Annotated in this window: 40 protein-coding genes and 1 other RNA gene; 28 read left to right on the plus strand and 13 right to left on the minus strand. The window is 64.5% G+C overall.

From position 1 onward, the window contains the following. Positions 1-93: 93 nt before the first annotated feature. The 10 genes from OOZ63_RS27265 to ompA form a co-directional block, all read right to left on the minus strand. A complete protein-coding gene (locus OOZ63_RS27265; RefSeq protein ID WP_266008834.1) occupies positions 94-1,200 on the minus strand; it encodes a hypothetical protein in 1,107 nt (368 codons plus the stop codon). Positions 1,201-1,328: 128 nt separating this feature from the next. Next, on the minus strand, positions 1,329-2,336 hold the full coding sequence (locus tag OOZ63_RS27270; protein WP_266008835.1) for a restriction endonuclease: 1,008 nt from the start codon (positions 2,334-2,336) through the stop codon (positions 1,329-1,331). An 87-nt stretch (positions 2,337-2,423) separates the two neighbouring features. Further along, positions 2,424-2,783, minus strand: coding sequence for a hypothetical protein (locus OOZ63_RS27275; protein ID WP_266008876.1), 360 nt, complete (start codon positions 2,781-2,783; stop codon positions 2,424-2,426). Between the two features lie 5 nt (positions 2,784-2,788). Next, complete coding sequence (locus OOZ63_RS27280) at positions 2,789-3,790, minus strand: relaxase/mobilization nuclease domain-containing protein (protein WP_266008836.1); 1,002 nt, start codon at positions 3,788-3,790, stop codon at positions 2,789-2,791. Positions 3,791-3,795: 5 nt separating this feature from the next. Further along, entirely contained in the window at positions 3,796-4,437 is a 642-nt protein-coding gene (locus OOZ63_RS27285; protein ID WP_266008838.1) for a hypothetical protein, read from the minus strand. 366 nt (positions 4,438-4,803) lie between these two features. Further along, entirely contained in the window at positions 4,804-6,102 is a 1,299-nt protein-coding gene (locus tag OOZ63_RS27290; RefSeq protein WP_266008839.1) for a tyrosine-type recombinase/integrase, read from the minus strand. Positions 6,103-6,284: 182 nt separating this feature from the next. Next, positions 6,285-6,656, minus strand: a transfer-messenger RNA (tmRNA) gene (gene ssrA, locus OOZ63_RS27295). A 12-nt stretch (positions 6,657-6,668) separates the two neighbouring features. Continuing rightward, positions 6,669-7,361: a phosphoglycolate phosphatase gene (gene gph, locus OOZ63_RS27300; RefSeq protein WP_266008840.1), complete on the minus strand. Its 693-nt coding sequence runs from the start codon at positions 7,359-7,361 to the stop codon at positions 6,669-6,671. After that, positions 7,358-8,062, minus strand: a complete 705-nt coding sequence (gene ubiG / locus OOZ63_RS27305) for a bifunctional 2-polyprenyl-6-hydroxyphenol methylase/3-demethylubiquinol 3-O-methyltransferase UbiG (protein ID WP_416234790.1) — start codon at positions 8,060-8,062, stop codon at positions 7,358-7,360. Before ubiG ends, gph begins: the two co-directional genes overlap by 4 nt. An 84-nt stretch (positions 8,063-8,146) precedes the next feature. Further along, positions 8,147-8,794 carry an outer membrane protein OmpA gene (gene ompA, locus OOZ63_RS27310; protein ID WP_266008843.1) on the minus strand — a complete coding sequence of 216 codons (648 nt, stop codon included), beginning with the start codon at positions 8,792-8,794 and terminating at the stop codon, positions 8,147-8,149. A gap of 265 nt (positions 8,795-9,059) precedes the next feature. Here ompA and gyrA point away from each other — a divergent pair, with 265 nt between their 5' ends. The 18 genes from gyrA to OOZ63_RS27400 all read left to right on the plus strand — a co-directional run bounded on the left by gyrA (position 9,060) and on the right by OOZ63_RS27400 (position 30,084). Continuing rightward, entirely contained in the window at positions 9,060-11,708 is a 2,649-nt protein-coding gene (gyrA, locus tag OOZ63_RS27315) for a DNA gyrase subunit A (RefSeq protein ID WP_266008845.1), read from the plus strand. Between the two features lie 4 nt (positions 11,709-11,712). Next, a complete protein-coding gene (locus tag OOZ63_RS27320; protein ID WP_266008847.1) occupies positions 11,713-12,327 on the plus strand; it encodes a DUF2059 domain-containing protein in 615 nt (204 codons plus the stop codon). 36 nt (positions 12,328-12,363) lie between these two features. Beyond that, positions 12,364-13,479: a 3-phosphoserine/phosphohydroxythreonine transaminase gene (gene serC, locus OOZ63_RS27325; protein ID WP_266008848.1), complete on the plus strand. Its 1,116-nt coding sequence runs from the start codon at positions 12,364-12,366 to the stop codon at positions 13,477-13,479. Then, entirely contained in the window at positions 13,472-14,593 is a 1,122-nt protein-coding gene (gene pheA / locus OOZ63_RS27330) for a prephenate dehydratase (protein WP_266008849.1), read from the plus strand. Before serC ends, pheA begins: the two co-directional genes overlap by 8 nt. Positions 14,594-14,676: 83 nt before the next feature. Beyond that, positions 14,677-15,567 carry a prephenate dehydrogenase gene (locus OOZ63_RS27335; RefSeq protein WP_266008851.1) on the plus strand — a complete coding sequence of 297 codons (891 nt, stop codon included), beginning with the start codon at positions 14,677-14,679 and terminating at the stop codon, positions 15,565-15,567. A 15-nt stretch (positions 15,568-15,582) separates the two neighbouring features. Next, positions 15,583-17,607: a bifunctional 3-phosphoshikimate 1-carboxyvinyltransferase/cytidylate kinase gene (locus tag OOZ63_RS27340; RefSeq protein ID WP_266008852.1), complete on the plus strand. Its 2,025-nt coding sequence runs from the start codon at positions 15,583-15,585 to the stop codon at positions 17,605-17,607. Positions 17,608-17,763: 156 nt separating this feature from the next. Further along, positions 17,764-19,473, plus strand: a complete 1,710-nt coding sequence (gene rpsA / locus OOZ63_RS27345) for a 30S ribosomal protein S1 (protein ID WP_137940821.1) — start codon at positions 17,764-17,766, stop codon at positions 19,471-19,473. A 116-nt stretch (positions 19,474-19,589) separates the two neighbouring features. After that, positions 19,590-19,910, plus strand: coding sequence for an integration host factor subunit beta (locus OOZ63_RS27350; protein ID WP_137940822.1), 321 nt, complete (start codon positions 19,590-19,592; stop codon positions 19,908-19,910). A gap of 40 nt (positions 19,911-19,950) precedes the next feature. After that, a complete protein-coding gene (locus OOZ63_RS27355; protein ID WP_266008853.1) occupies positions 19,951-20,253 on the plus strand; it encodes a LapA family protein in 303 nt (100 codons plus the stop codon). Continuing rightward, a complete protein-coding gene (lapB, locus tag OOZ63_RS27360; protein WP_266008854.1) occupies positions 20,243-21,391 on the plus strand; it encodes a lipopolysaccharide assembly protein LapB in 1,149 nt (382 codons plus the stop codon). Before OOZ63_RS27355 ends, lapB begins: the two co-directional genes overlap by 11 nt. 7 nt (positions 21,392-21,398) lie before the next feature. Next, complete coding sequence (locus OOZ63_RS27365; RefSeq protein ID WP_266008855.1) at positions 21,399-22,130, plus strand: glycosyltransferase; 732 nt, start codon at positions 21,399-21,401, stop codon at positions 22,128-22,130. Beyond that, positions 22,127-23,242 (plus strand): glycosyltransferase, encoded by a 1,116-nt coding sequence (locus OOZ63_RS27370; protein ID WP_266008856.1) that lies wholly within the window; start codon positions 22,127-22,129, stop codon positions 23,240-23,242. The genes OOZ63_RS27365 and OOZ63_RS27370 overlap by 4 nt, the downstream gene beginning before the upstream one ends. Beyond that, on the plus strand, positions 23,239-24,231 hold the full coding sequence (locus tag OOZ63_RS27375) for a glycosyltransferase family 2 protein (RefSeq protein ID WP_266008857.1): 993 nt from the start codon (positions 23,239-23,241) through the stop codon (positions 24,229-24,231). The genes OOZ63_RS27370 and OOZ63_RS27375 overlap by 4 nt, the downstream gene beginning before the upstream one ends. Continuing rightward, the gene (locus OOZ63_RS27380; protein WP_266008859.1) at positions 24,228-25,238 is read left to right on the plus strand and encodes a glycosyltransferase family 2 protein; all 1,011 of its coding nucleotides are present in this window, start codon (positions 24,228-24,230) and stop codon (positions 25,236-25,238) included. Before OOZ63_RS27375 ends, OOZ63_RS27380 begins: the two co-directional genes overlap by 4 nt. Continuing rightward, the gene (gene msbA / locus OOZ63_RS27385) at positions 25,235-26,956 is read left to right on the plus strand and encodes a lipid A export permease/ATP-binding protein MsbA (RefSeq protein ID WP_266008861.1); all 1,722 of its coding nucleotides are present in this window, start codon (positions 25,235-25,237) and stop codon (positions 26,954-26,956) included. The genes OOZ63_RS27380 and msbA overlap by 4 nt, the downstream gene beginning before the upstream one ends. Before the next feature lie 328 nt (positions 26,957-27,284). After that, the gene (locus OOZ63_RS27390; protein WP_266008862.1) at positions 27,285-28,166 is read left to right on the plus strand and encodes an intradiol ring-cleavage dioxygenase; all 882 of its coding nucleotides are present in this window, start codon (positions 27,285-27,287) and stop codon (positions 28,164-28,166) included. 50 nt (positions 28,167-28,216) lie between these two features. Continuing rightward, the gene (locus tag OOZ63_RS27395) at positions 28,217-28,942 is read left to right on the plus strand and encodes a response regulator (protein ID WP_266008863.1); all 726 of its coding nucleotides are present in this window, start codon (positions 28,217-28,219) and stop codon (positions 28,940-28,942) included. Positions 28,943-28,947: 5 nt separating this feature from the next. After that, complete coding sequence (locus tag OOZ63_RS27400; RefSeq protein WP_266008864.1) at positions 28,948-30,084, plus strand: ATP-binding protein; 1,137 nt, start codon at positions 28,948-28,950, stop codon at positions 30,082-30,084. Here the strand turns inward: OOZ63_RS27400 and OOZ63_RS27405 are convergent. Together OOZ63_RS27405 and OOZ63_RS27410 are read right to left on the minus strand one after the other, a co-directional pair. After that, positions 30,071-31,333, minus strand: coding sequence for a patatin-like phospholipase family protein (locus OOZ63_RS27405; RefSeq protein WP_266008877.1), 1,263 nt, complete (start codon positions 31,331-31,333; stop codon positions 30,071-30,073). The two genes, OOZ63_RS27400 and OOZ63_RS27405, sit on opposite strands and share 14 nt — an antisense overlap. A 212-nt stretch (positions 31,334-31,545) precedes the next feature. Then, positions 31,546-31,845 (minus strand): hypothetical protein, encoded by a 300-nt coding sequence (locus tag OOZ63_RS27410; protein ID WP_266008865.1) that lies wholly within the window; start codon positions 31,843-31,845, stop codon positions 31,546-31,548. Positions 31,846-31,926: 81 nt separating this feature from the next. Here OOZ63_RS27410 and OOZ63_RS27415 point away from each other — a divergent pair, with 81 nt between their 5' ends. Both OOZ63_RS27415 and OOZ63_RS27420 read left to right on the plus strand, forming a co-directional pair. After that, positions 31,927-33,066, plus strand: a complete 1,140-nt coding sequence (locus tag OOZ63_RS27415) for a hypothetical protein (protein ID WP_266008878.1) — start codon at positions 31,927-31,929, stop codon at positions 33,064-33,066. 75 nt (positions 33,067-33,141) lie between these two features. Beyond that, the gene (locus tag OOZ63_RS27420) at positions 33,142-34,017 is read left to right on the plus strand and encodes a hypothetical protein (RefSeq protein WP_416234791.1); all 876 of its coding nucleotides are present in this window, start codon (positions 33,142-33,144) and stop codon (positions 34,015-34,017) included. A 12-nt stretch (positions 34,018-34,029) separates the two neighbouring features. On the opposite strand, the gene dnaE is transcribed toward OOZ63_RS27420, so the two are convergent. Beyond that, complete coding sequence (gene dnaE, locus OOZ63_RS27425) at positions 34,030-37,536, minus strand: DNA polymerase III subunit alpha (protein WP_266008866.1); 3,507 nt, start codon at positions 37,534-37,536, stop codon at positions 34,030-34,032. Between the two features lie 37 nt (positions 37,537-37,573). On the opposite strand from dnaE, the gene OOZ63_RS27430 reads away from it, so the two are divergent. The 8 genes from OOZ63_RS27430 to OOZ63_RS27465 form a co-directional block, all read left to right on the plus strand. After that, positions 37,574-38,518 (plus strand): peptidylprolyl isomerase, encoded by a 945-nt coding sequence (locus tag OOZ63_RS27430; protein WP_266008867.1) that lies wholly within the window; start codon positions 37,574-37,576, stop codon positions 38,516-38,518. Positions 38,519-38,558: 40 nt separating this feature from the next. Continuing rightward, a complete protein-coding gene (locus OOZ63_RS27435; protein WP_266008868.1) occupies positions 38,559-39,350 on the plus strand; it encodes a sulfurtransferase in 792 nt (263 codons plus the stop codon). Continuing rightward, the gene (locus tag OOZ63_RS27440) at positions 39,347-40,315 is read left to right on the plus strand and encodes an alpha/beta fold hydrolase (RefSeq protein WP_266008869.1); all 969 of its coding nucleotides are present in this window, start codon (positions 39,347-39,349) and stop codon (positions 40,313-40,315) included. Before OOZ63_RS27435 ends, OOZ63_RS27440 begins: the two co-directional genes overlap by 4 nt. Before the next feature lie 70 nt (positions 40,316-40,385). Beyond that, on the plus strand, positions 40,386-41,180 hold the full coding sequence (locus OOZ63_RS27445) for an ABC transporter substrate-binding protein (protein ID WP_266008870.1): 795 nt from the start codon (positions 40,386-40,388) through the stop codon (positions 41,178-41,180). A 15-nt stretch (positions 41,181-41,195) separates the two neighbouring features. Next, the gene (locus OOZ63_RS27450; RefSeq protein WP_266008871.1) at positions 41,196-41,888 is read left to right on the plus strand and encodes an ABC transporter permease; all 693 of its coding nucleotides are present in this window, start codon (positions 41,196-41,198) and stop codon (positions 41,886-41,888) included. After that, positions 41,885-42,571: an ABC transporter permease gene (locus tag OOZ63_RS27455; RefSeq protein ID WP_266008872.1), complete on the plus strand. Its 687-nt coding sequence runs from the start codon at positions 41,885-41,887 to the stop codon at positions 42,569-42,571. Before OOZ63_RS27450 ends, OOZ63_RS27455 begins: the two co-directional genes overlap by 4 nt. A gap of 26 nt (positions 42,572-42,597) precedes the next feature. Continuing rightward, complete coding sequence (locus OOZ63_RS27460; RefSeq protein WP_266008874.1) at positions 42,598-43,713, plus strand: succinylglutamate desuccinylase/aspartoacylase family protein; 1,116 nt, start codon at positions 42,598-42,600, stop codon at positions 43,711-43,713. Between the two features lie 7 nt (positions 43,714-43,720). Beyond that, positions 43,721-43,869 (plus strand): ATP-binding cassette domain-containing protein (locus tag OOZ63_RS27465; protein WP_266008880.1); only part of this gene is annotated, 149 nt, incomplete at its 3' end.

Raw genomic sequence — 43,869 nt, forward strand, 5'->3', positions numbered from 1 at the left:
TCTCCGGCGGCAGCATGCGTGCTACCGCTCTGTCCTTGAATGCTTGTCCGTACCTTGCCAACTCGTTCTCACTGCGCCCCCAGGTTCATCGTTCTATCGGGGCGACAAGTATTTTGACGCGGGGGGGCCGTTGGCGAGCAGATCCGCGACGGCTTTCGCGATCTTTGGATGCCAAGTGCTTGTCGAACCCTCTCCCGAAACAGGTGGGGTGCGTAGCTTTCGCTGCAGTCGCTGGATCAACTCGCCACAAACCGCGACGATGTAGTCCCGCCCTTTAGCACGCGCATGGTAGAGATCATCTACCGACATGCCAACGCGAAGTGGTCCAGCCAGCATTTCGATGTGGCCGTATTCACGGAACTCCGGCGAATCTATGCCGAATGCTTCGCGCACCGCGTTATGAAAGCTTGAAATCAGGACTTTGAGCCTGACGTCGTCGGTTCGCATTTCCCAGTCAACACTCTTCGCGGTCAACGCATCGACTTGCGCCATCAGGAGACCGATGGCATTGTTGATCTGCTGTTCAGTTCTCGCGCCACCAGTTGCCATGGAAGTCCTTAGTCGTGGGAGAACCTGTTGAGAGAGGGTTTGCGTGGTGGCTCCGCTTGAGTTGACCCCCTCTGCGGCAAGCGGCTGGTCAGCGGCCTTGACAAAGGCGTTGCGCTCTTCCACCGGCCAGATCCACCAGCTTCTGACCTCTTTCACCATACTGGCATAGGACTCGAACTCGATTAACTTCTCCGCAGGGTTCACATAAGCGTCCCCAATGCTGACGTCGAGGGACCAGCCGGCGTTCCAGAGGGTGCAATCCGCCATCAGCTTCAAGATCCCCAATGCCTGCTCATTCGGCAAACCTGTGGCGGCAGCGATGTCCACCACCTTGACCGGATTCTGCTGGGATTCAAAATATTTCTCGCGCAGCACCGCGTAGACAAGCTCAATGTTGGCCAGTTGGCGGCGAGCAGATTCTGAATCAACCAGCGGCAAGAGGATTGACAGAATCGTATAGCGGTCGTTGTCGCGCTTAAGCCATCGCTCGGCTTCAAGGTCATTGAGCATTTGGAGTTGCTCCCGCCTGGCTACTCGAAACTTGAGCGCCGGCACGGGGCCTCCGAGCTCCTCCATTTGATCGAGCACCTGGGCGAGCAGACTATGCTCGTCAGGAGAGAGCTTCAGATCGGCATCTTTCTCACTATTCATCTCACCCCCTCTTTGAGCCAGCGTCACCTACCTCTCAGCTCGCCTAGCATGTCGTTGAGCGCAGGAGAGCGGCTCGCAGCGAATCTCCGGACGACCTTCCACCTACCAAACTAGCGCGCCGCAACTGGCTACACACGCACGATGCCTGTGCCGGGCGTACGTAGCTTCTGCAGCCAACGCGACAGGCCGTTCTTGTCGATCTCCTTGATAGGATAGCTGCGGGCGGCGATCGTGCTTCTTGAACCAGGGCTCAGTTCAGACGTCGTGACAACGAGACCGAGGTCAGCGCCTTCGAACTGGACGTCCGCCATTAGCCCCTTAACCACGACCTTCTCGACCTTGTCCTTCTGCCGTTTGCATTGAATGAGGCAGTGCGGATTCTCGGTCACCTCGTCGCCCGGCTTCCAGACACGTACGTCGACACCTTCGTCGTTTGAGCCAGGTCCTAGTTCAACGCTGTAGCCTTCTCGATCGAAGAATTCTGCGGTGAGCTGTTCGAACTTTCGCCAGTGCATCAGGGCTAGCTTGTCTTCATTCTGGCTGAGGAAGTCGATGTAGCGCTGGTCGATGAAGCGTCCCAGTTCAGGCGCCTCCTTGGAACCTTTGAATAGTGCCGCCAACGCAATGGGCGAATGCCATTTACGGTATCGGATCAGGGAGTGCGGGCTGAGCGTCACGGCCTTGTTCAGGGCTTCTATGCGCTCCATCGCCATGGTTACGCCAAGCTGACCATACTTCTTGTACGCAGCCATGATGAATGGCCTCGGGTCCATCTGCTTGGTCTTGGCCTCATGCGCTGCCTTCATCATCTTCGGCCACATCCGGACATAGAGCTTCGTGACGCCTGTCCATTGCTCCAATGCGGTATCGCGATATTTGTGAAAGTACTTGGCACCCGTGACGTCGCCGTCGTACTCCTCCGCGGTGTACCCGATGCGGTGCAGGAGCTTGTAGAACAGCGCTTCGTATTCCTCGGAGCGCAGGCGGACCACATACTCCTCCGAAGCCCTGATCGTGTCCGGGTAGCTCGTGCCGGAGAGGGCGTCACAAAGCTCTTCCACAGACAGAGCCAGTCCAGCCTTGTAACCAGCAGTCTCCGAAAGCGAGTCTGCAAGGACCCCTTGGTCGAACGTCATCCCGCCCATCGTTCATCTCCCTCTTTGCCTCGATTGTCCGACGTTGGCGAACACTCAGTCTTCTTTTCGCCACCCGTTGCCCTGTGGTCAGCACAGACCCAAGCGCTCCATCACCCCTCGCACGCGGGCGCCTCCGTCCGGGATCAAGGTGTGCAGATCGGCCCGGCCCCATCTCAGCGCATCCAGACAAGACAGCATGTCGTCACTGATGGCGATGTCGACCGCGCGAAGTTCGAAGGGATCGAGCGCAAAGACCTGCCCGTTGTAGATCTCAGCCAGGAAGCGTGCAACACGGACGATCTGACCAGAGTCGCGCTCCTCGGCCAAACTGAGTAGCCACGCAAAAGCCTGAGCGCCAGCGTGCGTAGCTTGCCGGGACCGCGCATCACAATCAGCGATCTTTGCTCCGATATCGATGTCGGTTGCATGAAGCCCGGGGCGCGGCATGACGCTCACCGTTCAATATCACGGCCTTGCCGGCCCAGGGAATGGATGGGCTCAGCATGAGACGGTCCTGACCGCTCCGGTACCTCGCGCCGCCGCTGCTGGCCGTACTCTTTCGCGAATGCGGATTCCACGACGAAACTGCTGATGCGCTGCGCCAGCTCGCGGTCGCCAGGCTGATCCGATGTCTTGAGCGCGGCCACGATGTGAGCCCAGGCCCGCAGCGCACCCATGCGGCTGCTCTGGTAGGCCTCGCCAGATTTCATCGGCTCCGGGGCAGTGCGCAGACGGCCCTCCTCCCGTGCCTTGCGCTGCCACAAGTGCTCGTAGCGGCGCCCCTCCCCACGGGTGGCCTGGCGCGTGGCCTCTGCCTCGATCCCATAGCCGCGCAGCCGCTCCGCGAAAGTCTCGCGCCAGCGCTGCAGATCCGCCTTGCGCGGATTCAAACGCCTGCCGCTCATGGACTCAGCACGCACGCTCAGATGCACGTGCGGGTTCTCCTGGTGCTCGTGCAGCACCATCACATAGAAGTGGTCCTTCAGCTCGATCTGCGCGAACTCCCGGGCGGCCATCAGGACGATCTGCGCATTGGTGCCGCGTGGCATCGACAGCATCAGGTTGAAGGCTTCCCGGCGAGGGCTGGTCTCCTCAATCAGCGAGCCGCCCCAGCGCCATTGCTCGGCCAGGTCATGCAGCGCTTCCTTGTCCTGGCGAACCACACCCCGCTCGTCCTCGAAGGCCAGTTGACCGTTCTTGCTGATGTAGCGAAAGTGGGCCGCAATGGCGCCCATGCCGCGCCCACCACCGGTGACCTTGACCATGACCTGCGGCGCCCGCCGGGTCACAGTGGCCTCGATGCGCCGACGGATCACCGCAGCCTGGCGGTGCAACAAGACATTCAAGCGCGGCTGCGGTGCCACATTGACGATGCGGTTGCCGGGATAGAACAACCGCTCGCCCCATTGCACCAGCACACCGTCGATCACCGAGGATGAGGTCAGGGGCGCCATGTCGTTCACTCTCCATCTGGCTTGCGAACCGGCCGACGCCATGACGCCGGCACTGCCGCAATCTGGGGCGCAACCGAAGCCAGATGCTGACCCACCGCGGCGGTCAGCCCTGCCACCAGGGCATCGAGGCGTGCAGCCTCAGGGGACGAGGACTGTTCCAGAGCACGCCCCAGGGCCTTCAGACCGCTGTTCAATGCCGCCAACTTCGCATTGGATCGCACCAGCGACGACACAAGCGCCCTGGGGCTGGAATCCAGAGAATCCTCCGATGCCTGCGCATCCAGGAGCTGCGAGACATACATGCCCTGCGACAGCTCTGCAGCACGCGCAGCGCGGGCCAGCATGGCGGCCCGCGCGGCCGGCATGCGCAAGGTCACCTTGGCGAAAGGGGCGTCTTCATGAAGCTGAACCGACGCGGCCGACACCGTGCCCATCGCACCGACCGATGAGGCGTCAACAGCCTGCGCGTCCAGCCACTCTCCAAGCACGGATCTAGCCAGCGCAGCCGCGCTCATGCGGCGCGAGCGCGCGACGGCAGTCAGTGCCGGGCCATGCCGACGGAAGTCGATGGTCAGCCGCTCGCGACTGTTGCTGCCGCTGCGTGACGCATGGGCTCGCGGCTGACGGACGAAGGTGGTGCTTCCCATGACACAAGTTTGCGTCGGGTTCGGCGCTCGGCGCATGCTGAATTTTGCTAAAAATCAGCGCCGGGCGCGGCCCCGCAGAGCCGAACGAATCAGCGTCAACCAAGCTGCGCTCGCCGTCATCACCAAGAAATTCCCCGAACCGAGAAAAACACGTCGGGTGGCCCCTGGGTGGGCCCCTCAGGAATTTTGGCGATCTGAAATGAAAAACGGGTTAGCTGCTTTCGCTGCTAACCCTTTGATTTTTCTTACTATTTTTGGTCGGAACGGTGGGATTCGAACTCACCACCCCATGCAACCTAGACCGATGCTTCGACTCGGAGCGATCGGCGGGACGCAAGACCCCGGACCGAGTCGAGCCATCCATGCTCATGCCGTGTTCTTCCTTTGCAGCGGCAACACCTCCGCACCGTTGCGGATCTTGTCCAGATAGTTTGCCCATGACTGCATCATCTTCCTACGTTGATCAAGGAATTGAGTGCGGTTGTAGGCCCGCCCAAGAGAGTCGGGCACGGCGTGCGCGAGTTGAGCCTCGATGATCTCAGCAGCCACATTGAGTCGCTCGGCGATCATCGTCCGCGCCGTGGCCCTGAAGCCATGCGCCGTCATCTCATCATTGCTGTAGCCCAGCCGGCGGAGGGCGCTGCGCACCGTGTTGTCACTCATGCATCGCTGCCGCGTCGTCAACGCCGGAAACACAAAGCGGCCTGCGCCCGTGATCTGATGCAGTTCCCGCAGTATGCGCAGCGCCTGCGATGCCAAAGGAACGAAGTGAGGCGGCCCGGCCGCCTTGTCCGCCTTACTGCGCTTCATTGTAACGGCGGGCACGGTCAATGTCGTACCTTCAAAATCGATCCACGCCCACTCCATGTGCCGCAGCTCCCCAGGACGCAGCAGCAGGAGTGGCGACAACCGCAGCGCCGCGCGCGTGACAGGCTGACCGGCATAAGCGTCGATATCGCGCATCAGTTTGCCGACCTGCTTCGGCTCCGTAATCGCCGCGTGGTGGCTGACCTGAACGGGTTTCAGCGCGTCCTTCAGGTCAGCAGCCGGGTTGCGTCGGCACGCCCCAATGGCGATGCCATACCGGAAGACCTGGCCGCAGGCGTGTTTGATGCGATGTGCCGTCTCGACCGCACCACGCGCTTCGACCCGCCTGAGGCACTGAAGGAGTTCAGGCGGCTCGATCTCCCCTATCGGTCGCCTGCCGATCCAAGGAAAGGCGTCCTGCTCAAGCCGGATCTGGGTGCGCTTGGCATGCCCCTCAGTTACCTTTGCCTGATGTACCGTATCGAGCCATTCTCGGGCGACGGCCTCGAACGATCCGATTGCCGGCAAACCGGCTTCGCCGCGCGACTCCGCCTCGCGCTGCCGCGAGGCTTCGGCTTTGGCCTCCGTCCGCGCCTCACTGGGGTCCATGCCCTGCGCGACCAGGCGCCGGGCTTCGTCAGCCTTCTGCCGGGCCAGCGACAAGCCGGTATCCGGATAGGTGCCCAGGCTCAGCGTTTTGCGACGCCCCTGGAAGCTGTAGTCCAGGCGCCAGCCGTGCGAGCCGCCGCGAACAAAGAGAAGCAGGTACAGGCCGTCACCGTCGCCCAGACGCTTGCGGGGGTCCCCCGGCTTGACGGTCCGGATCGTCAGATCGGACGAAATGAGGTTGCGAGCCATGCAGTAACTCCTGACGCACATCGCGTGCTTTTTTCAGGTTACTGCGAAAGTTACTGCATTGCCAATCGGGAAGTCTGGGGACGTCACGGGATGCCGCGAGCAAAGAAAAAGGCCTAAGTGCTTGATTCACTTAGGCCTTTCGGGTTTCTCGGGACCGTCTGGGACGTCCTGAAAACAGTAAATGGTGGAGCCGGGGGGAATTGAACCCCCGTCCGCAAGCCATCACCGAGCAGTTCTACATGTGTAGCCGTCTGATTTGAATCTCGCGTTCAGGTCGCGCAGCGGCACGCTACCTTTCCCGCCAGTCACTAAATCTTGTTCCCTATCGAGTGACCCGACAAGAAACCAGCCGATGTGAATGACTTCTCAGCTTTCCGTCTTGCGACTTGAGCCCGGCCCATCGGCCTGCCGTTGAGAAGCTCAACTGCAATTAAGCAGCGAGTGCGAACGTAGAGTCGTTTGCAGTTACTTTGTTTCCAGTGGTTTTACGAGCGGACTGGTGCTCGACATGCCCTACTTCGGATCCGCACCCACGTCGAAACCGGGTCGGCCCCAAGCCCAGTAGTTTAAGGCAGAACCAGTTCTTTCAAGAGCTGGGCCGGCTCATTGATGACAATATCTGCGCCCCAGGTCTCGACGCCGGCGCCCTGACCCAGATAGCCCCATCCGGCAGCGACCGTGGCCATGCCGGCGGCGCGCCCGGCTTGCACATCACGTTCATCGTCGCCGACGTATACACACAGGTCCGGAGCGATGCCCAGGCGACGCGCCGCTTCCAGCAATGGGCCGGGATGCGGCTTGGCATGCGGTGTGGTGTCGCCGCCGATGACCACGCCGGACTGCTCGAACAGGCCCAGTGCCCGTGTCATCGGCAGCGCGAAGCGCTCGGCCTTGTTGGTTACGATGGCCCAGGGCATGGCCGCCACGCTCAGTGCATGCAGCACGGGCTGCATCGCGTCAAACACAGCGGTCAGACGCAACATACGACGCTCGTAACGATCCAGAAAATCAGCGCGCAGCACCTCATAGTCCGGATGAGCAGGACCGATGTCGAGCGCCCGACCCAGCATACCGCGCGCACCCGAGCCAACCATTGGACGCAGCGCCTCATAGGGCAAGGGATCAAGGCCGCGTTCGATACGCATCTCGTTGGCCGAGCCAGCCAAATCAGGAGCGCTGTCAATCAGCGTGCCATCAAGGTCGAACAACACGGCACGGACATGGGCAAGCGAAGCGGCCGGGGCCAGGACTGCACTCATACCGCGGGCCTGCGACAGGCTATCAAGTAATTGACATCGGTATCGGTGCCAAGGCTGTAGCGCTGGGTCAAAGGGTTATAGCTCAGGCCCTTACTGCTGTGCAGCTCGAGACCGGCATCACGGCCGAACTGCGCCAGCTCCGACGGCTTCAGGAAACGCGCGTATTCATGCGTGCCAGCCGGCAACATCTTCAGCACATATTCGGCGCCGACGATGGCCAGCATGAAGGATTTGAAATTTCGGTTCAGGGTCGAAAAGAACAACCAGCCCCCTGGCTTGGCTAGCTCAGCGCACGCACGCACCACCGAGGCGGGATCAGGCACGTGCTCGAGCATTTCCATGCAAGTCACGACGTCGAACGAAGCAGGTCGCTCGGCTGCCAGCGCTTCGACCGCAACCTCGCGGTACTCGACGTTCTCGGTACCCGCTTCCATCGCATGCAGCTGAGCGACTTTCAGTGGTTTGGTGGACAGATCGATGCCCAGCACGCGCGCACCTTTGCGCGCCATCGAGTCGGTCAAGATCCCGCCACCACAACCGACATCCAGCGCATCGAGTCCAGCCAGCGGACACAGGCTGTTGATCCAAGCCAGACGCAACGGGTTGATCTGGTGCAGGGGCTTGAATTCGCTGTCGGGATCCCACCAGCGATGGGCCAGCTCGCCGAACTTGGCGAGCTCTTGAGGGTCGGCATTGATCATGGGCGGCAATGATAGGGCAATAAAAAAACCCCGCCGAGCCGAACTCCTGCGGGGTTGGTCCTCAAGCGGCCGAAGCCGCCGAGATCACTTCTTGTTGCGGGTACCGACGACTTCGATTTCGACGCGACGATTCTTGGCGCGGCCTTCGGCAGTCTTGTTGTCAGCAACCGGCTGCTTCTCGCCCTTGCCTTCGGTGTAGACGCGGTTCTTTTCGACGCCCTTAGAGACCAGATAGGCCTTCACAGCTTCGGAACGCGACACCGACAGCTTCTGGTTGTAGGCATCGGAGCCGACCGAGTCGGTATGACCCACGGCAATGATGACTTCCAGATTGATGCCACCGGTCTTGGAGACCAGGTCATCCAGCTTAGCCTTGGCTTCGGACTTCAGCACCGACTTGTCGAAGTCGAAGAAGGCGTCAGCAGCAAAGGTCACCTTCTCGCTCACGGGAGCGGGCGGCACGACCGGTGCGGGCGGCTTCACGACAGGAGCCGGCGGCGGAGCGACCGGCTTGGGCGGCTCAACCTTCGGTGCGGGCTTCAGGGCGCCATCGCAATCCTTGGCGGCAGTTGCCGGGGTCCAATTGCTGTTGCGCCAGCAATATTCGTTGGTGCCGTTCTTCCAGACGGTACCGTCTGTTGCACGCCAGTTGTCGACGGTCTGTGCAAAAGCGCCAGACGAAGCAACAACAGCGACTGCGAAGAGCGACGCCACGCGATTCAATTTCTTCATGATTCTCCTCTCAAGGAAGGCCGCAGTTGCCCTGCGAAATTTTCCAAAGCTGGAACTAAACCTCAGGAAGATTCCCAGCATTCGGGTTTCTCCTAGGGACTCGTCGATTGTGCCATAGGGCACCCAGACGGTTTGCATTGTGGCGGCGCCCGCCGCACCACATCACGCCAATGTTGCGCAGCCACTACAGCGCCGCGCAATTAGAATTCGCGATCCTGTCTCTATTGACGTTGGCCGCACCACGGGGTGTGAGCCGCGCCCGCGCATGACCCAGTTCGCCAAGGAAACCCTGCCCATCAGCCTGGAAGAGGAGATGCGGCGTTCGTACCTCGACTACGCGATGAGCGTGATCGTCGGACGCGCCCTCCCCGACGCCCGCGACGGCCTCAAGCCGGTGCACCGGCGCGTGCTTTACGCCATGAATGAAATGGGTAACACGTACAACGCCAAGTACCGCAAGAGTGCCCAGGCCGTTGGTGAAACCATGGGTAAATATCACCCGCATGGCGACTCCGCCATTTACGACACCATCGTGCGGATGGCCCAACCCTTCAGCCTGCGCCACATGCTGATCGATGGGCAAGGCAATTTCGGCTCCATCGACGGTGATAACGCAGCAGCAATGCGATACACCGAAATTCGTCTCGACAAAATCGCTCACGAATTGTTGGCGGACATCGACAAGGAAACTGTCGATTTCGGACCAAACTACGACGGCAGTCTCAAGGAGCCGCTGGTCCTGCCCGCCCGCTTGCCGAATCTGCTGATCAACGGCGCTTCCGGCATCGCAGTTGGCATGGCGACCAACATCCCGCCTCACAACCTCAACGAGGTCGTTGACGCTTGCTTGCATTCGCTGAAGAACCCGGACTGCTCGATCGACGAGTTGATGGAGATCATCCCAGCGCCCGACTTCCCGACGGCCGGCATCATCTACGGCATGTCCGGCGTGCGCGAAGGCTACCGTACCGGCCGCGGCAAGGTCGTGATGCGCGCCAAGGTCCATTTCGAGGACATCGACAAGGGTTCGCGCCAGTCCATCATCGTCGATGAGATCCCCTACCAGGTCAACAAGAAGACCTTGCTGGAGCGCATTGCCGAGCTGGTCCACGAGAAAAAGATCGAGGGCATCAGCCACATCCAGGACGAGAGCGACAAGTCCGGCATGCGCGTGGTGATCGAGCTCAAGCGCGGCGAAGTGCCTGAGGTCGTGCTGAACAATCTGTACAAGCAGACCCAGCTGCAGGACAGCTTCGGCATGAACATGATTGCGCTGATCGACGGTCAGCCCAAGCTGTGCAACTTGAAGGACCTGATCACGGTCTTCCTGGAGCATCGTCGTGAGGTCGTGACGCGACGCACGATGTTCGAACTGCGCAAGGCACGCGAACGTGGCCATGTGCTGGAAGGCCTGGCCGTTGCACTAGCCAATATCGACGAGTTCATCGAGACCATCAAGAATTCGCCGACCCCGCCGGTCGCCAAGGCCGCGCTGATGGCCAAGAGCTGGGACAGCTCGCTGGTGCGCGAGATGCTGGTGCGCGCCGAGGGCGACACGCCCGGCGGCCGCGGAGCCTTCCGCCCCGAGGGCCTGCCGGCGATGTACGGCATGCAAACGGATGGCCTGTACCGGCTGTCCGACGACCAAGCCGGTGAAATCCTGCAGATGCGTCTGCAGCGCCTGACCGGCCTGGAGCAGGACAAGATCGTCGGCGAGTACAAGGATGTGATGGCCGTGATCGCCGACTTGCTTGACATCCTGGCCAAGCCCGAGCGCGTCACCGTCATCATCGGCGAGGAGCTGGTGCAGGTTCGCCAAGAGTTCGGCCAGACCAAGCTGGGTGCGCGCCGCAGCGTGATCGAGCACAACGCCCAGGAGTTGGGCACCGAGGACCTGATCACGCCCACCGACATGGTCGTGACACTCTCTCACACCGGCTACATCAAGAGCCAGGCACTCAGCGAGTACCGCGCCCAAAAGCGTGGAGGCCGCGGCAAGCAGGCGACACAGACCAAGGAAGACGACTGGGTCGACCAACTCTTCATCGCCAATACGCACGACTGGATCCTGTGCTTCTCCAATCGCGGTCGCGTCTACTGGCTGAAGGTCTGGGAAGTGCCACAGGGCTCGCGCAACTCGCGCGGCAAACCCATCGTCAATATGTTCCCGCTGCAACAAGACGAGAAGATCACCGTCGTGCTGCCGCTGACCGGCGAGTTCCGCGTCTTCCCCGAGGATCACTTCATCTTCATGGCCACCGCCCTGGGCACGGTCAAGAAGACCTCGCTGAAGGACTTCAGCAACCCGCGTAAGGCCGGCATCATCGCGGTCGACCTGGATGAAGGGGACCATCTGATCGGTGCCGCGCTGACCGACGGCAAGCATGATGTGATGCTCTTCAGCGATGGCGGCAAGGCGGTGCGCTTCGACGAGGACGATGTGCGTCCGATGGGCCGTCAGGCACGCGGCGTGCGCGGCATGATGTTGGAGCCCGATCAGCGCCTGATCGCGATGTTGGTGGCGGAAGATGAAAACCAGAGCGTGTTGACCGCCACCGAAAATGGCTACGGCAAGCGCACCGCAATTACCGAATACACCCGCCATGGCCGTGGCACCAAGGGCATGATCGCTATCCAGCAGAGCGAGCGCAACGGGCGCGTCGTGGCCGCCACCCTGGTGCATGCCGATGACGAGATCATGCTGATCACCGACAAGGGCGTGCTGGTGCGCACCCGCGTTAGCGAGATCCGCGAGCTGGGCCGAGCCACCCAAGGCGTGACCCTGATCGCGCTGGACGATGGCGCCAAGCTGTCGGGCCTGCAGCGCATCGTCGAAAACGATGCGAACGACAGCAGCGATGCTGAAACCCCAGCCGACGACAGCAGCGCTGCCGACGATGCCAACAAGGAATGATGTTTTGAACTCTCAGTCCCTGAAAACTCTCGCCGCCGCCGCACTGCTGGCCGCTTCCGCCCAAAACGTACTGGCCCAGGCTTCGCCGGCAGCGCAGCCCGCAACGGCCGCCGCCAGCAGCAGCCCCGCCAAGAAGGAACTGGTGGCCAAGCTCTTGCAACTGCAACAGCCCGGCTTCGAGACCCTAGGACGCAGCCTTCTGCAACGCCCCGTCACACAACTGATGCAGGGCGCGAGCCAGGCCCTGCAGCAAGTGCCGCCGGAAAAGCGCGAAGCCACCATCAAGGCCATCGATACCGACATCAAGAAATTTGTCGACGAGACCGGCGGCTTGATGCGCGACCGCGCCATCAAGCTGGCGCCGTCAACTGTCGGCGCAATGTTGGAAGAGCGCTTCACCGAAGACGAGCTCAAGCAATTGGTGGCATGGTTCGAATCACCCATCAACAAGAAGTACAACCAGATGGGCGCAGAGATGCAAAAGGCGCTGACCGAGAAATTGGTCGCCGAGACCCGCAGCACGGTTGAGACCCGACTCAAGACGCTGGAGCAAAGCGTGGCCAAGCAATTGGGCATCACCCCTGCGCCAGCGCCTGCCGCCAGCCCCGCCAAGAAGTAAGCAACGCCAGCCTCACAAGCTCAGCCGCCACGATCCATGACCCAGCGCCCGTTCAATTTCTCCGCCGGCCCTGCCGCCCTGCCCGAAGAGGTGTTGCGCCAAGTGGCCGCGGAGATGCTGGACTGGCAGGGCTCGGGCATGAGCGTGATGGAAATGAGCCATCGCGGCCGCGAGTTCATGTCAATCGCCGAGACGGCCGAGCGCGATCTTCGGGAGCTGCTCCAGGTGCCGGCCAACTTCCGCATCCTGTTCATGCAGGGCGGCGGCTTGGCCGAGAACGCGATCGTGCCGCTGAATCTCTCGCGCGGCGGTAAAGTGGACGTCGTGGTCAGCGGATCCTGGTCGAAGAAGAGCGCCGAGGAAGCCCGCCGCTACGCAGATGTGCAAATCGCAGCCGACGGTGCTGCGTCCAGCTACACCGCGCTGCCCGGCGACTGGCGGCTTCGCAAAGATGCGGCCTACGTCCATATCTGCAGCAACGAGACCATCGACGGCACCGAGTTCCACACCCTGCCCGACCTCAAGGCCATGGGCAGCGAGGCGCCGTTGGTGGCCGATGTGTCTTCGCATCAGCTCTCTCGGGCCATCGACTGGTCCAAGCTAGGCCTGGCCTTTGGCGGCGCGCAGAAGAATATCGGCCCCGCCGGCGTGACCCTGGTCTATGTGCGCGAGGATCTGCTGGGTCATGCATTACCGGCCTGCCCGTCGGCCTTCGACTACAAGATCGTGGCCGATGCGCAGTCGATGTTCAACACGCCGCCAACCTTCGCGATTTATGTCGCGGGCCTGGTGTTCCAGTGGCTGAAGAAATTCAGCTACGGCGGCAAGACCGGCCTGGCCGCAATCGAGCAGCGCAATATCGACAAGGCCAATCTGCTCTACGGCGCACTGGACGGTTCGGGCCTGTTTGAAAACCGCGTCGCGGCCGACTGCCGCTCGCGCATGAATATTCCGTTCTATCTGCGCGGTCAATACAACACCGAGCGCTTGAACGACGCCTTCCTGGCTGGTGCCAGGGAACGCGGGCTGCTGCAACTCAAAGGCCACAAGTCTGTGGGCGGCATGCGTGCATCCATCTACAACGCCATGCCGCTGGAAGGCGTGCAGGCGCTGGTCACGTATCTGAAGGACTTTGAGACAAGCCATGGCTGATAGCCCGAAACCTGGCAGCATTCCCGGCGCCGATCCCGAATTGCTGAAACTGCGCGATCAGATCGACGCGGTCGACCAGCAATTGCTGCAGTTGCTGAATCGTCGCGCAACGCTGGCCTGTGAGGTCGGCGAGCTGAAGAAAAAAGAGGGCTCGGTGGTCTTCCGCCCCGAGCGCGAGGCCCAGGTCATTGGGGGACTGAAATCCCGCAATGCCGGTCCGCTGAAGAGCGACAGTGTGGCGCCGATCTGGCGCGAGATCATGTCGGCTTGTCGCGCGCTAGAAACACCGACCCGCGTGGCCTATCTGGGCCCGGCCGGCACCTTCAGCGAGCAGGCCGCGCTGGGTTTTTTCGGCAGCTCCATCGTGCAAGTGCCCTGCACCAGCATCGACGAGGTGTTCCGTACCACCACCGCTGGCGCCGCCGATTTCGGCGTCGTACCGGTCGAGAACTCGACCGAGGGCGTGGTCGCGCGCTCGCTGGACCTCTTTCTTACCACGCCACTGTTCATCATCGGCGAGACCAGCTTGTTCGTGCGCCACAACCTGCTGCGGCGTGAAAACTCTCTGGACGATATCCAGGCCGTCTGCGCGCACCCTCAGGCCCTGGCCCAGTGCCATGGTTGGCTGTCGACCCATCTGCCCCATGCCGAGCGCCGCCCTGTGTCCAGCAATGCCGAGGGCGCCCGCCTGGCCTCGCTGGACAAACGCCTGGCCGGCATCGCCAGCGAGCGCGCCGGCAGCGAGTACGGCCTGCATCTGGTGGCCCCCGCCATCCAGGACGATGCCCACAACCGGACCCGCTTTGCCATCGTCACGCACCCGGATCGGCATCCTGCCCCCAAGGCATCGGGCAACGACTGCATCAGTCTGGTGGTCTCGGTGACCAACAAGCCCGGAGCGGTGCACGACATGCTGGTGCCGCTGAAGGAGCGCGGCGTCTCGATGACGCGTTTCGAGTCGCGCCCGGCCCGCTCGGGTCAGTGGGAGTACTACTTCTACATCGATCTGCAAGGCCACCCCGACCAGCCCCATGTCGCCCAGGCGATGCGCGAGTTGCGCGAGGCCTGCGCCTTCTTCAAACTGCTGGGCACTTACCCTTTGGATAGCCACTGAGATGATCCGCCCCCACGTTCACTTCGTTCCTTGCCCCTCGGGGGGGCGTTCAGCGCCCTTCGCACGGGCAGGCGGACGCTGATATGTATAAACAACTCGGTGTGATCGGCTGCGGCCTGATGGGTGGCTCGTTCGCGTTGGCGATGAAGAAGGCCGGCCTCGTCAAACGCATCGTCGGCTACAGCAAGTCGCCGTCGACCACCGAAACGGCCAAGCGCCTGGGTGTCATCGATATGGTGGCCGAATCTGCGCTGCAGGCAGTAGCCGGCTCGGACATCGTGCTGCTGGCCGTTCCGGTGGCAGCCACCGAAGCCAGCCTGCGCGCGGTGCGCCATCTGGTCGAGCGCAAGGTGCTGTTCATGGATGTCGGCTCGACCAAATGCGATGTGGCCGAGGCGGCACGACGCGCGCTGGGCGACAAGCTGCCCGCCTTTGTGCCGGCCCATCCGATTGCCGGCAAGGAGTCGGGCGGCGTGCAGAACGCTGACGCCACGCTCTACCAGGGCCGCCAAGTCATCCTGACGCCGCTGCCCGAGACCGATGCCGGTCTGGTGCAAAAGGCCACAGACATCTGGTCGGCCCTGGGATCCCAGGTGTTGAAGATGACCCCCGAGAACCACGACGCCGCTTTTGCCGCCGTCAGCCACTTACCGCACCTGTTGGCCTTCGCCTTTTTCCAGGCGGTGGCCAGCCAGCCCGCTGGTCGCGACTATCTGAGCCTGGCGGGCCCGGGCTTTCGCGACTTCACCCGCATCGCCGCCAGCGAGCCAGCGGTCTGGCGCGACATTCTGATGGCCAACAAGGGCGAGTTGCTGGCGCAGTCGCGCCTGTTCCGGCAAGCGCTCGACGCACTGGAAGCCATGATCCACAGCGGCGATGCCGCTGCGCTGGAAGCTCGCATCCGTCTGATCGCCGAGGCCCGTGCCAATTGGCATATGAATGCGCCGCGCGCCACTACGCGCAAAGACAACTGATTTTCTGACCTCTGCATGTTCAAGATCCCCTTCCTCGACCTGCCGCCGCTGCGCAGCGCCGCAGGCACCGTGCGCCTGCCGGGCTCCAAAAGCATCTCCAACCGGGTGCTGCTGCTGGCCGGCCTGTCCGAGGGCACGACGCTCGTCCACGATCTGCTGGACTCCGACGACACCGCCGTGATGCTGACCGCGCTGAAGGAACTCGGCTGCACCTTGGATCAGACAGCGGGCGGGCCACTTAAGGTGACCGGCATCGGCGCCCGCCTGGGCGCTCAGCAGGCCAAGCTCTTCCTCGGCAATGCCGGCACCGCGATGCGGCCGCTGACCGCCGCGCTGGCCCTGCTCGCCGCCACTCAGGGGGGCGACTTCGAGCTCAGCGGCGTGCCACGCATGCATGAGCGGCCGATCGGCGATCTGGTCGATGCGCTGCGCGGCCTAGGCTGCGAGATCGAATGTCTGGGCCAGCCGGGCTATCCGCCGCTGCGCCTGCGTGGCCCATCGAGCCTGCGCCTGAGCGAGCCGGTGCGCGTACGCGGCGATGTCTCCAGCCAATTTCTGACCGCGCTGCTGCTGGCCCTGCCCCTCGTGGCCGAGCAGGATGTGCAGATCGAGGTGATCGGAGAACTGATCTCCAAGCCCTATATCCACATCACGCTCGAGTTGCTCAAGCGCTTTGGCATCGAGGTGCGGCGCGAAAGCTGGCAGCGATTCACGATACCGGCCGGCAGCCGCTACCGCTCGCCGGGGGAGGTTCACGTCGAGGGCGACGCCTCGTCGGCCTCCTATTTTGTCGCGCTGGGCGCGATTGCAGCCCTTGACGCGCCGGTCCGTATCGAGGGCGTAGGCTCAGCCTCGCTGCAGGGAGATGTGCGCTTTGTCGAGGCAGCCAGGGCCATGGGCGCCCTGATCGAGTCCGGGCCCAACTGGCTGGAAGTCCGGCGCGGCGCCTGGCCTTTGAAGGCATTGGATCTTGACTGCAATCACATCCCTGACGCGGCAATGACGCTGGCCGTGATGGCGCTGTATGCCGACGGCCCCAGCACCCTGCGCAATATCGCCTCTTGGCGCGTCAAGGAAACCGACCGCCTGACCGCAATGGCCGTCGAGTTACGCAAGCTCGGCGCCGAGGTCGACGAAGGTCCGGACTGGCTGCGCGTGCAGCCGCCAAAGACGTGGCGGCCTGCCGCCATCCACACCTACGACGACCATCGGGTCGCGATGTGCTTCTCACTTGCCGCATTCAACGGCCTGGTCACGGCCCCTGACGGACCAGCCCTCCCGGTGCGCATCCTCGAGCCGCACTGCGTGGCCAAGACCTTCCCCGACTATTTCGAGACTCTGTTTGAGCTGGTGCAAGCCCGCCCCGACGACATCCCAGTGCTGACCATCGATGGCCCGACCGCGTCCGGCAAGGGCACCCTGGCAGATGAGGTCGCCCATGCTCTGGGCTATATCGTGCTGGATTCGGGCGCGCTGTACCGTGCCGCCGGCCTGGCAGCCTCACGTGCAGGCATCGATCTGGACGATGGCGCAGCGGTCGCCCGCATCACGGCAGGGCTGGATCTGCGCTTTCGCAAGGGCCGGGCTTATCTGGGCGATGAGGACATTAGCGAGCTCTTGCGCGCCGAAGCCGTCGGCCTGATGGCCTCCCAGGTGGCGGTCCATGCCGAAGTGCGCGCCGCGCTGAACCAGTTGCAGCTCGATTTCCGCCAGTTGCCCGGCCTGGTAGCCGACGGCCGCGATATGGGTTCGGCCGTGTTTCCAGACGCTGCGCTGAAGGTATTCCTGACCGCGAGCGCCCAGACGCGCGCCGAGCGCCGCCATAAGCAATTGATTTCCAAGGGAATTCCGGCTAATATCGCGGGCTTGCGTGCAGATTTAGAAGCACGGGACGCCCGCGACAGCAATCGCAGCGCCTCGCCTTTGAAGCCCGCCGCAGATGCGCAAAGCCTCGACAACTCGGCCCAGACCATTGAGCAATCAAGGGATCAAGTGCTGGGTTGGTGGGAAGAGCGCCGGCCGTTTCAAACCCAGCGTTGAGTGGGAGACGGTCCAGGCCTGAGAAGCCAGGGCCCGCTGCCCTTCCCTCCGAACGCCAGTTCATCGAGGGCGGCGATGTCTACAACCTAACCCGCAAGCCCGTCTTGCACCCACCGCGCCTGGACCAAACGCCTTGGTCGACGCACAGGAAACACAATGTCCCAAACCCAAACCGCTTCTGGCATGGACTCCTTCGCAGCAATGTTCGAAGAGTCGCTGCAGAAGTCCGACATGCGCGCCGGCGAAGTGATCTCCGCTGAAGTCGTTCGCGTCGAGCACAGCTTCGTCGTCGTCAACGCAGGCCTGAAGTCCGAAGCCTACGTGCCTATCGAAGAATTCAAGAACGACCAGGGCGAACTGGAAGTTCAAGTCGGTGACTTCGTGTCCGTGGCCATCGACGCCATCGAAAACGGCTACGGCGACACCATCCTGTCGCGCGACAAGGCTAAGCGCCTGGCCTCGTGGCTGAGCCTGGAAACCGCACTGGAGTCGGGCGACTTCGTGACCGGTACCGTGTCGGGCAAGGTCAAGGGCGGCCTGACCGTCCTCGTCAACGGCATCCGTGCCTTCCTGCCGGGTTCGCTGCTGGACACCCGTCCGGTCAAGGACATGAGCCCGTACGAGGGCAAGACCATGGAGTTCAAGGTCATCAAGCTGGACCGCAAGCGCAACAACGTCGTGTTGTCGCGCCGCGCTGTGGTCGAGGCTTCGATGGGCGAAGAGCGCGCCAAGTTGCTCGAAACCCTGTCCGAAGGCGCCATCGTCAACGGCGTGGTCAAGAACATCACCGAATACGGTGCCTTCGTGGATCTGGGCGGCATCGACGGCCTGCTGCACATCACCGACATGGCATGGCGCCGTGTCCGTCACCCGTCGGAAGTCGTGACGGTTGGCCAGGAACTGACCGCCAAGGTCCTGAAGTTCGACGCCGAGAAGAACCGCGTCTCGCTGGGCCTGAAGCAGCTGGGCGATGACCCGTGGTTCGGCGTTGCTCGCCGCTACCCGACCAGCACCCGCCTGTTCGGCAAGGTCACCAACATCGCAGACTACGGCGCGTTCGTCGAGATCGAGCCGGGCATCGAAGGCCTGGTGCACGTCTCCGAAATGGACTGGACCAACAAGAACGTCGCACCTTCGAAGATCGTCTCGCTGGGCGACGAAGTCGAAGTCATGGTGCTGGAGATCGACGAAGACAAGCGTCGCATCTCGCTGGGCATGAAGCAGTGCAAGGCCAATCCTTGGGAAGAATTCGCCGAGAACGTCAAGCGCGGCGACAAGGTCAAGGGCCCGGTCAAGTCGATCACCGACTTCGGCGTGTTCGTCGGCCTGGCTCAAGGCATCGACGGTCTGGTGCACCTGTCCGACCTGTCCTGGGACGAGACCGGCGAAGCTGCCGTGCGCAACTTCAAGAAGGGCCAGGAAGTCGAAGCAGTCGTGCTGGCCGTGGATGTCGAGCGCGAGCGCATCTCGCTGGGCATCAAGCAGTTGGACAGCGACCCCTTCACCGCCTACACCACGGTCAATGACCGCGGCATGTCGGTGACCGGCAAGGTCAAGACGGTTGACGCGCGCGGCGCCGAAATCGAACTGGCCGATGGCGTGCTGGGCTACCTGCGCGCTTCGGAAATCTCCCGCGACCGCGTGGAAGACGCCCGCAACGTCCTGAAGGAAGGCGACGAAGTCACCTCCATCGTCGTCAACATCGACCGCAAGACCCGCAACATCCAGCTGTCGATCAAGGCCAAGGACAATGCAGACAGCCAAGAGGCAATGCAGCGTCTGTCCGCCACGTCCGAGCGTGAGAACGCCGGTACGACCAGCCTGGGCGCCTTGCTGCGCGCCAAGCTGGACAACCAAGGGAACTAATCCCTGTCTCGAGACGCCCGGGCTCTGGTAGCCTTGGCGTTGCGGTGACCCTGCAGGCTCGCCACTCTTTCGAGGGCGAGCCTGTTTCAATTCCAAACACAAGAATTCCTGACCTCATGACCCGATCCGATCTTGTTGCCCATCTGGCCGAGCGCTTTGGCCAGCTCACCCAGCGCGACACCGAGTTCGCGGTCAAGACCATTCTGGACGCGATGTCCGACGCGCTGGCCAAGGGCCACCGCATCGAGATCCGCGGCTTCGGCAGCTTCTCGATCAACCGTCGCCCTCCCCGCATGGGCCGCAATCCGCGCAGCGGCGAGCAGGTACTGATCCCCGAAAAGCTGGTGCCACATTTCAAACCGGGCAAAGCCCTGCGCGAGTCGGTCGACGAACAGCTGCCGGTGCTCGACGACAAGGGCAGCGAGATTCACGCCTGAGCGCAGTCAAGACGAGCGCCGCCCCCTAGAATCCGCCTCGATGCGTATCTTTGTCTGGCTCTTGCGGGCCTTCATCTTTTTCGCCCTCTTCGCCTTCGCGCTGAACAACAGCCAGGAGGCCACCGTGCGCTGGTTCTTTGGCCACGAGTGGCGCGCGCCGATGGTCATCATCGTGCTGCTAGCCTTCGGCTGCGGAGCCGCGCTGGGCGTGCTGGCCATGGTGCCGGCCTGGTGGAAGCACCGCCGCGTCGCACAGCGAGGCAGCGACATCGCACCGGCCGTTTCCGACGCGCCCACACCCACCGAAGTTCAGACCCCCAGCGGCGTACGCGATGGACTTTGATCTACGCTGGCTGCTGTTCGCGCTACCGGTAGCCTTCGGGCTCGGCTGGCTGGCCTCCAAACTCGATGCGCGGCAATGGAAGCGCGAGCAGCGTGATGCCCCCAAGGCCTATTTCAAGGGTCTGAACTTGCTGCTCAACGAGCAGCAAGACAAGGCAATCGACGCTTTCATCGAGGCGGTGCAAAACGATCCCGACACCTCCGAGCTGCACTTCGCCCTGGGCAACCTATTCCGCCGCCGCGGCGAGTATGAGCGAGCGGTGCGGGTGCACCAGCATCTGTTGCAGCGCGGCGACCTGCCGCGCGCCGAACGCGACCGAGCCCAGCATGCGCTAGCCCAGGACTTCTTCAAGGCCGGCCTATTCGACCGTGCCGAGGAGGCTTTTAACGCGCTGCGCGGCACCGCCTTTGAGACAGAGGCCGAGCTGGCCTTGCTGTCGCTGTACGAGCGCTCGCGCGAATGGCGCAAGGCCGCCGACGTGGCTCGCCATCTGGAGCAAGGTGGCACCGCCTCGTTTGCAGCTCGCATAGCCAACTATCTGTGCGAGCAGGCGCTGGAAGCCCAGGCCCGCAACGCGCATGGTGAGGCGCAGGAGCTGCTGGCCCAGGCCCGCAAGACCGCGCCCCAGGCGGCCCGAGCCCATGTGCTGGCCGGTCAGATGCTGGCCCGGCGCGGACAGCCCGAGCAGGCGATGGCCGCCTATGCCCAGTTGCTCAGCGCCAAGCCCGAGGCCTTCAATCTGGTGGCCGGTGACTATGCCGACGCCGCCCTGGCAATCGGTGCGACCGAGCCGGCGCTGGCCACGCTGCTGGCTCAGTACCAGCGCGCGCCCGGCATGCATCTGCTGCTGGCCATCGCTAAGCTGGAGCCGGCCGCGGCCGCCCAGCGCCAGCGCTTGGTGACCCATCTGCGCGCCGAACCCAGCCTCAGCGCCGCCCGCATGCTGCTGACCCAGAGCAAGGCCCAACTCAGCGACGAAGAAGCCCCGTTGATGGCCGCCGCGCTGGACCGTGCCAGCCGGCCGCTGCAGCGCTATCGCTGCGCCGCCTGCGGTTTCGAGGCCCAGCACTATTTCTGGCAATGCCCGGGCTGCCTGAACTGGGACACCTACCCGCCACGCCACGTGGAAGAACTCTAAAGACACCATGGCGAGCGACCGCGTCATTCTCTGCATGAAATGGGGCACGAAGTACGGCCCCGAGTACGTCAACCGTCTGTACGCGATGGTGCGCCGCCATCTGCGCGGCGAATTCCGTTTCGTTTGCCTGACCGACCGCCATGAGGGCATCCGCGCCGAGGTCCAGTGCCTGCCGATCCCCGACCTCGCCCTGCCGCCCGGCATTCCCGAGCGCGGCTGGACCAAGCTGACCACTTTTGAGGCGGATCTGCATGGCCTCAAAGGCACGGCCCTGTTCCTCGATCTCGATGTCGTTATCGTCGACGACATCACACCCTTCTTCGAGGTGCCCGGCGAGTTCCTGATCATCCATGATTGGAAACGCCCCTGGCGCATCACCGGCAACTCCTCGGTGTATCGCTTCACCCTGGGTGCTCATGCCGATGTGCTGGCCAAGTTCCGCCGCGAGTTCGAGAGTATCCGCGCCGAGGTGCGCAACGAGCAGGCCTATCTGTCCAACGAGATGCAAGCCAAGGGCTTGCTGAAGTACTGGGATGCAGCCTGGTGCGCCAGCTACAAATACCACTGCATCCCGCGCTGGCCCAGTAACTACTGGCGCGCCCCCTTCATTCCCAAGAGTGCCCGCATCCTGATCTTCCACGGTGTGATGAACCCGCCCGACGCGTTGGCCGGACGCAGCAACGGCAACTGGCGCCGCGCCAAGCCGGCACCTTGGATCGCGGACCACTGGCGCGAATGAGCCCGCCGCCCAAGGTCCTGCACTTCGTCACCGGCGGCTTCTCCGGCGCTACGCAGGTGGCGCTCGATTTGGTGCGCGCGGCCCAAGCCAGCAGCCGCAGCGAGCCTCTGCTGGTACTGCGGAGTAAGCGCCAGACCGACCCGCAGCGTGTCGCCGCGCTGCAGCAGCAAGGCCTGCCGCTCGAACTCGTGCCGGGCTGGAGCCATGCCGCGACGATCTGGCGCCTGCGGCAGATCTGCCGCCGCTTTTGCCCCGATGTGCTGGTGGCCCACGGCTTCCCCGAGCACCTGCTGGGGCGCTGGGCCGGGCTGCTGGCGGGGGTGCCCCATCTGGTGCACGTCGAGCACAACTCGCGCGAGCGCTACAGCCGATGGCGCCTGCTGCAAACCCGCTGGTTGGCGCGCCGCAGTGATGCCATCGTCGGTTGCTCAGAGGGAGTGCGCCAGAGCCTGCTGGCGCTGGACATGCCGGCCGACAAGACCCTGGCAATCTCGAATGGCATTCGGCTCGAGCCCTTTGCCGATGCTGACCGTCATCCCTATGCCCGGCGCGTGCCCGGTCTGGTGATGGCCGCTCGATTTGCCGGCCAGAAAGACCACGCCACCTTGCTGCAGGCCCTGGCCCTGCTGCGCCGGCAAGGACTGACCCCGCCCCTGCTGCTGGCCGGCGGTGGCAGCAAGCGCCATCTGGACAAGGCCAAGGCTTTGGTGCAGCAACTGGACCTACAGGACCAGGTGCAATTCCTTGGCTTTCATGCCCGTATGCCCGAGCTGCTCATGCAGCACCAGATCGCCGTGCTGTCCAGCCACTACGAGGGCATGCCACTTTCCTTGGTCGAGGGCATGGCGGCGGGCTGTGTCGCGCTCGGCTCGGCCGTCCCGGGCATTCAGGAACTGATACGCGACGGCGTCACCGGGCGGCTGGTACCGCATCAAGATGCAGGGGCGCTGGCTGATGCGATCGCCCAGCTGCTGCAGCAGCCCGCTCAGGCCTCCACGCTGGCCGCTGCCGGGCGCCGCCAGGCACTGCAAGAGCACAGCCTGGCTTTGATGCTGAGCCGCTATGAAGATCTTTTCGCCAACTTGGTCAACGCTGGAGCGGCCCGCCGATGACCCCTTGGCTGAGCCTGCTGCTGCCGGTATTCCGCGTGCGTCCCTATCTAGGCGCCTGCCTGGACTCGATCCTGGCGCAATGCGATGACGGCGTCGAGGTCCTGCTGCTTGACGACGCCTCGGATGACGGTTCGGCCGAACTGATCGAAGAGTTCCAGCGGCAGCAGCCCGGTCGCCTGCGACTTCTGCGTCATGCGCGCAACCAGGGCATCAGCGCCGCCCGCAACAGCCTGCTGGATGCCGCCACCGGCGACTATCTGTGGTTCATCGATCCGGATGATCTGCTGCTGCCGGGTGCCATCGCAGGGCTGCGGCGCGCGCTGGCGGCGCAGTCTCAACCCGATGTGCTGATGTGCGACTTTCGCATCCTGCGTGAGCAGTTCAAGCCCAAACACGCGCGCCGGGGCGAATTGCATATGCACAGCTTCATCGGCCCTTCGCACCAACGGTTGCAGGACCGTTCGCGCCTGATCCAGGGCCTGTTCGAGGCCGGCCATCTGCAGCCGTGGTGCAAGATCATCAAACGCAGCCTCTGGCCCGCACAGCTGCGCTTCCCGGTCGGCCGCTTCTTTGAGGACACGGCCGTGATGCCGCGCGTGATACTGCTTGCGAATAGCTATTGCCATGTGCCCGAGGTCTGGATCGGCTACCGCAAGCGCGAAGGCAGCGTACTGGCCCACCTGGACACCAAGAAGCTCGACGACATGAGCTTCGCCCTCAGCGGCTTTGGCGCCGAACTGCGCAGCGCTGGCGTCGATAAGGCCGCGCGCTTTTCCCTGGCCTATTTCGCTGCCGTAACCTTCATCAGTGCCTGCCGGCATGCCTGCCGACAGGGCGCCAGGGCGCTATTGCCCCTGTATCTGCAGCGTCTGAGACAAACCCTGGATGACAGGCCCGAGTCCTTGCGCGCCCAGTACCTGCAACGCGGCTGGATCTGGCGCTGGCTGCGCCTGCAGTATTGGCTGCGCAAGGCCGCAGCAAAGACATGACCATGGCACCTCGCCCCTGGCTCAGTGTGCTGGTCCCGGTCTACAACGTCGAGGCCTGGCTGCGCGCCTGCGTTACTTCGGTGCTGTCGCAGGCCGATGCCGGTGTCGAAATCCTGCTGCTCGACGATGTCTCCACCGATGGCTCGGCTGCGCTGATGCACACGCTGGCCGAGGAGAACCCGGGCCGGCTGACCCTGTTGCGCCACCAGCACAACAGCGGCCTGAGTGCCGCACGCAACACGCTACTGGAGGCCAGCCGTGGCGAGTACCTATGGTTCTTGGACTCCGACGACGAACTGATGCCCGGAGCAATCGCGGATCTCGCCGCGATCGTGAAGGGCCACGCCCCCGACCTGGTGCTGTGCGACTTTCGGACCCTGCGCGAACGTATGAAGCGCAAACATGTCTGGCGCGGTGAGCTGCATCGCCCTAGCTTCGATGGGCCGAGCGATCAGTTGCTCAGCGACCGCTCGGCCCTGCTACGAGGCCTGTTTTCGCTGGGTCAGCTGCACAGCTGGAGCAAAATCTCCAGACGCGGTCTGTGGGGCGATGATCTGCGTTTCCCCGTTGGCCGCTACTACGAAGACATGTACACCACCCCGGCCCTGGCGCTGCGCGCCACCAGCTATGTTTATGCGCCGCGCGTCTGGGTAGGTTATCGCCAGCGCGTTGGCAGCATTCTCGCCACGCTGACCCCCCGCAAGATCGACGACATGATGAACGCACTGGTCGGTCTGCCGGCCGCGTTGGACGCCCAGCAGCCGCCGATCAGCGAGGCGGCACGCTTCGCGCTAGCGCACTTCGCTGGACGTGGCTTTGTCAGCGCGGCCCGCTTCATGGCCCGCCAAGCGGACGAGGCCGCACTGGCGCGCTGTCTGCAGCAGTTTCAGGACAACTCGCCGCTGAGCGGTCAGGCTCTGCTGCGTGCCTACTTGGCGCGCGGCTGGCTGTGGCGCGCCAGTCGGCTCCATTACTGGCTGCGGCGCGCCGCAAAGGCAAACGCATGAATCTTGATCCCACACTGGGCCGGCTACTCGGCTTTGTGCGCCCCTATCGCATGGGGCTGGTGCTGACCGTGCTTGCCTATGTGGCGGCGGCGGCTACCGAGCCACTGATCCCCGAGCTGATCAAGACAGTGTTCGGCAAGGGCTTTGAGCGCCAGACCTTCTCGATCTGGTGGATCCCGCTGGTGCTGGTCAGCCTGTTTGCGCTGCGCGGCGTCGCCGGCTTTGCCGGCCAGTACATGCTGAACTGGACCGTGCTGCGAAGCGTGATGGACCTGCGCAAAGCTCTGGTCGATGCGCTGCTGCGCGCCGATGCCAGTGTCTACACCAGCCTGCAGGCCGGCACGGCGGTCACCAAGGTCGTCAACGACCCGCAGCAATCGCTGTCCCTGCTGGGTGGCACCGTCGCGACGGTGCTGCGTGACGGCCTGCCAGCCGTCGCCATGCTGGGCTACCTCTTCTTCCTGAACTGGCAGCTGACCCTGCTGTCCATGGTCACCCTGCCCTTGATGGCCTTTGTAGTCAAGAAGGTCAACAAGCGGGTGCGCGCGATGGGCAATCTCAGCTACGACGCGCAAATGCAGCTGTCGGCCAAGGTCGACGACCTCACCCGCGCCTGGCGCGTGGTGCGCAGCTTCGATGCCGCCACCCACGAACGCGCACGCTTCGAGGACATCGCCCAGCAAGTGCGGCGCAACACGCTCAAGCAGGTCGCGGCCGGCGCCTTGAGCCAGCCGCTGTCGCAGCTGGTGGCCAGCATCGGCCTGTCGCTGATCGTCGCGCTGGCCCTGCTGCAGGCGCGCGCGAATCAGGCCTCAGCCGCCGACTTCATCGCCTACATCACCGCACTGCTGCTGCTGGTCTCGCGGCTGCGCCATCTCAGCGATCTGGCGACACCGATCACCAATGCCCTGGTGATAGCGCGCGGCTGCCTGCAGTTGCTGGACTTGCCGGCCGAGCACGACGAAGGCCGGCGCGAACTCGCTGCCGTGCGCGGCGAGCTGCAGCTGCAGGACGTGCGCCTGCGCTACCCCGGCGCCGACAGCGCCGCACTGGATGGCCTGAACCTGCTGATCCCCGCCGGCCGCACCACGGCCTTGGTCGGCTCATCGGGCGCTGGCAAGAGCTCGGTGATCCATCTGCTTCAGGGCTTCGGCAGGCCAGACGCCGGGCGCATCCTCCTTGACGGCGTCGACATCGACGAGCTCCGGCGCGCCAATCTGCGCCGTCAGTTCGCTGTCGTCTCGCAGGACATCGTGCTGTTCGACGCCTCGGTGGCAGACAACATCGCCTATGCCCAGCCGCGCGACCCGGCCCGCCTGGAGCAGGCGCTGCGCGCCGCCCATCTGTGGGACTTTGTGCAGAGCCTGCCCCAGGGGCTTGATAGCCCGGTCGGTGCCAACGGCAGCATGCTGTCCGGCGGCCAGCGCCAGCGTCTGGCGATCGCCCGCGCGCTCTACAAGGATGCGCCAATCTGGGTCTTCGACGAAGCAACCTCGGCACTGGACACCGAGAGCGAACGCGCGGTGCAGCAGGCGCTCGACCAATGGCAAGGCCGCAAGACCCTGATCGTGATCGCTCACCGCCTGTCCACCGTGCGTTCGGCCGATGCCATCCATGTGCTGGGCGCCGGTCGAGTGATCGAAAGCGGAAGCCACGCCGAGCTGCTGGCCCGGGGCGGAGCCTATGCCTCGATGGTGCAGGCGCAGATTGGCGACTGAACACGATGATGACAAGACGGCGTCGCCAGCTCTAGAGGCTCATCGCTGCGCCGCCGGCGCTGGCCGAGCGCTTGCTGGCCGCACGGGCCTAGGCCCTGTTCAAGGACTGTGCCGGCCTGCACGGCCGGGTGGGGGCGCCATCGGTACGGGGATGGCACGCGAGTTGACAGACCTGCGACTGCAGTCTACGTGGCTTGCCCTGCGAGGAGCAGGCTCCCGGCCGATGTGTCAAGCCGGACACAATCTGCCTATCTTGCCGACAAGGACGGCGGCTCCAATGCAGACACCGGGCGATTACCGCCCCGATGTCCACCCAACAGGAGTCCGCATGCACAAAGCCGCCAACCACGACAGTGAAGGTCACGACCATGGTCTGGCCCGTGACCTGGCCCGGCTCCAGGCCCAGCAGTTGCAGCAGCGCCGCCGCGCTATTGGATTTCTGGCCGGCGCCGGCGGCCTGATGCTGATCGGCTGCGGCGGCGGCGCTGGCGAGGACAACACCGCCACCACCTCGACCAGCGACACCGGCACGACGACCGGAACAAGCACCACCACCAGCAGCTGCTCGGTCATCCCCGAGGAGACCGCCGGCCCCTACCCGGGCGACGGCTCCAACAGCGTCAACGGCGGGATCGCCAATGCACTGACCCTCAGCGGCATTGTGCGTAGCGATATCCGCACCAGCATCGCCAGCGCCAGCGGTAGCGCGGCGGGCGTCTTGCTGACCCTCACGCTGAAGCTGGTCAACACGAACGGCGGCTGCACCGACCTCGCCGGCTATGCGATCTATCTGTGGCACTGTGACGCCGAGGGCCGCTATTCGATGTACTCCAGCGGCATCACCGCCGAAAACTACCTGCGCGGTGTACAGCAAACCGGCAGCGATGGCACGGTCAGCTTTACGACCATCGTGCCCGGCTGCTACGCGGGCCGCATGCCCCATGTGCATTTCGAGGTATTCCGCAGCGTCAACAGCGCCAGCGCCTACAGCAACAAGCTCAAGACCTCGCAGATTGCGTTCCCCACGGAGGTCTGCAGCGACGTCTACAACAGCGTAGCCGCCTACAGCGCCAGCATCCGCAATCTGGCCGCGATCAGCTTCGCCAGCGACAATGTTTTCAGCGACGGCGTCACGACCCAGCTCGCAAGCATGACGGGCAGCGTCGCGACCGGCTACATCGCCAACCTCACCGTGGGCATCGCTGCTTGAGTGCTCGCGCCCCTGGTGTATCGTCCGCGGATGCACCGATGGAAGGCCTTATGAACGCCAGCGCGATCCACTGCCTGGTAGTGGACGACGACGGCGAGATCCGCAGCGCCCTGCAAGATTTTTTGCAGCGCTTCGGCATGCAAGTGGCCGCTGCGGCCGACGGCGCCGAGATGCGACGCCGGGTCGGCGCCCAAGCCTTCGATGTCGTCGTGCTGGACCTGATGCTGCCCGACGAGAACGGACTGTCGCTATGCCAGTGGCTGCGCGCTCAGCATCCCGGCGTGGCTATCGTGATGCTGACCGCCCAGGGCGACCCTTTCAGCCGCGTGCTTGGCCTGGAGATGGGGGCCGACGACTACCTGCCCAAACCCTTCGAGCCGCGCGAGCTGGTGGCCCGCATCCACGCGATACGCCGGCGCGTCCAACAGGGAGAGCGCCAGCCGGCATCGGGCGCCGAGCCGCCGCGCGAGTTGCGCTTCGAGGGCTGGCGCTTCGACCGCCTGCTGCGCCAGCTGATCTCGCCGGGCGAGGTGGTGGTGGCCCTGTCCAGCGCCGAGTACCGCCTACTGTCGGCCTTTGTCGAGCGGCCCGGTCGAGTGCTCAGCCGCGAGCAGCTGATCGAGCTGACCCGTGCGCCGGGCGTCGAGGTCAATGACCGCAGCATCGACCTGACCGTCTCGCGGCTGCGCCAGAAGCTGGCCGATTCTTCGCGCGAACCACGCCTGATACGCACGATGCGCGGCGAGGGCTATCTGTTCGACGCCAAGCCAGGCTGAGCGCGATGGGCTGGTTCACCGACACCCTGGCCAAGCGCCTGTTCCTGCTGATGTGGGCGGCCCTGGTGGCCAGTCATCTGGCCGCGTTCGCGGCCGTCCATCTGCTGCATTTTGAGCGCGGCACGCCGGCCCGGCTGCCGGTGTTTCCCTCACTGCCGCCCACGCCCGGACTGCCGCAGGACGAGCACGGGAGCCAACGCCCGCCGCCTGGTCCGCCGCCACCCGACAGTCTGGCCGAGCCGCCCCCGCAGGCGACTGGCCTGCCCACCGACGCGCTGATGCTCGATTATGGTATGCGCCTGCTCGTGATCGCGCTGGCGGCCTGGTTCGGCTCGCGCTGGGTGGCCGCGCCGGTACGCCGTCTGGTGCAGGCATCGCAGACCCTGGGCGAGGCTCTGGGCGGCCAGGAGCCCTTGCCAGAACTCGATGAACACAGCGGCAGCCAGGAGGTACGCGAGGCTGCGCGAGTCTTCAACCGCATGGCCCGCGAGCTACAGCGCCAGTTCAGCGAGCGCGGCCTGATGATGGCCGCGATCTCGCATGACTTGCGCACCCCGCTGACCCGCCTGCGCATGCGGCTGGAGACCATGGATGCGGCGCCGGTGCTGCGCGAGCGCTCCGTCGCCGACATCCGCGAGATGAACGGCCTGATTGACACGGTGCTGACACTGTTCCGCAGCCAGACCCATGCAGTCGAGCCACTGCAAGACACCGATATCGATGCGCTACTGCAGGCGCTCAGCGATGACCTGATCGAACAAAGACAGCCGGTGACCTACACCGCCGCCCCGGCCATCGCGCGGGCCCGCCCGCTGGCGCTGCGCCGTGTGCTGGGCAATCTGCTGGGCAATGCCCTGCGCTATGGCGGCCGGGCCGACATCAGTGTCGAGTCGCGGGGCCGCCAGGTCTGCATCCGCATTGACGACTCGGGGCCCGGCATCCCTCCAGCCCAACTGGAGGCGGTGTTCCAGCCCTTCTACCGCCTGGAGGGCTCGCGCAGCCGCGACACCGGCGGAATGGGTTTGGGCCTCTACATCGCCCGCGACCTGATGCAGCGCCAGGGCGGCAGTCTGCATCTGATCAATCGCCCCGAAGGCGGGCTGCGCGCCGAACTGCGGCTGCCGCTGGCTACGCCGGACTGAGGTTCTCTGCAAAACCGGCGCGGCGCTTGCGCATGGCGGCCGGATCGACGCTGGGCGCCTGGGCCGGCCAGCCAAAGAAGCGCTGCACATCGCTGCGTCGCGCCAGCGTGTCGGCCATGCCCAGCATGATCAGCTCCCCGGTGAACGAGGGCTCGAACAGCAAATAGCTGGTCAGTGCCGAGCCACTGGCGGCCTTGCCCTCGCCGGCCACGCCGACACTGCGCAGCAGCGCCTTGATCGGCGGCGGCAGGCTGGCCTGATGCTCGGCCGCCAGATCATCGAGGCGCCGGCTTGGCGCAATCACCAGCACATCGAGCGGCCGCAGCGGCGTCGCGCGGCGAGCCTCGGGCGTCAGCAGACCCAAGGTGTTGTTGATGCGTTGCAGACGCTCGACATCGACTGCCAGCGCATCCAAGAAGATGTTCGACAAGGCATGGCCTGCGATCTGCGCCATGCTGGGATGGCCCTCGACCAGCACCTCGCGGCGCGCACCCGGCGGCTCATGCATGCGACCCGCGCCGATGACCAGCACCCGGTCGGCCCCCAGGTGCACGGCCGGCGAGATCGGCGCGCTCTGGCGCATCGAGCCGTCGCCAAACCACTCCTGCCGGCCGTCCAGATCCAGCAGCTCGGCCGGAAAGATGAAGGGGATGGCCGACGAGGCCATCAGATGCTCGATCGACAGCCGTGTCTTCACGGCCACGCGCTGCGAACGCAGCCAGGGTTCAAACGGCAGCTGGGTCTGGTAGAAGGTCACATGCTGGCCCGAGGTGTAGCTGGAGCCGCTGATCGCCAGCGCCTGCATATGGCCGGCCGCCAGCATCTCATCGAGCCGCTCCATGCGCACCCAGCGGCGCAGAAGGGCTCCGAGCGGCGCATTGTCCAGCAGGCTGCGCGGGCGCGAGCGCTTCCAGCGCGCCAACGCCCAGCCCAGGCTCATCATCGTCATCCAGCGCGCGCCGGTGCGTATCACGCCGAAGGAGTCGGCGCAGTAGACCTGCTCGACATGCAGGTTCTGCCACAGATGCGTTAGCCCGTCGACCGCGCCATCGAAGTCGTCGGCATTGCAGGCCAGCGTCGCGGCATTGATGGCACCGGCCGAGGTGCCGGCAATCACTTTGAAGGGATTACCCTCAATAGCGCCGGCATCGCGCTTGAGCTGAGCCAGCGCCGCCAGCACCCCGACCTGGTAGGCGGCGCGCGCGCCGCCGCCGGTCAGTATCAATCCTGTCGTCGGCGGGGCCGCCATGTGCTGCATGGTCTGATCGGTCTCGGGTGGAGGGGGGCTGGGTTGACGACCATCATCGCCGATCAAACGCACAGCGACAGCCTCGAATAGAGGGTGGAGCAACGCACAAACAACAGACGCTGAACCGAAAGCGCCCGCCTATTCCAGCGACCGCCGGCTGCAGATCCACTTAGGCTTATCGGACAAATGGAGCCGGGACTTGAGTCCCAGGATCAAGGTAGAGAAAAAATGAGTAGCAGCCCCCCGGGTCGATCTGGAAACCTGCGCTGATTGCGCGCCTGACACCCCAGCAGATCGCCACAATACGGCCGGAACGCCTGGCCGAGTTTGACAGCGTCCAGCTCAACGCGTTTTCGCGTGTCCAGTTCGCCAGCCTCAGCGTTGAGCAGCTGCAGGCCCTGAGCCCCGAGCAAGTCGGCCATCTGGGCGTCAAGCATCTGCAAGGTCTCAGCGGCGCCCAGCTGCAAGCCTTCAGCCCCGAGAATTTCAGCCATTTCAGCCATTTCAGCCATTTCAGCCATTTCAGCCCAGCAGCCCTGACAGCGCTGACCCTCGCGCATTTCGACGCGCTGAGCCCCCAGCATCTGGCCGAGCTGAGCACCACCCAGCTTCGCATGCTGAGCCCGCTGGCCCTGCAGTCCTTGGACGCCACTCAGATCCAGGGTCTGGGCACGGCCCAGATCGCCGGCCTGAGCAACAGCCAGCTGGCCGTACTCAAGCCCGCGCAGCTGGCTGCGCTGGAAGCCGAGGACCTGCGCGCACTGGGTCTGGGACAGCTCAACAGCCTAAGCAGTGCGCAGTTCGCGGCGTTGGGGCCGGCCCAGTTGCAGGCGCTGAGCGACGAGCAGTGGGCCGGCCTGAACGGCCGCCAGCTCGGTGGCTTGAGCACCGGTCAGCTGCAGTCGCTGGGCACCGACATCTTGGCGGCGCTGAGCCCGGCGGCCCTGCGCGGGCTCAGCGGTGCCCAGCTCGCCTCGCTCAGCGAGACCCAGATCGCCGCACTGAGCGAGACCCAGCTGCGCGTGCTAAGCGCCGCCCAGATCGCCGCGCTGACGACCGAGGCCTGGCAGTCCTTGTCCGGTGCCAGCCTGAGCGAGCTCAGCGCGGCGCAGATCCGCGCCCTGCCCGCCAGCCATCTGCTGGTGTTGCAGGCCCAGCAACTGCAGGCCTTGCAGCCCGACCAGCTGACGGCGCTGGGCACCGCAGGCATCGCGGCACTGCGCCCGGAGCAGATCGCCGCGCTGCGGCCCGGCCAGATCGCCGCGCTCGACGAGGCCCAGGTCGCAGCACTCGACAAAAGCGATTTGCGAGCGCTGTCGTCCGAGGCCTTGCGAGCCCTCAATGTGACCCAGATTAGCGTGCTGAGCCCCGCCCAGCTCAGCGAGCTGGCGCCGGCCCAGTTGGCCCAGCTGACACCGGTGCAGATCGGCGCGCTGTCCAATGCAAGCCTGGCCGGGCTCAGCCTGGCCCAGCTGCAGGCGCTGGCGCCCGAGCAATTCGATCATCTCTACGGCAACCAGCTGGGGGCGATCACGCCCTACCGCCTGAGCATGCTCAGCAGCGCCGTGATCGCCTCGCTGGACGCCGAACAGCTGGCCGTGCTGAGTCCGGCCCAGGTGCTGACCTTGAACGCCCAGCAGTGGCAGGTGCTGAGCCCCGAGCAGATCGGCGCCTTCTCGGCCCAAGCACTGCGCGAACTGCCGGTGTCCACACTGGCCTTGCTGACACCCTAGCAACTGGGCTCGCTGAGTGCCGCACAGGGCGCGGCGCTGACGGCCAACCAGCTGCAAGCACTGAGCCTGGCGCAGCTGCAGGCGCTGGGCACGCAGGTGATCGCAGCGCTGAGCCCCACTCATTTCGACGCACTGAGCCCTGCCCAGCTCGGCGCGCTGAGCCCGCAACACACCGCCGCTATCAGCACACAGGACATGCACCAGTTCTCTGATAGCGATCTGCTGGCACTGCGCAGCGAGCAAATCACCGCGTTCAGCGCCGCCCAGCTGCGCGCGCTGGATATAGATCAGCTCAATGCGATGAGCACACAGCAAATTGAGGCCCTCAGCGGCCGCCAAGTACAGGCATTGCACGACAACCAAATCCACGGCCTCGCGCCGCAGCAGTTCGCCGCGTTGAGCCCCGCCGACATTGGTGTGCTCAGCACCGCTCAGGCGGCCGCGATGAGCGATGCCCAGCTGCGCTCGCTGAGCGCTCAGGCCATTGCCGCACTCAGCGAGGAAGCGCGTCGCGCGCTGCTGCAGCTGCAGGGTCTGAGCCGTATCGCGGCGCCCAGCGAGAACTGGCCGGACCTGGGCGGGGTCGGGCTGGGCCCGCTCGACACGCTGCCGACGCTGCCCAAGTTCGAGCCGATCCAGACCCCGTCCCGACCGGAACTGGCTATCGAGCTGGACTTCGACATCGCACTGCCGCCGACCCCGCCGGCCAGCATGGCGCTGGTCCTGCCGAGCCTGGATGTGGCGCCCGTGCTGGCACTGCCATCACGGCCTCATCTCTCCGAGCTGCTGACCCCAGCCCAGGACGTGCTGCTTGGCGCGGCTGAGGCGGAACCGACGCGCGGTCCGGGTCAGGACTCACCCGCCGTCGAGCTGTCGGCAGCCATGCTGCAGGAGTTGCAGCGGATGACGCAGGAGGCGCTGTTTGATGGACGCAGCCAGTTGCTGATCTAGTTCTGCCACGCCTCAGCTCGACTCGTAGACGATCTGCGGCGGCTCCGGGCTGATCGCTGCGAAGCGCTTGAGTGCTTCGTCGCAGGGCCAGAAGCGGCTGTCCTCGCCGAGGTCGATCTTGGCCTGACCGCTGGCTAGGAAGTGGTGGGTCATCACTTTCAGGCCCTGGTTGACGACGCCCTGCTCGCCCTGCTGCTGGCGCGCCGGCCATTGCTTGACCACCTCGTCCAGCGGCGGCAGCTTGTTCTTGACCGGGACATAGACATAGCGGCCGAAGCGCGCCCGCGCGCCGGCCAGGTCCCAGACCGCTTGCACAGTCAGGCGCAAGCCTCCGGAGAAGCGGTCGTTTTGCACCTTGCCCTGCACGATGATCAGTTCGTCGTCGGCCAGCAATTCCTTGTGAGCATTGATCAGCTCCTCGTTGGCCACGGCCTCGATGGCGTCGCTCTTGTCGTCGAGCTTGAAGATCGCGACACGGCCGCGGTGGCCGTTGATGATGCGCAGATCGCCGACGATTCCGGCCACCATGATGGGCTCACGGCTGTCCTGTAGATCGACGACTCGGCGCTTGACCATGCGCCGAACCTCTTCGCCACTTTGGTCGAAGAGATGGCCGCTAAGGTAGTAGCCGATCGCCGTCTTCTCCAGGCTCAGCCGTTCTTTGATGCTCCACGGCCCAGCCTGCACCAGCGGCGGCTCGGCGGTCGAGGAACCGTGGGTGTCGTCGAAGTCGAACAATCCGCCCTGGTCGACGTTCTGCGCCAGGCCGTCTGCATAGGTGTAACCCAGGGCCACGCTGGCCAGCAGCCGGGCGCGGTCGGGCTCGATCGCATCGAAGGCACCGGCCTTGATCAGTGCCTCGACCACGCGCTTGTTGACCTGCTTGCGGTCGACCCGGGCGCAGAAGTCGAAGAAGCTCTTGAACGGTCCGCCTTCGGTGCGCGCCGCGACGATGGCGTGGATCGCGCCGACGCCGGTGCCTTTGATCGCGCCCAGGCTGTAATTGATCTTGCGCTCCGACAGCGGCTCGAAGCGGTGTACGCCCAGGTTCACATTGGGTGGCTCGAACTCGATGCCGAAGAGCTTGGCATCGTTCATCAGGACCTTGAGCTTGTCGGTATCGTCCGACTCGATGGTCATGTTCGCGGCGAAGAACTCGGCCGTGAAGTGCACTTTGAGCCAGCCGGTGTGATAGGCCAAGAGGGAGTAGGCGGCGGCGTGCGACTTGTTGAAGCCGTAGCCAGCGAACTTCTCCATCAGGTCGAAAACCTCGTCGGCCTTGTTCTGATCGATGCCCTTTTCTGCCGCGCCCTTGCGGAACAGCTCGCGGTGGGCGGCCATTTCCTCGGCCTTTTTCTTGCCCATCGCACGGCGCAGCATGTCGGCGCCGCCCAGCGTGTAGCCACCCAGCACCTGGGCGGTCTGCATCACCTGCTCCTGGTAGACCATGATGCCGTAGGTCTCGGCCAGTACCGCTTCGGCCAGCGGGTGCGGGTACTCAACCTTTTCCTTGCCATGCTTACGCGCGACAAAGGTCGGGATCAGGTCCATGGGCCCCGGCCGGTACAGCGCGTTCAGCGCAATCAGGTCTTCCAACCGCGAGGGCTTGGCCTCCCGCAGCATCTTCTGCATGCCGCTGGATTCAAACTGGAAAACCGATTCGGTCAGGCCGTCGGAGAACAGCTTGTAGGTCTTGCGGTCGTCCAGGGGAATGGTCTCGAAGGCGAAGTCTCGGTGCTGCGGATAGCGCGAGGTGATGAATTCCTTGGCCAGCTCCATGATGGTCAAGGTCGCCAGGCCCAAGAAGTCGAACTTGACCAAGCCGATGGCCTCGACGTCGTCCTTGTCGTACTGACTTACCGCCGACGTCGAGCCGGGCTGCTGGTACTGAGGGCAGAAGTCGGTGATCTTGCCCGGCGCAATCAGCACGCCGCCGGCATGCATGCCGATGTTGCGCACCATGCCCTCGACCCGCGCGGCCAGTTTCAACAGGCCCGCCACCTCCTCGTCCAGCGCCTCACGCTCCTCGATCTCAGGTGCTTCCTTGCGTGCGTAGATGATCTTGTCGTCGGGCTTCTCGGGCACCAGGGCCAGGGTCACGGTCTTGCCGGGGGGCGCCGGGATCAGCTTGGCGATCGAGTCGACCTGGCCGAAGCCCATGCCCAGCACCCGGCCGATATCTCGCAGCGCCGCCTTGGCCGCCATGGTGCCGAAGGTGGCGATCTGGCTGACCGCCGGGCGACCGTACTTATCCTTGACGTAGTCGATCACCCGATCGCGGTTGCCCTGGCAGAAGTCGATGTCGAAGTCGGGCATCGAGACCCGTTCAGGATTCAGGAAGCGCTCGAACAGCAGGTTGTACTGCAGCGGGTCCAGGTCGGTGATCAGCAGCACGTAGGCGACCAGCGAGCCGGCCCCCGAGCCCCGACCCGGGCCTACCGGGCAGCCATTGTTCTTTGCCCACTGGATGAAGTCGCCCACGATCAAGAAGTAGCCCGGGAAGCCCATCTTGATGATGGTGTTCAACTCGAACTCCAGGCGCTCGACATAGCGCGGCCGCTCTGCGTCGCGCTTGGCCGGGTCCGGGTACAGCTGCTTGAGCCGGTGCTCCAGGCCATCAAAGCTCTGCGCGCGGAAATAGATATCCATCGGCATGGGCGTGCCGTCGTCTTGCAGCGGCGTCGGGAAGTCGGGCAACTGCGGCTTGCCAAGCACCAGGGACAGGCTGCAGCGCCGTGCGATCTCCACAGTGTTGGCGATCGCCGAGGGCACATCTGCGAACAGCGCCTCCATATCCGCCTGCGGGCGGAAATACTGGCCCGGCAGGAAGCGCTTGATGCGCTTGGGGTTGGCCAGGGTCTCACCCTCGGCGACGCAGACCCGCGCCTCATGGGCCTCGAAGTCCTCCTCGGCCAGGAACTGCACCGGGTGGGTGGCCACCACCGGCAGACCCAGCTCGGCGGCAAAGGGCACGCTGGCCAGCACCAAGGCCTCCTGGCCGGGCAGCCCGGCGCGCTGCAGCTCGATGTAGAAGCGCTGCGGGAAGATCTTTGACAGACGCTGCGCCCAGTCCAGCGCACGCGCCTTATCGCCCTGCAGCAGGGCCTGGCCCAGGCCGCCGTGCTGGGCCCCGGACAGGCAGATCAGGCCCTCGCCCAGCTCCTGCAGCCATTCGAGCTTCAGGCAGGCCTGGTTGCGGATCACGTTTTGTATCCAGGCGCGCGACAGCAGCTCGCTGAGGTTCAGATAGCCCTGCTTGTTCTGGATCAGCAGTAGCACACGCGAGGGTTGCTTGTCCGAGCCCTCCGGTTCCAGCCAGCAGTCAGCACCCAAAATGGGTTTGACGCCCTTCTTGCGGCAGGCGTTGTAGAACTTGACACCGCCGAACAGATTGGCCAGGTCGGTAACGGCCAGTGCCGGCTGCCCGTCCTTGGCCGCCGCCGCCGCGGCATCGTCGATTCTCAGGGTGCCGTCGACGACGGAAAACTCGGTATGGGTACGCAGATGGACGAAGGGCATGGCGAGATTGTAGAGAGCGGCGCTATGCTCGCCGACCATGGACAAGACATTGCTGCCCACCCTGCTGCTAACCGTGGCCCTACCCGCCGTCGTGCTACCGGCATTTGCCGCCGACCCAGCGCCCCGGCCGACCCAGCGCAGCAGCGCCGATATCTTGGCCCAATCGCCGGCCGACGATTGGCGCGGTCTGGATGCGGAAAACACGGTGCTGATGGAACTCCAGACCCGTGATGGAGTAGGTCAGGTTCTGATCGAGCTGGCGCCCCGCTTCGCGCCCCGTCATGCGGCCAATATCCGACAGCTCGCGCGCGGCGGCTATTACGACGGTCTGGCCGTCGTGCGCGTGCAGGACAACTTCGTTACCCAGTGGGGAGACCCGAATGGCGAGAACGAGAAGCTCGCCAAGCCGCTGGGCAAGGCCGAGGCGAAACTGCCGGCTGAGTTCTCGGTTTCACTCAAAGGCCTGGCACTGACCCGACTGCCCGATGTCGACGGCTGGGCACCGCAGACTGGCTTTGTCGAGGGCTTCCCGGTCGCCGCCGACCCGAAAAACGACCGCGCCTGGCTGGCGCACTGCTACGGCATGGTCGGCGCAGGGCGCGGCAACGCGGTCGACTCCAGCAACGGCAGCGAGCTCTATGCGGTGATCGGCCATGCGCCGCGTGGGCTGGATCTGAACATCACCGTGGTCGGCAGGGTTCTCAAGGGCATCGAGCTGCTGTCCAGCCTGCCGCGCGGCGGCCCAAACATGGGCTTTTACGACAAGCCCGAACAGCGCCCGACGATACAGCGCGCGCGGCTGCTGGCCGATATGCCGCAAAGCGAGCGCCCAGCCCTGCAGGTGCTGCGCACAGACAGCAAGACCTGGGGCGCGTTGCTGGACGCGCGGCGCTGGCGCAGCGGCTGGTTTGTGCACAGCCCGGGCCATATCGAGCTGTGCAGCGCCAGCGTGCCAACACGACCCACGCCGCCAGTCCAATGAGGGCTCGGCGCGACATGCCTACAATCCAGGCCTGTCCGCCATGCAAAACGCTCCGATTCTGAACATCTCGGCCTATCTTTTCGTAGGCCTGCCCGACTGCCACGCGCTGCGTGAGCGCCTCCATGAGCTGGCCCTGAGGCTGGAGCTCAAGGGCACGGTGCTCCTGGCCGAGGAAGGCATCAATCTGTTTCTCGCCGGCCCGGCCGAGGCTGTGCGCTCCTGGGTTGCGGCCCTTCACGAGGACACACGTTTCGCCCCGCTGAACCCGAAGGAAAGCTGGAGCGAGACCGTACCGTTCAAGAAGCTGCTGGTCAAGGTCAAGCCCGAGATCATCCGGATGAACCATCCGACGATCCGCCCGGACCAGGCCGAGCGCGCACCCGCACTGCCTGCCGCCACGCTGGCGCGTTGGCTGGACCAGGGTCATGACGACGCGGGCCGGCCGGTCGTGACCCTGGACACTCGCAATGCCTTCGAGGTCGATTACGGTACGTTTGACGGCGCGATCGACTGGCGCATCCACAAGTTCAGCGAGTTCCCCGAGGCGGTGCACCAGCATCGCCAGGAGCTGATGGGCAAGACCGTCGTGAGCTTTTGCACCGGCGGCATTCGCTGCGAGAAGGCCGCGCTGTATCTTCAGCAGCAGGGGCTGGACGGCCCCGTTTATCAGCTCGAAGGCGGCATCCTGAAGTATTTCGAGGAGACCGGCGGCCCGCACTACCACGGCAGCTGCTTTGTGTTCGACCAGCGCGAGGCGCTGGACGCCGGCCTGCATCCGGCCATCGAGATTGAGCGCCCAGCCAGCGAGGCCCACCGAGCGCCCCAGCCATGAGACGGGAACGGACAGGGCCGGGCGGCTTGCTGCTGAAGCTGCTTGGCCTGGCATTGCTGGGCGCTGCGCTGATGATGGCCGCCTTCCGCGCGCCCGAACGCTCGCTGGAGAGCCTGGTGGCGCGCTGGGCGCCGCCGCCCTCGGACTTCATCGAGCTGGGCGACCAGCTGGTGCATCTGCGCGACGAAGGTCCCAGTGAAGACCCGCAGCCCATCGTGCTGATCCACGGCACGGCGGCCAGCCTGCATACATGGGAAGGCTGGGCCACCGAACTCAAGCAGCGGCGCCGCGTGATCAGCTTTGACCTGCCCGGCTTCGGCCTCAGCGGCGCGCAGCCGCATGGCGATTACAGCGACAAGGCTTATATCGCTTTCGTACTGGCCCTGCTCGATCATTTGAAGCTGCCGAGCGTCGTGCTGGCCGGCAACTCGCTGGGTGGCCAGATCGCCTGGCAGCTGGCGGCCCAGGCGCCGCAGCGGGTCGCGGCCCTGGTACTGGTCGATGCGTCCGGCCATGACTTCAAACCCGACTCAGTGCCGCTGGCCTTCCAGCTGGCGCGACTGCCGGTGCTGCGGGGCCTGGTCAGCGGCCTGCTGCCGCGCCGCCTGGTCGAGGCCAGTGTGGCCAATCTCTACGGCAACCCGGCCAAGGTCGACACCGCCCTGGTTGACCGCTACTTCGAGCTGACCCTGCGCGAGGGCAACCGCGCAGCACTGCTGCAGCGGATCCAGCAGATGCAGCCGGGTCAGAACATCGCAGGGCTGGCCGGGCTGAAGCTGCCGACCCTGATTCTCTGGGGCGGCCGCGACCGGCTGATCCCCTCCGCCTACGGCCAAGCCTTCGCCGACGCGATTACCGGCAGCCGCCTGGTGGTGTTTGAGGCGCTAGGCCATGTGCCGCAGGAGGAAGATCCGGCCGCTACCGTGGCTGTGCTTCAGGATTTTTTACATTCGCTCAAACCCTGATGCCCTTTGCCTCATGGGCATTGCAATATCCTCACCTTGTTTTGCCATTCGCACACTTCTTGGAGAACGCATGCAACGTCGTCATCTGATCGCTCTGGCCGCCCTGGCCTGCAGCACCCTCACCGCTCTGAGCAGCCACGCCCAAGCGCCCGATTGGAAGAAGGTACGCATCGGTGTCGAAGGTGCCTACCCTCCGTTCTCCGAAGTCGGCCCGGACGGCAAGCTCAAGGGCTTCGAGATCGACTATGCGCTGGCCCTGTGCGCCGAGATGAAGGCGGAGTGCACTCTGGTACAGCAGGACTTTGACGGCTTGATCCCGGCCCTGCAGGCGCGCAAGATCGACGCCATCATCGCCTCGATGTCCATCACCGATGAGCGCAAGAAGGCCATCGCCTTCTCCAAGGCCTACTACAACACGCCGGCCCGCTTTGCCGCCAAGGCCGACGCCAAGCTGGATATCAGCGCCGCCGGCATGAAGGGCAAGAAGATCGGCGTGCAGCGCGCCACCATCCACGAGAAGTTCGCCGCCGACCAGTTCAAGCAAAGCGAGATCGTGCGCTACGCCACCCAGGACCAGGCTTATCTGGACCTGAAGTCGGGCCGCATCGACGCGACCGTTGCCGACTCCGTCGCCATCGACACCGGCTTCCTGAAGACTGCAGGCGGCAAGGGCTATGCCTTCGTTGGCCCGGCCTTCGATGACGTCAAGTACTTCGGTACCGGCTCGGGTGTGGGCATGCGCAAGGCCGACGAGAAGGCCCTGGGCAAGAAATTCAACGATGCCATCGCCGCGCTGCGCGCCAACGGCACGTTCAAGAAGCTCAACGACAAGTACTTCGAGTACGACGTCTCGCCGAAGCAGTAAACCCTCAATCAACGCATGTTTCTGCACGGCTATTTGCCCAGCCTGCTGGAGGGTGCCTTGGTCACGCTGAGCGTGGCCCTGGCCTCTTTGGCCTTGGCCATGGTGCTCGGCATGGCCGGCGCCATGGCCAAGCTCTCGCGCTTTCGGGCCGCGCGCGGCGTCGCTCAGGTCTACACCACGGTGATACGCGGTGTGCCCGATCTGGTGCTGATGCTCTTGATCTTCTTTGGCGGCCAGTTGGCCGTCAACGAGATCGCGCTGGCGCTGGGGCATGAGGACTATGTCGACGTCGACCCCTATTTGGCGGGCGTGCTGACGATAGGCTTCATCTTCGGCGCCTACCTGACCGAGGCCTTTCGGGGCGCCTTCCTGGCCGTGCCGCCCGGCCAGCGCGAGGCCGGCCTGGCCTACGGCATGAGCGGCTGGCAGATCGCCCGGCGCATCACGCTGCCGCAGATGTTTCGCCATGCACTGCCAGGCCTGTCGAACAACTGGCTTGTGCTGATCAAGAGTACGGCCATCGTCTCGGTGATCGGCCTGCATGATCTGATGACTCGCGGCTCGCAGGCGGCCGGCACGACGCGCGAACCCTTTGTGTTCTACGCGGCCGTAGCCGTCATCTACCTGGCCTTCACCAGCGCCTCCGAGCTGGTATTCAAGCATCTGCAAAAGCGCTTCTCCGTCGGCGTGCGCCAAGGACTGTTGTGAATCTGGACGCGATTGCCGAAAACCTGCCGCTGTACTTCAGCGGCGCCTGGACCACCCTGCAGCTGCTCTTGATCTCGCTGATGCTGGGCTTGGCGGCGGCCATCCCCTTGGCCCTGCTGCGCTGCATGCCCTCACGCTGGGTGTCGGGCCCGGTCTGGCTCTACACCTATTTCTTCCGCGGCACACCGATGCTGGTGCAGCTGTTCCTGGTCTACTACGGCCTGGCGCAGTTCGAAGCAGTGCGCGAGAGCGTGGCCTGGCCTTATCTGAGCTCGGCCTGGTTCTGTGCCTGCTTGACCTTTGCGTTGAATACCTGCGCCTACACGGTCGAGATCATCGCGGGCAGCATCCGCGCGCTTCCTCACGGCGAGATCGAGGCCGCCAAGGCTCTGGGCATGAGTCGCGGCGTGATGCTGCGCCGCATCGTGCTGCCCTCGGCACTGCGTCGAGCGCTGCCTGCCTACAGCAACGAGGCCATCTTCATGCTGCACGGCACCTCGCTGGCTAGCATCGTCACGATCACTGACCTGACCGGCGCCGCGCGCCAGGTCAACTCCACCTACTACCTGCCCTTCGAGGCCTTCATCACGGCCGCGCTGTTCTACTTTGTGCTGACCCTGGCCCTGGTGGGCTTGTTCCATAAGGCAGAGGCTCGCTGGCTCAAGCCGCTGATGCCTCGCTGAAGTCCAGATGACGCCGCGCTGAATCCATGCAAACCTCTCGCCACCCCCTGCTCTCGCCCGCCCCCGGCACCCAGCGAGAGCTGATCTCGCTGCACTACGGCCGTAGCGGCACCGAGAAAGCCTATATCCAGGCCTCACTGCATGCCGATGAGCTGCCCGGCATGCTGGTGGCCCACCATCTGCGCCAGCAACTCGATGCACTCGAAGCTTCTGGCCGCATCGCCGGCGAGATCGTGCTGGTGCCCATGGCCAACCCGATCGGCCTATCGCAGTTTCTGCTGCACGGACATATGGGCCGCTTCGAGCTGAACTCGGGCGAGAACTTCAACCGCCACTACCCCGACCAGATCGCCAATGTCGCGACCGCCGTCGAGAGCGAGCTCAGCGACGACGCGGCGCGCAATGTGCGGCTATTGCGCCTGGCCCTGCGGGAAGCGGTGCTGCAGACCCCGGTCGACACCGAGCTGCAGTCGCTGCGCCGCACACTGATGAGCCTGTCCTGTGACGCCGACATCGTGCTGGACCTGCACTGCGATGCCGAGGCCGTGCTGCATCTCTACACCGAGACGCCCTGCTGGCCGGAGTGCGAGGTGCTGGCGCGCTTTTTGGGTGCTCGTCTCACGCTGCTGGCTCAGGACTCCGGCGACCGGCCGTTCGACGAGATCTGCTCCCAACCCTGGTGGCGCTGGGCCGAGCAGTTCAAGCACCGCTTCCCGATTCCGCAGGCCTGCCTGTCGGTCACGGTGGAGCTGCGAGGCCAGGCCGATGTCGACCACGCGCTGGCCCGGCGCGACGCGCAGCACATCATCGATTTCCTGACCCATCGCGGCCTGATCTCGGGCCAGGCGCCGGCGTTGCCGGCTGCCGTCGGCGATGCCCGTCCGCTGGCTGGCAGCATTCCGGTCAAGAGCCCGTCAGCCGGCGTGCTGACCTTTTTGCGCGATGCCGGCGCCATGGTCAGGGCCGGAGAAGTCCTGGCCCATGTGATCGATCCCCTCAGCAACCAAGTGAGCGAGCTGACAAGCCCAGTCGATGGCCTGCTGTTCGCGCGCGAGTCGGTGCGCTTCGCCCATGCCGGCATGAAGGTGGCCAAGGTGGCCGGCCTGACTGCACTGCGAACCGGTAAGTTGTTGGGTGATTGAGAGAAAAATGTCCGAAGCCAGCCTTGTTATTGAAAACCTGCACAAACGCTATGGCGAACGCGAGGTGCTCAAGGGCGTCTCGCTGTCCGCGCGCACCGGCGATGTGATCACCTTGATCGGCTCCAGCGGCTCCGGCAAGAGCACCTTCTTGCGCTG

The organism is Paucibacter sp. PLA-PC-4 (genome assembly GCF_026241155.1).
In the GTDB taxonomy this organism is placed as follows: domain Bacteria; phylum Pseudomonadota; class Gammaproteobacteria; order Burkholderiales; family Burkholderiaceae_C; genus Roseateles_E.

Coding starts and splice junctions, on each gene's coding strand:
- OOZ63_RS27405 (WP_266008877.1), bottom strand. CDS start 31,333: ATGGCGGCCCCGCCGACGACAGGATTGATACTGACCGGCGGCGGCGCG.
- OOZ63_RS27440 (WP_266008869.1), top strand. CDS start 39,347: ATGAGACGGGAACGGACAGGGCCGGGCGGCTTGCTGCTGAAGCTGCTT.
- OOZ63_RS27445 (WP_266008870.1), top strand. CDS start 40,386: ATGCAACGTCGTCATCTGATCGCTCTGGCCGCCCTGGCCTGCAGCACC.
- OOZ63_RS27375 (WP_266008857.1), top strand. CDS start 23,239: ATGACCCCTTGGCTGAGCCTGCTGCTGCCGGTATTCCGCGTGCGTCCC.
- OOZ63_RS27285 (WP_266008838.1), bottom strand. CDS start 4,437: ATGGGAAGCACCACCTTCGTCCGTCAGCCGCGAGCCCATGCGTCACGC.
- gph (WP_266008840.1), bottom strand. CDS start 7,361: ATGAGTGCAGTCCTGGCCCCGGCCGCTTCGCTTGCCCATGTCCGTGCC.
- msbA (WP_266008861.1), top strand. CDS start 25,235: ATGAATCTTGATCCCACACTGGGCCGGCTACTCGGCTTTGTGCGCCCC.
- ubiG (WP_416234790.1), bottom strand. CDS start 8,062: ATGATCAATGCCGACCCTCAAGAGCTCGCCAAGTTCGGCGAGCTGGCC.
- OOZ63_RS27365 (WP_266008855.1), top strand. CDS start 21,399: ATGGCGAGCGACCGCGTCATTCTCTGCATGAAATGGGGCACGAAGTAC.
- lapB (WP_266008854.1), top strand. CDS start 20,243: ATGGACTTTGATCTACGCTGGCTGCTGTTCGCGCTACCGGTAGCCTTC.
- OOZ63_RS27400 (WP_266008864.1), top strand. CDS start 28,948: ATGGGCTGGTTCACCGACACCCTGGCCAAGCGCCTGTTCCTGCTGATG.
- OOZ63_RS27460 (WP_266008874.1), top strand. CDS start 42,598: ATGCAAACCTCTCGCCACCCCCTGCTCTCGCCCGCCCCCGGCACCCAG.
- ompA (WP_266008843.1), bottom strand. CDS start 8,794: ATGAAGAAATTGAATCGCGTGGCGTCGCTCTTCGCAGTCGCTGTTGTT.
- rpsA (WP_137940821.1), top strand. CDS start 17,764: ATGTCCCAAACCCAAACCGCTTCTGGCATGGACTCCTTCGCAGCAATG.
- OOZ63_RS27265 (WP_266008834.1), bottom strand. CDS start 1,200: ATGAATAGTGAGAAAGATGCCGATCTGAAGCTCTCTCCTGACGAGCAT.
- OOZ63_RS27290 (WP_266008839.1), bottom strand. CDS start 6,102: ATGGCTCGCAACCTCATTTCGTCCGATCTGACGATCCGGACCGTCAAG.
- OOZ63_RS27380 (WP_266008859.1), top strand. CDS start 24,228: ATGACCATGGCACCTCGCCCCTGGCTCAGTGTGCTGGTCCCGGTCTAC.
- OOZ63_RS27395 (WP_266008863.1), top strand. CDS start 28,217: ATGAACGCCAGCGCGATCCACTGCCTGGTAGTGGACGACGACGGCGAG.
- OOZ63_RS27430 (WP_266008867.1), top strand. CDS start 37,574: ATGGACAAGACATTGCTGCCCACCCTGCTGCTAACCGTGGCCCTACCC.
- OOZ63_RS27340 (WP_266008852.1), top strand. CDS start 15,583: ATGTTCAAGATCCCCTTCCTCGACCTGCCGCCGCTGCGCAGCGCCGCA.
- OOZ63_RS27370 (WP_266008856.1), top strand. CDS start 22,127: ATGAGCCCGCCGCCCAAGGTCCTGCACTTCGTCACCGGCGGCTTCTCC.
- OOZ63_RS27410 (WP_266008865.1), bottom strand. CDS start 31,845: ATGGCTGAAATGGCTGAAATGGCTGAAATTCTCGGGGCTGAAGGCTTG.
- OOZ63_RS27355 (WP_266008853.1), top strand. CDS start 19,951: ATGCGTATCTTTGTCTGGCTCTTGCGGGCCTTCATCTTTTTCGCCCTC.
- OOZ63_RS27270 (WP_266008835.1), bottom strand. CDS start 2,336: ATGACGTTCGACCAAGGGGTCCTTGCAGACTCGCTTTCGGAGACTGCT.
- OOZ63_RS27350 (WP_137940822.1), top strand. CDS start 19,590: ATGACCCGATCCGATCTTGTTGCCCATCTGGCCGAGCGCTTTGGCCAG.
- OOZ63_RS27335 (WP_266008851.1), top strand. CDS start 14,677: ATGTATAAACAACTCGGTGTGATCGGCTGCGGCCTGATGGGTGGCTCG.
- OOZ63_RS27435 (WP_266008868.1), top strand. CDS start 38,559: ATGCAAAACGCTCCGATTCTGAACATCTCGGCCTATCTTTTCGTAGGC.
- dnaE (WP_266008866.1), bottom strand. CDS start 37,536: ATGCCCTTCGTCCATCTGCGTACCCATACCGAGTTTTCCGTCGTCGAC.
- OOZ63_RS27280 (WP_266008836.1), bottom strand. CDS start 3,790: ATGGCGCCCCTGACCTCATCCTCGGTGATCGACGGTGTGCTGGTGCAA.
- OOZ63_RS27275 (WP_266008876.1), bottom strand. CDS start 2,783: ATGCCGCGCCCCGGGCTTCATGCAACCGACATCGATATCGGAGCAAAG.
- serC (WP_266008848.1), top strand. CDS start 12,364: ATGACCCAGCGCCCGTTCAATTTCTCCGCCGGCCCTGCCGCCCTGCCC.
- pheA (WP_266008849.1), top strand. CDS start 13,472: ATGGCTGATAGCCCGAAACCTGGCAGCATTCCCGGCGCCGATCCCGAA.
- gyrA (WP_266008845.1), top strand. CDS start 9,060: ATGACCCAGTTCGCCAAGGAAACCCTGCCCATCAGCCTGGAAGAGGAG.
- OOZ63_RS27450 (WP_266008871.1), top strand. CDS start 41,196: ATGTTTCTGCACGGCTATTTGCCCAGCCTGCTGGAGGGTGCCTTGGTC.
- OOZ63_RS27390 (WP_266008862.1), top strand. CDS start 27,285: ATGCACAAAGCCGCCAACCACGACAGTGAAGGTCACGACCATGGTCTG.